Source organism: Streptomyces sp. P5F9 (assembly GCF_057961495.1).
This window is the reverse complement of the sequence record NZ_JBXVPZ010000011.1, coordinates 1-57,671: the sequence shown is the minus strand read 5'-3', so window position 1 is coordinate 57,671 and position 57,671 is coordinate 1. Positions and strand designations below refer to the sequence as shown.

Sequence of the window (57,671 nt, the reverse complement as noted above, 5' to 3'; positions counted from 1 at the left end):
GGTTGGTCTTGCCGCAGGCGCTCGGGAAAGCGGCGGCCACGTACTTCGACTCGCCCTGCGGCGGGGTGAGTTTGAGGATCAGCATGTGCTCCGCGAGCCAGCCCTCGTCCCGCGCCATCACGGAGGCGATGCGCAGGGCGTAGCACTTCTTGCCGAGCAGCGCGTTCCCGCCGTAGCCGGAGCCGTAGGACCAGATCTCGCGGCTCTCGGGGAAGTGCGAGATGTACTTGGTGGAGTTGCACGGCCACGGTACGTCCGCCTCGCCCTCGGCCAGCGGCGCTCCGAGCGTGTGCACAGCACGCACGAAGAAGCCGTCGGTGCCGAGTTCGTCGAGGACGGGCTGTCCCATGCGGGTCATGGTGCGCATGGAGACGGCGACGTAGGCGGAGTCGGTGATCTCGACGCCGATCGCGGAGAGGTCCGAACCGAGGGGGCCCATGCAGAACGGGACGACGTACATCGTCCGGCCCTTCATGGAGCCGCGGAAGATGCCCTTTTCTCCCGCGAAGATCTCCCGCATTTCAGCAGGAGCCTTCCAGTGGTTGGTGGGACCCGCGTCCTGCTCCTGCTCGGAGCAGATGAACGTCCTGTCCTCGACCCGGGCGACATCGGTCGGGTCGGAGGCGGCGTAGTACGAGTTGGGGCGCTTGATCGGGTCGAGCTTCTTGAAGGTGCCCTTTTGGACGAGCTCCTCGCTGAGCCGCTCGTACTCCGCTTCGGATCCGTCACACCAGACCACGCTGTCCGGCTGGGTCAGTTCGGCGATCTCGTTGACCCACGAGATCAGTTCCTTGTGTTCGGTTGGGATGACGGGGGGAGCCGCGATGTCGCGCGCCACGATTGCTCCTATGATGAGGGATTTTGTCCTTGGTGCCCCGTGGGGGCCTCGACCCGGATGCTTCACGATGGTCGATCTTGGCGCTCATCCGGTGCCGACCGCACTCATTTGATCATCCGACGCGTCCGCCCATATGTCCAGAGGGCCTCACATACGAGCGACGTGAGGATCGCCACTCATCAGCCACTCATCGGCATGTTTTCCGTGCGTCACCACCGATTCACCCCGGGTACCCGGCTGTCGGCTACGCATGAGAGAGTGGCCACTTCCGGCCCCCATCTCGTCGCACTGATACGTAACTTACGGTTCCGTAGGTACGATTGAGCGCATGACTGCGTCCGTCCCCGACGCGCCCACGGACACGCCGACAGACGGCCACGGTCCCTCCGCGCTCTCCCTCCCCGACCATGTGAAGCCGAAGCTGCGCGGCTGGCTGCACCTCGGCATGTTCCCGGCCGTTCTCGTCTCCGGCCTGGTGCTCACCGCTCTCGCCGACACACCCCGGGCCCGTATCGCCTGCGGGATCTTCGCCCTGACGGCCTGCCTGCTCTTCGGCGTCAGCGCCCTGTACCACCGGGGCGACTGGAGCCCGCGCATGGACGGTGTCCTGCGCAGACTCGACCACGCCAACATCTTCCTGATCATCGCGGGCACGTACACGCCCCTGACGATGCTGCTGCTGCCGGGCGCCAAGGGCCAATGGCTGCTGTGGAGCATCTGGGGCGCGGCGGCGGCCGGCATCGCCTTCCGCGTCTTCTGGGTCGGCGCACCGCGCTGGCTCTACACCCCCTGCTACATCGCGATGGGCTGGGCGGCCGTCTTCTTCCTGCCCGACTTCATGCGCACGGGCGGCATCGCCGTCCTGGTCCTGGTGGTCGTCGGCGGACTGCTCTACAGCGCGGGCGGCGTGATCTACGGCATCAAGCGCCCGAATCCGTCACCGCGCTGGTTCGGTTTCCACGAGGTCTTCCACTCGCTCACGGTGGCGGCGTTCCTGGTGCACTACGTGGGGATCTCCCTGGTGGCCTACCAGCACGGGTAGCACCCGAGACACCTCCTGTTCATGGTCACGGCTCTCCAGCCGTGGCCATTTTTCATGCGCTGAAAGTCGATCCCCATTGACAGCAGACACCTTTTGACAGCTACTCTCATCTCATGGCTACTGTCACTCAATCCCATGAGGTACGACGCGATCCGCGCCGCTGGTGGGCCCTCGGGGCCCTGGTCGCGAGCATGCTCACGCTCGGCTTCGACACGACGATCCTCAACGTCGCCCTGCCCACCATGGCCGGCGACCTCGGCGCCACCACCGGCCAGCAGCAGTGGATGGCGGACTCCTACGTCATCGTCTTCGCGGCCCTGATGCTCCCCGCCGGACTCCTCGGCGACCGCTTCGGACGGCGCCGGATGCTGGTCGTGGGGCTCGGCATCTTCCTCGCCGGCTCCGTGGCCGGCGTGATGGCCAACGATGTGAACTGGGTCATCGCCGCCCGCACGGTGATGGGGGTGGGCGCGGCCCTGATCACCCCGCTCGCCCTGTCCGTCCTGCCCTCGCTCTTCGGCCCCGACGAGCGCACCAAGGCCGTCGGCATCATCTCCGCCGCCTCCTCGCTCGGCCTGCCGCTCGGCCCGATCATCGGCGGCTGGCTGCTCAACCACTTCTGGTGGGGCTCGGTCTTCCTGGTCAACATCCCGATGGCCGCGATCGGCATAGCGGCCTGCGTCTTCCTGCTGCCCGAGACCAGCGACCCCGCCTCCCCCAAGGTCGACGCCCTCTCCACCGCGTTCACCGCGGCGGGTCTCGGCGCCCTCATCTACGCGATCATCGAGGCACCCAGCCGCGGCTGGGGCGACCCGCTGATCGTGGGCATGCTGATCGGCTCCGCCGTCCTGATCGCCGCCCTGGTACTTCGCGAACGGCGTATGGAACGGCCCATGCTCGACATGGAACTGCTCGCCCACCGCGGCTTCCTCTTCAACACCATGGCCGCGACCCTCGTGATGTTCGTCCTGTCCGGGCTGCTGTTCGTGCTGCCGCAGTACCTCCAGGCGGTCCTCGGCAACGACGCGCTCGGCACCGGCGTCCGCCTGCTGCCCATGATGGGCGGCCTGATCGTCGCGGCCCGCGCCGCGCAGCCGCTCGTCGCCAAGTTCGGCTCCCGAGCCGTGGTCACCGCGGGCCTGGTGGTCCTCGCCTTCGCCGCCGTCCTCGGCAGCCGTACGACGGTCGACTCCGGCTACGGCTTCACCGCGCTGTGGCTGTCCGTCACCGGCTTCGGTTTCGGCTTCTCGATCGTCCCCGCGATGGACGGCGCCCTCGGCGCGCTCCCCCGCGACCGGGCCGGCAGCGGCGCCGGGCTCCTCATGACCATGCGCCAGGTCGGCGCCGCGATCGGCATCGCCCTGCTGGGCAGCCTGCTGGCCAGTACCTTCCGGGACCGCCTGGACGTGACCGGCCTGCCCGCGAAGGCGGCGGACACGGCCGGCGAGTCCGTCGTAGCAGCACACATCGTCGGCCAGAAGACCGGTTCGGCCGACCTCATCGCCTCCGCGAACAGCGCGTACGTCCACGGCATGGGCCTGGTCCTGCTGGTGTGCGGCGCCGCGGCCCTCGTCACCGCGCTGCTGGCGGCGGCGTTCCTGCCGAACACCCCGGCCGCGCCCGCGGCGCGGGAGGAGGAAGACCCCGCCACAGCCGTGGCCGTCGCCGTGGCGGATGCCGGACAATGAACACCATGACGGCCGCACCCTCCCCCTTCAGCCCCGCCGACCGCCCTCAACTGGGCCTCCGCGAGCGCAAGAAGATCAAGACCCGCGAAGCGATCCGCACCGCGACCTACGCGCTCGTCAAGGAGCAGGGCTACGACGCGACCACGATCGAGCAGATCGCCGAGCGCGCCGAGGTGTCGCCGTCGACCGTCTTCCGCTACTTCCCGACCAAGGAAGACATCGTCATCACGGACGAGTTCGACCCGATCATCATGGACGAACTCCGGGCCCGCCCGGCCGACGAACCCTGGATGGTCACCCTCCGCTACGTGATGCAGAAGGCCATCAAGTACGGCATGAAGGAGGACCAGGAGACCTCCCGCCTCCGCACCCACCTCATGGTCCAGGTCCCGGCGGTGCGCTCCCGCATGATGGAGAGCATGTCGGTCACCGGCAACATGCTCTGCGAGGCCATCGCCGAGCGCACCGGCCGGGACCCGGAGAGCCTGGAGGTGCGGGTCTACGCCATGTCGCTCATCGGCGGCCTGATGGAGACGTCCCTGTACTGGGCGGAACACGGCCACCGGGACGATTTCAAAGACCTGGTGGACCGCACGCTGAACGTGCTGGAGCACGGGCTTTCGGAGTGAGCCTAGATGTACATCTCAAGCAGGAGGCTGTGGTCATCGACATCGACGAGTACCGGCGGCTGCGCGAACTCGAAGAGCGGGCCGAGGATTCCTGGCTGAACCGCCTGGCGGACGAGGCCGAGGCCGAGGGGCGCGACGGCTCTGTCTCCCTTGAGGAGATGGCCGCCCTGCTCCGCTCCCACCACGCCTGATCCGATGGGATACGTCACCCGATTCACGCCGCCCGCCCAGCGGGACCTGCTCAAGATTGAACTCGGCGAGGGCGCACACCCCAACAGGGTGGTGCCCTCGCCGAGTTCGTAGGCGACCGCTAGGGCCTGTCCGGCGGATCATGCCGCAGACGCGGGGCCTGGCACGCACATCTGCGGCGTTGTCGTCGGTTGCCAACGCTCCGCGTTGCCGCCCTCCTCCGCCTTGCAGCTGCACGCACCAGACCCCGCTCACCGGCGCTGATCAGATGCCGTCGATCTCCTGCGACCTGATCCGCCGGACAGGCCCTAGCCCTTCTTCTTTACGGTCTTCACGTCACCCTTCCCGCACGCCACCCCGTCCCTGTTCGGGTCGAGGCGCAGCGGGTCGTCCTTGCCGTTGACCTTCAGGCGGCCGTAGTCGTTCTGCTGGAGCCATGAACAGCGGGCCGCGGTCGTCGACTTGACCTCCGACGGGAAGACCGTCGGGACGCAGACGTTGATCGTGCCGTAGTGGCGGTCGCAGCCGGAGATGGTCGTGCTGACCTTCTGCGAGGTGCGCTTCTTGCCGGGCTCGGTGACCTTGCCCGTCAGGGAGTCCGCGAAGGAGTGGACGTGGGCGGAGGCGGTGTCCGTGGTGAGCGCCGAAGGGCCTTGCAGATGGACCCACTTGGCCACCGACGGGACCCCGTTGGCGTCGACCGCGAAGAGCATGTACCAGCCGGGCGGGGCCAGGTTGGGGTTGCTCGTCACGTTCAGGTCGACCGTGTTGCCGTCCACCGAGAGCGGCAGGTCCACGAAACGCTGGTTGGGGTCCGAGGAGTGCGTGACCGCCGCCGGGCGGATCAACTCGGCCTTGGCGATGGGCCGGTCGACGGTGATCGTCTGGGTGTCGCCGTACTCCCACTCGTTGTCGATGACCGAAGTGATCGTCGGCCGCGTGCCCTTGAGGAGGTACGGCGGGGTGTAGATCGACACGTTGTGGTTCCAGGTGCCGTTGCCCGGGTTGTCACCGGTCGACATCACCCGGCCGTCCGGCAGCAGGAACGAGGAGGAGTGGTATCCGCGGGCCTCGGGGTCGGCGGCCACCGGGTCGAACGTGGTGGTCGCCGGGTCGAAGATCGACGCCTCGTAGACGGGGTTCGCGCGGTTGTGCAGCCCGCCGCCCGTCTCCAGCACCGTGCCGTCCGGCAGCACTACGGCGGACACGTACATCTTGCCCTGGCTGCCGGTCTCGGCCACCGGACCGTTCCCCAAGTCGACAGTCCCCTGCGGGATTTGGGGACCCACCGTGTACGCCGGGTTCGCGGCCTTGAGGTCGATGATGTCGGTCAGCCGGTTCGCGTCCGGGTTGGAGTCGATGTTGCCGCCGCCGATGGTGAGGACCTTCTGGTCCTGCGCCGGAGGCAGCAACACGCTTGCGGACTGGTCGCGTTGGTCCTTGTTCTGGAGTCCCGAGACCGACGTGATCGTGTTCGCGCTGTAGTCGTAGATCGCGCTGCCCGTCCCCGGGATGTTGTTCCCGAAGACATGGCTCCCCGTGTAGAAGAGCCGGCCGTCCTGCATCAGGACCATCGACGGGTACAGCCCCCAGTACGACCACGTCTGGTTGACCTGCGACAACGGCAGCCACTTCTGCTGGGCGTCCGACCAGTACTCGGCGGTCACCGAACCCGTCGAGTCCTCGCGCAGCCCGCCGAAGGAGATGACGTCACCGTTGCCGAGCTCGGTCGCCGACGGGTACCAGTGGCCGTCGTTGAGGTCGTTCGTCTTGCTGTACGTCTCGGTCACCGGGTCGAAGATGTACGAGTCCTTGTACCCCTCGTACCCGTGGCCGCCCGCGACCGGGAACGCCTTGTTGCCGCTCAGCACCAGCACCCGGCCGTCCTGCAACTGGATGTGCCCCGAGCAGAACATGTCCTTCGGCGTCGGGATCACCTTGTACGTCCCCGCCACCGGGTCGTACACCGCGCTCGTGAACGTCCCCGCGTCGAACTGCTCCTCGCTGTTGCCGGAGCCCGCGATCAGCAGCACCTTGCCGTTGTTGAGGACGACGGAGTGCATGGAGCGCACCGGGTTCTGCGTCGGGAGCACGTCCCAACGGCCGTTCGCGCACTGCTCGGCGGTCGCCGTACAGGTCGCGGGCGGAAGCGTGTCCGGGACCTGGTCCATCGAGTAGTCGTCGGTGGTCGCTGACCCGGTGCCGTACACCGAGACACCCCACGTGATCCGGTCGGTACCGGCGGGCACTTCGGGCGTGCGGACCGTGGCCTGGGTCCAACTGCCCTGCATCTCCAGGGTCTTGAGGTCGGTCCAGTACTGCCACCCGGCCGTCGCGTCGTGCCGGAACAGCGTGATGTTCGCGTCCGGCGTGGTCGTCTTGTACCAGAGCCCGAGGTCGTACTGCTTGCCCGCCGTCACCACCGGCGCGCAGGTCGTCGACTCGGTGATCAGCGCCTTGCGGTCACCGTCCACCCGCCGCGTCACGGTGACCTTCATCGCCTTCGAACCGGAGTGCGCGTCCGAAGTCGTAGAGAAGTCGAAGTCGTTGTCGCCCCAGCCGGACTTCTCCCAGCAGTACGGCATCCCGTCACCGCCCGCCGTCTCGAAGCCCGGATTGAGGACGAGGTTCGCGGCCTCGGCGGACTGCGGCGAGGTGAGCAGCAGCCCGGCGGTCAGGGCGCCCACCCCGACGAAGGCGGTTCTTCTGCGGTACTTGTTCACGCGGCTCTCCTTGGCGCTGTACGACTCACCTTGCGACTCCCTTTGCGGCGCGGGAGATAGACCAGTGCCTCGGTTCCGACGAAGCGCAGGACGAACGTCATGACGAGCGCGAGCGCGGTCGCCGACACGGCGCCCATGCCGAACTTGTGGATGAACAGGGCGATCAGCGGGATGCGCAGCACCAGGTCGGCGTTGGCGAGCAGCGCGAACCGGCCTGCCCGGTCCCACCAGTTGCGGTGCACGCGCCGGTCGCGGAACAGGAGGTGCTCGATGAGATAGAAGTTCCAGGCCACGCCCAGCTGGTTGGCGAGGATCTCGGCCGGGACGTAGTGCATGCCCGTCTTGGTGAGCGCCCACAGGCCGACCAGGTTCGGGATGAAGCCGGTGGCGCCGATCAGGCCGAACACGATCATGCGCGCGACCGGCGAGGCCGTGCGCAGGCCGAGGAGGTGGCGGAGGAAGCGAAAGCCTTCCTGCGCCGTCGACTTGGACTCGCCCGCGAACCGGTCCTGGAAGACGAACGGCACCTCGGTGACCTCGCGCGGACGGCTGCGTACGGCGAGTTCGAGCAGGATCTTGTAGCCGAGCGGCTTGAGCGCCTCCGCCGTCACCGCGCTGCGCCGGATCGCGAAGAAGCCGCTCATCGGGTCGCTGATACCGCGGAGTTTGCGCGGGAAGAGCGTCTTGGTCAGCCAGGTCGCCCCGCGCGACACGGCGATGCGGTATCCGCCGGCCAGGCCCTCGCGGCTGCCGCCCTTGATGTACCGGGAGGCGACGACGAGCCCGGCGTTCGTGCGCTCGCCGGTGCCGACCAACTCCGGTACCAGGGACGGCGGATGCTGCAGATCGCCGTCCATGACGACGATCCAGTCGGACGTCGCCGCCTTGATCCCCTCGACGACCGCCCCGCCGAGCCCGCCGACCGGCTCCTCCCGGTGCAGCACGGTCACCGGGAACGGGCAGTCCTGCGCCGCCTCGGAGATCACCTCCGGGGTGTCGTCGGTGGAGTCGTCCACGAAGACGACCTCGCAGGGCAGGCGGGTGGGCACTGATTCGGTGATCCGGTGCAGCAACTCCCGTACGTTCGCGGACTCGTTGAAGGTCGGCACGACGATGGTGACGGCACCGGGCTCGGCCAGCCCCTCTTTTTTCGCGGTTCGCCTCCGGGGCGCTCCAGCCGGTGTCGAGACCGTGACCGTGCTCAGCCCTTCGGGCCTCCGCGCGCTCACGCTCTCGACACCGGCGCGCCCCTTCGGCTCTCTCGCGGCCGCGCCGCGTACGACCGGATCGCCCAACTCCCCGGGGACCATGGACTCTTGGCTCATCACTGGGCTCCCACGGTCTCGGACTGGATCTGCCGGATCTCGATGCGGTCGTCGCCGGTGCCGAAGGTGGCGACCGGGGTGGAGTGCTCGATCGCCGCCTTGACGTTGGGCAGGTCGACCGCGTCGCGCCGTACCGTCGGGGAGGCCACGACGTAGTCGATGTCCTTCCATCCGTGCGGCATTGTCTTGGTGACAGCGGGGTCGAGGTCGGCCTTGTAGAACCAGATGACCCCGAGCCCGGGCCGGTACCCGGCGTGCACCAGGTCCAGCCAGAGCGCGTCGTCGACGAGGACACGGGTGTCCTTCGGGTCGGCGACCTCGGTGGACAGCCACTTGGAGGCGGCCCGGTAGGGGGCGTTGGCATCGGTGGTCATGGCGGTGCGGTTGCCGTCGTACCACTTCGGTACGACGTAGGCGCCGGCCGCGATCGCGAGGACCACGGCGAGCGCGTACCGGCCCCCGGTGACGTACCGCTTCTCCTCCTCGCTCCGCCATCTGCGGAGTACCGCGTGGGCGACGGAGGCGGTGCCCCCGGCGAGGACGAGCGCGAGGAAGGGCAGCGCGCCGATGATGTACATCGCGGGCAGATAGCCGTTGGGGCGCATCGAGACCAGGGCGAGGATCGCCACGGTCATCGCCGGTCCGGCGAGGGAGCGGGCGGTGACCGACCAGCGCCAGGTGACCAGCAGGAGCAGCGCCCCGGCGAGACCGCCCAGCGGCAGGACACGGTCGTAGTACAGCCAGGAGTGGAGGACGCCGTAGGAGCCCGTGCCCTGGTCGAGGATGAAGCCCGAACCCGGCCTGGTCATCTGGTACTTGAGGCCGTCCCACAGGGAGACATGGCCGCTGCCCGGCAGCAACTCGCCCTTGAGCAGGGCGAAGAGGGGGTACGCGAAGCCGATCAGGACGCAGGCGGTGATGGCGCCGGTGAGCGCGAACTTCCTCGTGTCGCGGTGTCCGTGGCGCCACATGGTGAGCAGCAGCGCCGGGAGGATGACGAGCATCGTCTCCTTGGTGAGGACCGAGGCCGCGCCGGCGAGACCCGCTCCGAAGTGGTGCCAGAGATGGCGACTTGGGGATGCGGCGAGGCAGAACGCGAGCAGCATCCACATCACGGCGATGTTGTCGAGGAAGATCTCCCGCTGGAGGATCACGGACAGCGGGGACAGCCCGAAGAGCACCATGGCGAGTCCGGCCGCCCAGCGCGGGAGGGAGAGCCGGCGGGCGAGGACGTAGACGAGGACCGCGCTGATCGCGCTGATGACCAGCATCGCGAGGCGCATGGTGCCGACGGTCATCGAGCCGGGGCTGAAGTGCGCGGGTATCCAGGTGAGCAGGGCGATCTGGATCCAGCCGAGCGGCGGGTGGTCGTACCAGTAGGTGTAGTGGGCCAGGCCGGTGCCCTGTTGGACGGCCCAGGCCTGGGCGAGGTAGGTGCCCTCGTCGTCGCTGAGGGTCGGGTAGTCGGCGATGTTCCAGCCCTGCACGACGAGGATCGCGACGAGGAGCAGGCCGCAGAGGAGGAGGTCGGAGCGGGAGGAACGGAGTCTGCCCGGGGGCTCTGTTCGACCCGCCGAACCGGTTTCAGGCGCAGGCTGCCGCTGCGCGGGGACCGTGGTGGTCACCGCGGGAAGGGTGGAAGTCACGCAGGAACGTCCTCTCGGATCACTGCGGTTTCGGTGAGGTGCGCGCCGACGTGGGAGGTCAACTCCCAGTCGTTTCGCCCGCGTTGCTCACGCCACACTGCGCGAATCGCGGCTCCGGCCAGGAGGACCTGGTAGAAGGGGCCGCCCACGACGAGCTTCAGATAGTGGACGGCGCGGACGCGGAGTCCGTACTGCTTGCCGAAGTCGTGCAGGCCGACGACCTCGAACACGAAGGTGACAGCTGCGGTGACCAGCGGCAGGAAGGTGAGGAAGGCGATGCCCACCGGCACGTCGAGGAAGAGCGCGACCGCCGCGTTGAGCGGGATGATGACCCCGGAGAAGGCCTGCAGGAACGGCGTCATCAGCGTGTAGCGGGCGAGCAACCGCTGCCCGAATCCCGGGAGTTGCTTCCAGTCCTTCTTCCGGTAGACCTGAAGGAAGCCCTGGTTCCAGCGAGTTCGCTGCTTCAGCAAGGACATCAGCGAGCCCGGGGTCTCCTCCCGGGTCACCATGTCGGAGTCGTAGGCGACGACGACCTTCTTGCCGACGCTGGACAGCCGGACGCCCAGGTCGCAGTCCTCGGCAAGGCAGTTGGGGTCCCAGCCGTCGGCCTCGCGCAGGACGTCGGTCCGCACGAAGACGGTGTTGCCGCCCAGCGGGATGAACCCCTTCTGCGCGTGCAGATGCAGCCGGGACCGGAACCAGAAGAAGTACTCCAGGCAGTTGCGCAGGCTGTACCAGCTGGACTGGAAGTTGATGAGCTGGACGCCGCCTTGGACGACGTCCGCTCCCGTCGTCCGGAACGCGTGGTCGACGTGGGCGAGCAGCGCCGGATGGACCTGGTCCTCGGCGTCGAAGACCCCGACGACATCGCCGCGGCAGTGCGGCAGCGCCGTGTTCATGGCCTTCGGTTTGTTCTTCTTCTCGTGCGTGTCGACGACGACCCGCACGCGCGGGTCGCGCTCGGCGGCACTGTTGGCCACCGTCGTGGTCTCGGGGTCGTCGTGCCCCACGATCACGATGATCTCGAAGTCGGTGTGCGTGGATTCCAGCAGCCGCTGGATGGTGTGGTCCAGCACGGCCTGCTCGTGCCGGGCCGGCAGCAGCAAGGAGAACGAGACGTGCTCGTCCCCGTCCGGGCTGCTGAATCGGGTGGAGGCGAGCACTTCGGGCGTACGCCACGCGTGCATCTGCCACCACAGGGTGAAGGCCGCCATCCAGAACAGGGCCAGCGAAACGACAGCGATGAAGACAGACGTCAGCAACAGATCCCCCCAGGATCCCAATACCCCCGGCGCGACGGTGAGTTACATCCGTCGCGTCACGGGGCCGAGACTATGGGCGGTCTGTGAAGTGGACAGGTGATTTCAGTGAAGAGCGTGTTTCATCACATTGAGTCTCGCCCGTGAGCATTTCTCGCACAGGTCACGTTTGGGACGGTTACGACCGTGACATTTCACCTGTTCAGCGCGGTGCGCAGCCGCTCCGGGTCGGTCGTCGGCGCGTCACAGGTGAAGTTACGGCAGACATACGCGGCCGGCCCCCCGTCGACCAGCGGCCGGTCGGCGAGCAACGGCAGCTCGTCACTCCCCGCCACCCCGAAGGCGACCACGGCCCCGGGCGCGGTCCCCAGAAGTGCCGTACGGCGCAAGGCCTTCGTCCCTTCGTCGGTGAGCGAGGGCCCTACGACGGCCACCTCGCGCGGCCCGTCGAGGTAGGCCTCGGCGACGGCCAGCCCCCACCCGATGAACCGCGGCACGCGCGGACCGAGCGCCTTCACGACCCCCAACGCCCGTTCCGCGGCGGCGCGATGGGGCTCGGCGCCGGTCTGCGCGGCATAGCTCAGCAGAGCACCGGCGGCGGCGGTCCAGCCGGACGGGGTGGCGTTGTCGGTCGGATCCTGCGGCCGCCGGATCAACTGCTCGGCATCGGAGGCGGTGTCGTACAGGGCCCCCGACTCGTCGACGAACCCGGCGAGCACGTGGTCGAGCAGGAACCCGGCGAACTCCAGCCACACCCCCTCCCCCGTGACCGACGCCAGCGCGAGGAAGCCCTCCGCGACATCGGCGTAGTCCTCCAGCACCCCGGCGTTCGCCCCGACTTGGCCGTCCTTGCTGGTCCGGGCGAGCTTGGCGTGCTCGTCCAGGTGCAGGCGTACGAGGAGATCGGCGGCGGAGACGGCGGCCTCGACCAGGTCGGGGCGGTCGAAGTAGGCGCCGGTCTCGGCGAGGGCGGCGATCGCGAGGCCGTTCCAGGCGGCGACCACCTTGTCGTCGCGGCCGGGGGCGGGACGCTGTGAACGGGCTTCCAGGAGACGGCTCTTGACCGACTCGATCTTCGCGGCGTCGAAGACCCCTTCGTCCCGCGGGAGTTGAAGGACGGACTGCCCTTCCTCGAAGGTGCCGTCGTCGGTCACGCCGAAGTACCGGGCGGCGAGTCCGCCGTCCTCCTCACCGAGAACTTCGGTGAGCTGCGCGGGCGTCCAGACGTAGTAGGCACCCTCGACGTGCTTGCCGGTCCCGTCGTCGCTGTCGGCGTCGAGGGCGGAGGCGAACCCGCCCTCGTTCGTCCGCAGTTCACGCACGATGAAGTCGGCGGTCTCGACGGCCACGCGCCGGGCCAGCTCCGAACCGGTACTCCGCCACAGGTGCGCATACACACGACACAGCAGGGCGTTGTCGTAGAGCATCTTCTCGAAGTGCGGAACGGTCCACTCGCGGTCGACGGAGTAGCGCGCGAACCCGCCCGCGAGCTGGTCGTAGATCCCGCCGCGTGCCATGCGCTCGCAGGTGTCCCGCGCCATCTCCAGGGCGCCCTCGGAGCCGGTGCGGGCGTGGTGGCGCAGCAGGAACTCAAGTGCCATGGACGGCGGGAACTTGGGCGCGCCGCCGAATCCGCCGCGCTGCGGGTCGTACTCCCGGGTGAGCCCGAGGAGTGCGCCGGACAGCTCCTCCTCGCCGGGGGCCTCGGTGCTGCCGTAGTCGATCTCGCGCTGGGACAGGTCCCGCGTGATCTTCCCGGCGACCTCGGCGACCTCGTCCCGCCGGTCGGTCCACGCACTGCGCACCCCCTCCAGCACCTGCCGGAAGGAGGGCATCCCGTGGCGGGGCGCGGGCGGGAAGTACGTCCCGAAGTAGAAGGGCTCGGCGTCCGGCGTGAGAAACACGGTCATGGGCCAGCCGCCCTGCCCGGTGGCCGCCTGGACGGCCTCCATGTAGACGGCGTCGACATCGGGCCGTTCCTCACGGTCGACCTTGATGCTGACGAAGTGCTCGTTGAGGTAGTCGGCGGTCGACTGGTCCTCGAAGGACTCGTGGGCCATGACGTGGCACCAGTGACAGCTGCTGTACCCGACGCTGAGCAGCACCGGCCGGTTGGTCCTCCGAGCCTCACCGAAGGCCTCGGCCGACCAGGGCCACCAGTCGACGGGGTTGTCGGCGTGCTGGAGCAGATACGGGGATGTCTCATGGGCCAGTCGGTTCACGACCATCACCCTCTCACGTCGCTCCGAGCGGTCTGGGGGTCGACCGGGTTGTCTGCGCGCCGCATCGGATATGAAGGGGAGGCCCCCACTCACTCATACCGAGCGCCCTCTGCGGCGCAGAACCGTAGGCCGAGCCGGGCAGCACCAGAACTTTCGCGCGTCCTCGACGGAGACACGCCGTGACCAGGATGGTCGTGCCTGCCTGTTGCACGCTCAGATCAGCGCGGAGTAGCACGACTCCTGGTCCTAGAAGCAATAAAGCGGCATTCAGATCGTGGACGAGACGATCGCGGTGAGCCCACATGCGTCAAGCGCCACAGTCGTATCGGCCGGTTGGGAGACCACCGACCGAACCGTGATGGTGCACCACCGGTACACCAAGACCACCGCGTGCGACACGATCCGGTGGTTCACCTGGGCCTCACAGCAAGTGGCATCCAGGAACACGCAAAGGAAGACGGTGTGGTCCAACTGCCGCTCGCTGAACACGATCGGTGCGGCGTCGAGTTCACCGCAGATCCGCGACATCTCCGACTGCGAGGTCCCGCCGTCCGTGCTCACTGCCTTCACCAGGTCGTCCATCGAGAGCGGCGCCCCCCGTGCACGTATGCTTCCATCACCACGACGAACAGAGCCCTGCCGATGCGCCGACGTTCTTCCAGCAGCGAAGGGACGAACGACCCGGCCCGCACCTCGGGAATCTTCAGATCGATATCGGCGGCCCTGACTGGTCACCAACCACACGCGATGGCCGTCCCGTCAGGTGATGCGCTGATACAGCATCCCGCTCGCCCCAACTCCGTCGGCCGAACGTAGCGACTGAAGCACATGCATCAGATCAGACCGGACAAGCCCATCGTGCGCTTCGCCGGTTGAACTGCCTGTTCACCAGTGGGACTTGCACGGTGCGTTGCCCATGTTCAGGGAACGAGCAGCAACGGCGGATGCACGCCTCGGGCAATCGCCCGCGTGTTCACGAACCCTGATCGCTCACACCACTTGGCGGGACACGACCAGGTCAGAGCGACGACGGAACGTCTGTAGAGCTCGTAACACGATCTCGTCGGTGGTATTGGTGAGGGTCGGGGTGCCGGTCGGATGCGGCTGGGATGATTGCGGGCATGACACTGGACTGGTCCCGTCTGAAGCACGCCTATGGATCCGCATCCGACCTACCGCGGCTCTTTGACGAGGTCGGTGATCCCGAGCTGGCTGACGAGGCGTGGGAGGAACTGTGGGCCTCCCTCTACCACCAGGGGTCGGTGTACACAGCCAGCTTCGCTGCCCTGCCCGTTCTGACAGACATCGCTACCGGTCGCAAACCGGGCGGTCGACGGCCGGCCCTTGGGTTGGCCGGCCGCATCGTCGTCGAGGAGCAACAGCTTCACGAGCCCGGTTACGTCCAGACGCGCTACCCGGCCGCGATCAACGAACTGCACCAGCTGACCCAGAACGTCGTGATGACACGGCCCTTCGAGGGCGATGCAGACGACTTTCTGTACTGGCTGGAGCACCTCCTGGCATTTGAGGGGGTGCCCGTATGGAGGCGCAGCCTGCGTGGCGAAGAGCACCCCGCTGTGTGCCCCTCCTGCGCTCTGAGCTTGGAGATTGGCCTCTCCTACAAGGGTCCAGGCACTCGCCGTCGGGACCCGACCGCGCGCTTTCGGGTTGTCGGCCGTGAGGGACCCATAGTCACCGAGGTCCGCCCGGCGGACCCCGTGGACCTGCCGCCGCTGGCGTCTCGGCTGCACGGAGTGGCCATCAGCGCTGGACAGCCAGCAGTCGCAGAGCATCTGACTCACCTGTTTGGCTCCACGGCGTGTCCCGACTGTGCTTCGGACCTCTCGGTGTCGGACCAGGTCGCACTCTTCCAGTCATAGCGGTCCAGGAGCGCGTAGAAGGATCATGCGTGGGCTTTCTTGAGTCGTCTCCAGCAGATGAGGCTGGAAACCAAGGAGACGAAGGCGTCGTGGAGTTCGGTTCGGCGTTCCCAGCGGACGGCGAGGCGCTTGAACTGGTGGAGCAGACCGAAAGTCTGCTCGACGACGTAGCGGAGTTTGCCCAGCCCCTTGATGTTCGGGGCGCCCTTGCGGGAGATGACCGACAGGATCCGCCGCTTGCGCAGCTCGCGCCGGTTGGGGTTGGAGTCGTAGCCCTTGTCACCGAGAAGTGAGTCAGGGCGGCGCCGCGGACGGCCCATCCGTCCGGCCACGGGCGGAATTCCGTCGACGAGGGCGATGGTCTGGTTGACGTCGTTGACGTTGGCCGCAGTGGTGATGACTTTGAGCGGGGTGCCGCGTCCGTCGCAGATCAGATGGTGTTTACTGCCCGTCTTCCGCCGGTCGACCGGCGACGGCCCCGTGTCGGGGCACCCTTTTTCGCGCGGATGTGTGAGCCGTCCACGCACGCGCGGGACCAGTCGAGTTCGCCGGCCGCGTTGAGTTCGGCGAGCAGGATGTGGTGCAGCTGCTCGAAGACACCGGCCTGCTGCCAGCGATCCAGGCGTCGCCAGCACGTCTGTCCGGAGCCGAACCCCAGCTCCGGGGGCAGGAGTTGCCAGGCTATGTCGTTGTGGAGCACATACAGGATGCCTTGCAGGCACAGCCGGTCCGCTACCGGCTGCGGGCCCGGCGCCTTCTCCGGCCATGGCGGCAGTAGCGGCCCGATCAGCGCCCACAACTCGTCGTCCACGATCCACGGCCGAGCACTCACACCCTCCCGAACGGCCGAATCGTCACATCGGTCACGCCGGACCAGGGCACTTCAACAAGATCGTGTTACGGGCTCGTAATGTGCGAAATCCGCGGGATGAAAAGGAAGTTGAGCCGGACATCCGAGACCCGTCCGATACCGCGTCTCCGAAACGCACAACGCGGATTGCCCCCCACGCATTCGCTTACCTGTCGCGGCGCAGCGAACGCAACCTCTCGCCAACTATTGCGCATCGACCGAACGGAACCCATCCGGAACGGGTAAAGTAATTTCGCGGCAGTCGAGTTGCCATACATGCTGTGGAGCACCGACGAATCGCGACTGCCAATCATGGCCCACAAGCCGTTTGGCATAAAAAATGAGGCTGCGGCGCTCGCGGGCCGCGGCGCACCTGTGCGGCGGCCCGAGGACACATCTGTCATTGGCCGAGCACAGTCACGATGAGAACCCAGCAAGGGCGAGACATCCGGGAAGATGCTGCACCGAGCGCAAGGGCCTTCGCGGATCCAGGACTCTATCAGGCAGGGATTTACGGAGGAGTGGACCGTGACAGCGAAAGCAGTCGATGCTGTAATTCGATGCCGCCTGAGCGAGAGAGGCGCCCGAGGGACACCACCCCGGCCCGAGGTCAGTCCCCGATACCGCTGACCTGCCAATACAGTGAGTCATACCGGGTTGCCCGAAAAGCTATCGACAGCTGCACATCCCACGGCTGCATTGGCCGTGTCGGTCAGCCTGAGAGCCACTGGCCCTGGTTTAGTCTGCAGCCAATCCAAGTGATCTTTGCAGGAAGGAGGCGAATGAACCGGTCACAGCAAGTGAAGGAAGTCGCGTTGCGCTACCAACTCCCCACGGTACGCACCCGTTTCGTGCATCAATTGATGGTCATGCTCGCTGCCGGGCGCCACCTAGGCGTCTTCACGAGCCAACAGCTAGAAGTGCCCGGCGTTTCCAATCACAGGAAGGGCCTCGTAACCGGATTTCTGCATTCCTGCGGCCTACTGGTTCGTGGCGGCGGACGCGGCATCTACCGTGCAACCCCGGCAGCACGCAGGATTGCGGAGGCCTGGGGGCGCAGCGAGACGCTCGGCCGCCGCGAGCTGGCGATCGTGCTTGAACGGAGCTGGTTCGCCGAAATTGCCCGCCAGGAGCTGGGGCAGCACGGTGGGCGGCAAGTCGCTCTGGTGAATCGCCTGCTGGCCGCCGCCCGCGCACCGGAAACCCGGCGCGGCGAGGTCGAGGTTCTGATCCTCTGGCTGCTGGAGGCTCGGCTGCTCCTGCCTGTACGCGAGGGGTATGTCCGCTGGAACGCCGACGCCGTCGCCCCAGTCTCGGCTGAAGCAGAGCAGTCGGCGGTGACGGAAGAGCTCGAAGAGGACATGGCTGGTGCCAACGAAGGCGGCCAGGGCGTCGACAATGCTCTCGTCGACGAGTTCCCAGGGGCACCACCGCAGTTGGGACAGGACTCCGCCAGCGCCAACGACAGTGCGCTCGTGGACGGCGATGGCCAGGAAGCCGCAACCGATCCGGCTGTCGACTCCACGTTCGAGGGCCCTTCACCAAAACTTCTCCCCGATACTCCATACACCACGGTCAGCCGGGCCGGGATCTCCGAGGACGAGATGCTCAACAGTGGACACGCCCCTGATGCCCAGCCGACGCCGGATCACGGATCTCCCTTGCGCAGTGACGCGATTCCGCCGCAGACGGCTCGGAGTGCTGGCATCCAGTCGGCTCAGCCGACATCACGGTTGACGACGCTTGTAGGCGAACTCGTCGGTCGGCCCATCGAGCTGCACGAGTTGGTTCAACTCAGCGAAGAGGAACTGCTCTCCGTGTACCGATTGCTGCGCCGCTTCGTGGACGTCGCTGCGGGCGCCAGGGACAGCGACATCAAGTCTTAGTTCGCACCCTTGCGGCGACCCTGAGAAAGAACTCCGAAAACAGGGCCCTGACGGTGAAGAGGTCGAATTCTGTACCCGCCAGGGCCCTCCCCATCCACCCACCCACGTAGGGAAACATTCCCAGAAGGGGGCTTCAGCGTGCCCTCATGCAACATGAAAGGCGATTCCCACGCTAATGGGAACCCGCTTCGGAACCAAGGCGACTCACGCCTTCGGGCGTGCCTTTCGCTCCTCCTGTCGGCCGACTCGTCGGTTGTCGGCGGCGCGTACGGCTCGGAAAGGCCGATGCACCGAATGGCGACCGTGGCGCGGTCTGCCCGCGCCGCCCTGATCGGATTCCCGAGAGGGAGCTGTCGACGTCCCTCCCGGTGTGGGCACGCTCGTGTGGCACTCGCCGTCCGGCCAAGGCTCCGGGCTCTGGACTCACCTCACTGTTCGCGCTCTCGGAAACCGCCATGTCCGTCGGCTCCTACGCCGATTCGCGCGGATGAGTCGAGCGTTCCGCGAGCCTTCGCAAGACGGTCCTCATATGGGGAGACGCGGCTCCGAGGCGCGAGCACCACAGGGAAGACCAAGACCCGGCGTTCGTGCCCGCATCACACCCGAGTCGAGAGGTCGTGGGGGAAATCGGCTCCCGCGTCAACCCGAAATGCGCCCGCTCCGGAGATCCGGCCCGCACGCTTTCCTCACGGCTGTCCAGGGCCTCGACGCTCCGCGGCTGTCTGGCCCGCCCCGAACCGCTCCGGCACCTGGGTACTGTCCTGGGTTTCGGTCGTCGGGCTTCTCTCCGCCTTGACCGGTCTGCTCGCATACGTGCTTGTCGGCCGTTCCGGCGTTCCGGCGACAGCCGCAGAGCTCGCAGGCGTCACTGTGTGGGCAGCAGCTGCCAGGGTCGTCCTCGCAGTACCGTCGGCGATCAAAGAACTGAGAGACCTGCGTCCCTCGCGGCGCAAGCAGACGTAGCCTCTGCGGCCGAGCCAAACGACGAGGGCCCCGTCCGCGGTGCGGGCGGGGTCCTCGTCCGCCCTGGTTGGCGGGTTCGGACGATGTAAAATCCAACCTCGCGAAGGATCGCCCCAACTCGTTGTTCAAAGACTTCAGTGTCTTGCGCAACACTTCGGACCGGTGGGGCACGGAACGCAGAGCACCGGCCCCGAGCGGACCCAACAGTCCTTCCTGGTACTCATCGAGACCCCACCTTGACCTGCAGGGCAATGGAATCCGCTGTTAGCTCGTGGACATCACTGCCATTGACCAGTGAGTGATGCATCAGCACTCTCGCAGTCAAGGACGGTACGTCTGTGGCGAATACGCCTGCCGTTGGCCGCCCGCCGGGCAGGAAAGGCGGATGCGTGGATCACGGTGAGTCTGCGATCGCCGTGGGCCAGTTGGTTCGGCATACCCCTCATCGTGCCTGACCGGAGCCAATGACCGCGAGACCGCCTCCCGCTCCCGTACCGCCAACGGATGATCGTCGCCCCCTCGCGCTAACGCCTCCCCCGAAGGACACTCATAGGCCAGGGACTTGCCGCCGGAGGGAGACGACACATGCGGGACGGCCATCGGACCGATGCCGAGCGGCTGTTGGCTCGGGCCGTGGAGGAGGAGGTGCGGCGCTCCGGCGGGCGCACGGACGGGCAGGTGCTGCTGGCGCGGTCCCGGGCCGCTCTGGACGCCATGGCGGAGACGGCGGCCGAGGAGTACGCGGCCTATACGGGGGCTCTCGACGAGGCGTCGGCGGGGCAGCTCACCTTCGGGCAGCGGTATGCGCGGGAGGGCGGCCGAACTCCCCTGCTGGTGGCGGGAGTTGGCGCGGTCGCCGCCGTGGTGGCCGACCTCGCCCTCGGCACCGGGACCGGGACGGCGTTCGGCGCCGGCGTGACCGTGGGTGTCGTGGGCGCGGCGGCCACCGTCGTGAAGGTGACCGCCTCGCATCTGCCCGCCGCGCATCACCGCGCCGGTGCCGTGAGCCAGCCCGGTGGCCCGGAGCAGCTGCGGTTGCAGTGGCTGACGGCGCTGGAGGTGCGGGGTATCCGGCCGTTCCTGGACCAGCAGCGGGTGCTCGCCGCCTCGACCGGGCCGACGCGGAAGCCGGGGCCTCAGTTGCGCGGTGCGGACAAGAGCGCGGCGGCGCGGAGAAGGAGTGTGCTGGAGCAGTCTTTCGGTCAACTCCCGGATGCCGTGGGGGCGTTCGCCGGGCGGCGGGCTGAGCTGGCCCGTATTCGGCAACTGGTGCAGGCGGGCCGGGCGAGTACGGAGACCCGGCCGACCGTGGTCGTGCTGCACGGTGCGCCGGGTTCGGGGCGTACCACCCTCGCCGTGCGGGCCGCGCACGATCTGCGGGACCAGTTCCGCGGTGCCTGCGTGGTGGATCTGCGCGGCGACAGCCCGGGCGAGCCGCCCCTGCCCACCCGTGATGCCCTGCTGCACCTGCTGAACCGGCTCGGCGCACCCCGCGAGCAGCTGCTGTTCCGCGAGCGCTCCTCACCCGACCAACAGGTCAAGCGGCTGGGCGAGTTGTACCACCAGCACCTGACCGGACTGCCGGTGACGATCGTCCTGGACGATGCCTCCGATGTCGCGCAGGTGGCCACGCTGGTGCCCGAACGTTCGGACAGCCTGGTCGTGGTCACCGCCCGCAAGCCGCTGGACCTGCCCGCCGAACTGGCCGCCTGGGTGCACCAGTTGCCGGTGGAGTCGCTGGACGCGGCGGGCGCGGAGGAGCTGCTGGGCGCGGCCGCGCAGGACGGTTCGGAGCCGTACGACGCCGAATCCGACGAGCGGATCAGGGAGTTGTGCGGCGGGCTGCCGCTGGCGCTGCGGATCGCCGGCTCGTCCCTCGGCCCCCGCTCACCGGGCCAACTGGCCACGGATCTCGGCGCGTACGGCCCGGTGGAACCGGTCGAGCGGGCGCTGTGGCTGCGCTACACCGACCAGTCGGACCAGGCCCGCAGGCTGCTGCGCCGGCTCGCGCTGGCCGGCCGGGCCTCGCTGGGCGCTGCGGCGGCGGCCGCCCTGCTGGCCACCGACCAGACGGAAGCGACCCGCCAGCTGGAGGCCCTGTCCCGGGCGGGCCTCATCGACCACGTCCGCGGCACCCGCTACCGCCTGCACGACCTGGTCCGCGCCTTCGCCCAGGCCCGCCTCCTCGACGAGGAGGAACCCTCGGAACGTACGGCCGCGCAGGAGCGGTTGATCGTGAACTACGGCGAACTCGCCGACTCCGTACTGCGGTTGGTCGACGGCAACATGTCGACGCGCTCGGACCGGTTCGGCCCGCACGGCTTCACCTCGCTCGACGAGGCGTTGCGCTGGCTGGACGACGAGTCGAGCTTCATCACCTCGACGCTGCGGCACGCGGAGGGCGTCGACCAGGGCGCCGTACTGAATCTGCTGGGCGCGCTGTGCGACTACTGCCTGCTGCGCGGCGACCTCTACCGACTCGGTGAGATCAGCGAGTTGGCGCAGGCCGTCGACCAGGGACTGCTGGTCCGCTCGGTGCAGTGGCGCACCGGCATCGCGGCCCGGCAGCTCGGCGAACTCGACAAGGCGCGCACCACCCTCACCTCCGTCGTCGACCTCTACATGGAGGCCCATCACGACGCGGGCGCCGCACGCGCCCTGTGCTCGCTCGGCATCACCCTCCACCACCAGGGCAACCTCACCGAGGCGGCGGCGAAACTCCGCGAGGCCCTCGACCTGCAAGCGCCACCCCAACTCGCCACGGACCGCGCCTGGACGATGCACGCCCTGGCCGCCGTAGAGCGGGATCGCGGCCGACTACCCGAAGCCATGCGGCTGTTGACCGAATCCCTCGTCCTGCACCGCGCCGGCGAATCCGTCCACGGCGAGGCCTGGGCCCACTTCCAGCTCGGCCAACTCGGCCTGCGCATGGGCGACATCCCCCGCGCCGAGTCCGAACTCACCACAGCCCTCGGCCTCTACGGCCGCACCCGCGACGCCCGCGGCGAGGCCTGGGCCCTCACCCAGCTGGCCCGCGCCCGCCTGATCGCCGGCGACCCGTCCCCCGCGATCGACGGCCTGCGCCAGGCCGCCGCCCGGCACCGCGACAACGAGGACGCCCGCGGTGAGGCCTGGACGGTCTACTACCTCGGCCAGGCCCTGGAGGAGACCGGCAACCTCGACCTCGCGGTGCGCGAGCTGGAACGCTCCCGCACGATGTTCTCCCGCATGCGCGACGTCTACGGCCTCGCCTGCGCCCGGCACCACTCAGCCCGCGTCACCCGCGACCAGCGCGCGGCCCAGACGGGTTCGCTGCGCAACTCCGGGTTCGCCCGCCAGCTCCTGGTCGACGCCCGCGCCGACTTCCAGCGCATCGGCGTCGCCCACGGCGAGGCGTGGACCTGCCTGGAGCTCGCGGTCGTCGACGCGGGCAACGCCCGTACGCAACAGGCACTGACGCTGTGCGACGAGGCCGTAGGCCTGTTCACCTCGTACGGCGACCACCGCGGCGAGGACTGGGCGCACTTCCTGCGCTCCACGCTGCTGCCGTACGCGGCCCCCGGCGGGGTCGAGGTCGGCACGGCGGTCGCCCAGGAGGAACTCGCCCAGCTGTCGCGCGCCGGGCACCCGTACCGCGACGAGAAACTCCACGACTACGTGGAGGCGTACCAGCTGCTGCTGGAGCGGGGCGTGAACCTGGAGGCGGGCTGGCAGGCGTGGCGGCTGGGCATGGTGCCGAGCCGGCATGCGCGGGAGGTGATGGGGGTGGCGGTGTCCGGCACCCCCTGAGCACCCCTCGTGCGGGCCGCCGGACCGGCCGCCTCAGCCCTGCTTGGCCTTGGGTTCGGCCGGGGCGGCCCCGGACTCGGCCTTCGACTCCGCGGTCGGCCCGGCCTTCGGGTCCGCGCCCTCCTTGAAGTCGACCTTGTTCATCTGCCTGCTCATGGACTTCATCAGGCCCCAGACGGCCAGGGCCATCACCGCGAACACGATGAAGCCGAGGACGCCGGGGGTGACCTTGTTCTCGTCGACCTCGGCGAGGGGGACCAGGTGCGTCATTGCCAGGGCTGCGCTTGAGCTCATGTCAGGCATTGTCGCGGATGCCCGCAAAGAGGTCGTCCTCGGGGAGGGAGGTGGCGACGAGTGACTTCGCGAGTTCGTACTCCTCGGTCGGCCAGACCTCCTTCTGGACCTCCATCGGCACCCGGAACCAGCCGCCGTCGGGGTCGATCTGCGTGGCGTGCGCGAGCAGCGCCTTGTCGCGGATCTCGAAGAACTCGGCGCAGGGAATGTGTGTGGTGAGCGTGCGCTCGACGTGCCCCGACTCGTTCCAGCGCTTGAGCCACTCCTCGTACGGCGACTCCATGCCGCGCGCCAGCAGCGCGCTGTGCAGGGCCTCGGTGCGCTGACGGTTGAAGCCCTGGTTGTAGTACAGCTTCTGCGGCTGGTACGCCGGGCCGTACTCCGACTCCGGGTACTTCTCGGTGTCCGTCGCGCCCTCGAACGCCACCATCGAGATCTTGTGGGTCATGATGTGGTCGGGGTGCGGATAACCGCCGTTCTCGTCATAGGTGGTGATCACCTGCGGACGGAACGAACGGATCTGCTTCACCAGCTCGCCGGCCGCCTTGTCGACGTCCTCCAGCGCGAAGCAGCCCTCGGGCAGCGGCGGCAGCGGGTCGCCCTCGGGCAGCCCCGAGTCGACGAAGCCGAGCCACTCCTGCTTGACGCCGAGGATCTCGCGGGCCTCGTCCATCTCCTTCTTGCGCACCTCGTGGATATGCTCCTCGATGTACGTGTCACCCTGGAGCTTCGGGTTGAGGATGGAGCCGCGCTCCCCGCCCGTGCAGGTCACGACCAGCACGTCCACCCCCTCGGACACGTACTTCGCCATGGTGGCCGCGCCCTTGCTCGACTCGTCGTCGGGGTGCGCGTGGACGGCCATCAGTCGCAGCTGGTCAGTCAAGACTCAATCCTCAGTAAGTCGGCGCCCCGGTGTCTTCGGGTGCGATCGGCGCTTCTATAGTGACCGAATCCGGGGGCGAATAATTCCGGGGGCCTGCTTCACCGGTCCCTTGCCGAAAGGACGATCATGAGTACGGCGAGTGCGCGACTGCCCGAGGGCCGTTACGGCCGCTCGTCGGACGAGCGCGCCGACCACAAGCTCAAGGTCGCCGGCGCCGTCCTCGCGGCGGGCCTGCTCGCCCTCGTCGGGTACTTCGCCTACCACTACGTCGTCGAGGCCAAGATCAGCGCCGAGGTGATCACGTTCCAGGCCTCGGGCAACGAGGTCAAGGTGCATCTGGAGGTCCACAAGGACTCCGGGACCACCGGCTACTGCACCCTGCGCTCCCAGGCCGCCGACCAGTCCGAGGTGGGCCGGGCCGACTTCCACTTCGGCGGCTCCGCGACCCGCATCGACAAGGTCGTGACCCTGCGCACCACGGCCAGGGGCACCACGGCCGAGCTGCTGGGCTGCCACTCCGACTGACGTCAGCCTCGTTACGTAGGCGCTGACCAGCGTTGACGTATGTCTGACGGCTTATGTCCTCCCCCTGACGCCATTGAATTGTTAGGCTCGTGGTTTCGCCCTTCCATGAAGGAACATTCTTCTGGGTAGGGCGATGCTTTGTATTCCCAGTACCTACGAGGAGCACCTGTGACCCAGACCAGCGAAGACGTCACCTGGCTCACGCAGGAGGCGTACACCAAGCTCAAGGACGAGCTGGAGTACCTGTCTGGTCCCGCGCGCGCCGAGATCACCGTGAAGATCGCGGCCGCTCGCGAGGAGGGCGACCTGCGCGAGAACGGCGGGTACCACGCGGCCAAGGAGGAGCAGGGCAAGCAGGAGCTCCGCATCCGCCAGCTGACCCAGCTTCTGGAGAAGGCCAAGGTCGGCGAGGCTCCGGCGTCGTCGGACGGCGCGGTCGCGCCCGGCATGGTCGTCACGATCGCCTTCGACGGCGACGAGAGCGACACCACGACCTTCCTGCTGGCCTCGCGCGAGTACGCGAGCGCCGACATCGAGACCTACTCGCCGCAGTCCCCGCTGGGCTCCGGCGTGCTCGGCCACAAGGTCGGCGAGGAAGCGCAGTACGAGCTGCCCAACGGCAAGAAGGCCTCGGTGACGATCCTCAAGGCCGAGCCGTACAACGGCTGACCCTCAGGACACCCGCCCTTCGGCGAGCCCCCGGCGGCCTTGCGGCGCCCGGGGCTCGCCGTGCTCGGGAGCTGTCCCGAGAAGCGGTCCGCGTGCCGTCTCAGGCCGTGGCCGAGCGGTACTTCCGCACCGCCAGCGTCCGGAATATGACGATGATCAGCAGCGAGTAGATCAGTGAGGCCCACACCGGGTGCACCATGGGCCAGGCGTCCGAGGGCGACTGTCCCGGGTTGGCGAAGAGCACCCGGCAGGCCTGCACGGTGGCGCTGAACGGGTTCCACTCGGCGATGTGGCGCAGCCACGGGGTCATGTGGCTGGTGTCCACGAAGGCGTTCGAGATGAACGTCACCGGGAAGAGCCAGATCAGCCCGCCGGAGGTGGCCGCCTCGGGCGTACGGACGCTGAGCCCGATCAGGGCGCCGATCCAGGTGAACGCGTACCCGAGCAGAAGCAGCAGGCCGAAGGCACCGAGCACCTTGCCGGCATTGGTGCCCCCGTCCGACCCGACCCGCCAGCCGACCAGCAGGGCGACTATCGCGAGGACCAGCAGGGTCAGCGCGGTCTGCACGAGGTCCGCGAGCGTCCGCCCGGTCAGCACCGCGCCGCGGGCCATGGGCAGCGAGCGGAACCGGTCGATGAGGCCCTTGTGCATGTCGTCGGCGATGCCCGCGCCGGAACTGGCGGTGGCGAACGTGACGGTCTGCGCGAAGATGCCGGCCATCAGGAAGTTCTTGTAGTCGGTGGCGCTGGTGCTGCCGCCGATCTGCATGGAACCGCCGAAGACGTAGGTGAACAGCACCACGAACATGATCGGCTGGATCAGGCCGAAGATGACCATCTCCGGAATCCGGCTCATGCGGATCAGATTGCGCTTGGCGACGACCAGTGAGTCGTGCACGGACTGGCCCAGCGCGCTGCTCGGCGCCGCGACCGGCGCGGCATCGGTGACGGCACTCACTTCGCGGCCTCCTTCTTGTGCTTGCGGTCCGTGGGGTTCTCGTTCGCTTCCGTGCCGTTCTCCTCGGCCTTCTCCTCGGCCAGGTGGCCCGTCAGGGACAGGAACACGTCGTCGAGGGTGGGGCGGCGGAGGCCGATGTCGTCTATCTCGATGCCGCGGGAGTCGAGCTCGCGGATCACCTCGGCGAGGAGCTTCGCGCCGCCGGTGACGGGCACGGTGAGCTTGCGGGTGTGCTCCTCAACGGTGGTGTCGCCCTTGCCGAAGCCGAGCAGCACCTCTGAGGCGATCGCGATGTGGTCGCGCTCGTGCACGACGACCTCGACGCGCTCGCCGCCGGTGCGGGCCTTGAGCTGGTCGGAGGTGCCGCGGGCGATGACACGGCCGTGGTCGACCACCGCGATGTCGTGCGCGAGGTGGTCGGCCTCCTCCAGGTACTGGGTGGTCAGCAGGAGCGTCGTACCGCCGGAGACGAGCTGTTTGATGACCTCCCACAGCATCTGGCGGTTGCGCGGGTCGAGGCCGGTGGTCGGCTCGTCCATGAACATCACGGGCGGGGAGACGACGAGCGCCGCCGCCAGGTCGAGCCGGCGGCGCATGCCTCCGGAGTAGGTCTTGGCCGTACGGTCGGCGGCGTCCGCGAGGTTGAACTGATCGAGCAGCTGGTCGGCCCTGGCCTTCGCCGCCTTGGCCTTCATCTGGTAGAGCTGGCCGACCATCTGCAGGTTCTCCCTGCCGGTCAGGTACTCGTCGACCGCGGCGAACTGGCCCGAGAGGCCGATGGAACGCCGCACCTCGTTGGGCTGCTTCAGCACGTCGAGGCCGGCGACGACCAGCTTGCCACTGTCGGGGCGCAGCAGGGTGGTCAGACAGCGGACGGCGGTCGTCTTGCCCGCGCCGTTGGGCCCGAGCAGGCCCAGCACGGTGCCCTCGGGGACATCGAGGTCGACGCCGTCCAGAGCTTTCACATCGCCGAAGGTTTTCACCAGGCCTTCGGCATAGATGGCGCCTGGCATATGAGTCTCCACGTCGTCGGGGATTCTTGGAAAAGACTAGGTATGTGTCTTTTGTTCTGCCCATGGGAGCGGCATGCAGCTGCCTGCGGGCCGGCACGAGACACACCATAACGCGATGTATCGCGTCTCTCAACGGATTTTCTCGAACGAGTGACGGAACGGGTGACGAGGGGCTCTGACCTCGGTCGACGGCCGATCTCAGTCGATGACGGTGTACCCCGCGTCGCGCAGGGCGTGGCCGACCTCGGCGCAGTGCACCGGACCCTTCGTCTCCAGATGCAGCTCGACCTCCGCCTCCGTGAGCCCGAGCCGAGGGTCGGTCCGGACGTGGCTCACATCCAGGACGTTAGCGTCGACCACTGACAACACCCCGAGAAGCGTCGCGAGGGCGCCCGGCCGGTCCGTCAGCCGCAGCCGTACGGCCAGGTAGCGGCCCTGCGCGGACATGCCGTGGCGCAGGATGCGCTGGAGCAGCAGCGGGTCGACGTTCCCGCCGGACAGCAGCGCGACGACCGGCCCCTCGAAGCCCCGCGGATCGCTCAGCAGCGCCGCGACCGGACTGGCACCGGCCGGCTCGACGACCAGCTTGGCCCGCTCCAGGCACAGCAGCAGCGCGGCGGACAGCTCGTCCTCGCTGACCGTGCGGACCTCGTCCACCAGCTCGGCGACGATCCCGAACGGCACCTCGCCGGGGCACCCGACCTTGATGCCGTCGGCCATCGTCGCCGGGTTCCTGATCGCCACCGGGCGACCGGCCGCCAGCGAAGGCGGGAACGCGGCCGCGCCCGCCGCCTGGACGCCCACGATCCGCACGTCGGGCCGGAGCGCCTTCACGGCGACCGCGACACCGGCCGCGAGCCCGCCGCCGCCGATCCCGACGACGATCGTGCGGACCTCGGGGCACTGGTCCAGGATCTCCAGGCCGACCGTGCCCTGGCCCGCGATGATGTCCGGGTGGTCGAAGGGGTGGATGAACACCGCGCCCGTCTCATGGGCGTACTCCTGCGCGGCGGCCAGTGTCTCGTCGACCACGTGGCCGTGCAGGCGCACCTCGGCGCCGTACTCCTTGGTGGCGCTGATCTTCGGCAGGGGCGCGCCCTTGGGCATGAACACCGTGGAGCGCACGCCCAGGAGCGCGGAGGCGAGGGCGACGCCCTGGGCGTGGTTGCCGGCGCTCGCGGCGACGACACCGGCGGCGCGCTCCTCGGGGAGCAGTCCGGCGATACGGACGTAGGCGCCGCGGAGTTTGAAGGAGCCGGTCCGCTGGAGGTTCTCGCACTTGAAGTGCACCGGCGAGCCGACGAGCTGGGTCAGGTGCCTGCTGCCCTCCATCGCGGTCACCCGCGCCACGCCCGTGAGCATCTTCTGGGCGCCGCGTACATCGTCGAGGGTGACGGGTCGCAAGGAGTCAGCCGTGCTGTAGCTCATGACTCAAGCATCGCAGTTCACAGGCGCTCGCCACGGCTGTGACCAACCTCCGAGACTGGTTTGCGCAGCGTCGGTACGGCCTGCCTTCCGGCCGCGTACCCTGTCCCCCAACCCAGCACCCCTTCATGAAGCGAGCCCCCGGCCATGCCCACAACACCTGAAATGTCGATGGACATGACGACCGTCGGTGAACCCGGTCTCCTCGACACGCTGCAGCACGAGGTGGCGGTGTTCGCGCGCCGTGCCGAACAGACCCGGCTCGGCGGAGTCGGACAGGTGCGCAACTCCATGGACCGCGCCGCGTATCTGCTGCTCAACCGCCTGGACAAGGAAGGCCCGATGGGCGTCAAGGCGCTCGCCGCGAGCATGGGGATCGACTCCTCCACAGTCACCCGGCAGGTGGCGCCGCTCGTCGACACCGGGCTCGTCAAGCGCACCTCGCACCCCGAGGACGGCCGCGCGGTGGTGTTGCAGCTGTCGCCGCGCGGGCAGTCGCGACTGGAGGAAGTGCGGTCGTCCCGGCGTCAGTTGATGGAGGAGCTGACACACGACTGGGCGCCGGAGGAGCGCGAGGAGTTCTGCGCGCTCCTCACACGCTTCAACAGCGCCCTCTCCGCGCGGATGGCGGTCCCGGGCACCGAGACGGCGTCGGCTTCCTGAAGGGCGCGGGTTTCTGAAGAGCGCGGGGCCGGAGCACACGCGCGTGATGCCCGACTCCCGCCTTTCGTACCGAACTCTTGACCTCGCGTCCGCCCTGGCCTCATATGAGACCGGGTCCTTCAAGGGGTGAGGCTGCGCGGTGCGAGAACGGCAGGCGTCCCAAGGCGCCCGCCGGGCCCGGGAGTTCGAGGCGTTCGTCGCGGGCGCGGCAGGGCGGCTGCTGCATGCCGCCACGCTGCTGACCGCGGAGGCCCCGGACGACAACCCGCGCGCGCGACGCCTGTTGACGCTGTCCCTGGCACACACGTACGCGTGCTGGGACCGGCTGCGCGGTGAGGACCCGTACGACCGCGCCCGCCAGTACCTGGCCACCCGCTTCGCCCGCGCGGCCTGGCACCAGTACGGCGGTCTCGGCCGGTCCCGCCCCCACCCCGACAGCCCACTGGGCGCGCTCGTGCCCCAGGAGCGGCTGATCCTCGTCCTCAGGCTGTACGAGGGGGTCGCCGAGGAACAGGCCGCCGCACTGCTCGGGCTGCCCACGGAACGGGTCCGGACGATCTGCGAGCGGGCGACGGCGACGCTGCTGCATCCACCGCGCGGTCCGGCACCGAAGGTGGGCGGGGCCAAGGTGGTGCCGTCATGACGCCCAAGAGGTCGTGGAGCGGGGGTGCGCGCGCGTGAACAGGCCCGAACGTGAGGCGGCCGTACGACGGATCATGGAGCGGACTCCGCCGCAGGTGCCGCCGGAGCTGTACGCGGACGTCGTGCGGCGCGGCGGCCGGATGCTGCGCCGCCGCAGGGCCGCCCGGCGGCTGATGTGGGTGCTGCTGTGGACGGCGGTCGTGGCGTTCACCGTATGGGCGCTGATGGTCCATCCCTGGGTGGAGCCGCCCTCGGAGACGACTCCACCGCTGACGGGTTGGTGAGACCGGCTGCCCTTCTAGCCCAGGGCCTGCTGCAGGTCCTCCAGGAGGTCCTGCACGTTCTCGATGCCCACGGAGAGGCGTACGAGGTCGCCGGGGACCTCCAGGGCCGAGCCGGCCACGGACGCGTGCGTCATGCGTCCCGGGTGCTCGATCAGCGACTCGACGCCGCCCAGGGACTCGCCGAGCGTGAACACCTTGGCGCGGTTGCAGACCTCGACGGCCGCCTCCTCGCCGCCCTCGACCTGGAAGGAGACCATGCCGCCGAAGGCCCGCATCTGCTTGGCGGCGACCTCGTGACCGGGGTGCTCCGGGAGGCCCGGGTAGAGAACGCGCGTCACGCGTGCGTGCCGGGTGAGCATGTCGGCGATCTTGGTGGCGTTCTCGCTGTGCCGGTCCATGCGCACCGACAGCGTCTTGGCGCCGCGCAGCACCAGCCAGGAGTCGAAGGGCCCGGCTACCGCGCCCATCGCGTTCTGGTGGTATGCCAGCTCCTCGCCGAGCGCCTCGTCGGCCGCGATCAGCGCACCGCCGACCACGTCCGAGTGACCGCCCATGTACTTCGTCAGGGAGTGCACGACGACGTCCGCGCCGAGGGCCAGCGGCTGCTGGAGGTACGGCGTCGCGAAGGTGTTGTCGACGACGAGCTTGGCGCCCGCGTCCCGGGCGATCTGCGCGACGACCGCGATGTCGGTGATGCCGAGCAGCGGGTTCGAGGGGGTCTCCACCCAGACGACCTTCGTCTTCGGGGTGATGGCCGCCCGTACCGCCGCCGGGTCGCTGGTGTCGGCGACCGACCACTCGACGCCCCACCGGGAGACGACCTTCGCAAAGAGACGGAACGTGCCGCCGTACGCGTCGTTCGGGATGACGACGTGGTCGCCGGGGCTGAGCAGCGTACGCAACAGGCAGTCCTCGGCCGCCAGTCCGGACGCGAACGCGAGGCCGCGGCGGCCGCCCTCCAGGGCGGCGAGGTTCTCTTCCAGGGCGGTCCTGGTGGGGTTGGCGCTACGGCTGTACTCGTAGCCGCCGCGCAGACCGCCGACGCCGTCCTGCTTGTAGGTCGAGACCTGGTAGATCGGCGGGACGACCGCGCCGGTCAGGGGATCGGCGGTGTTGCCCGCGTGGATCGCGAGGGTTTCGAAGTGCTGACTGATGTGCCTGTCGCTCATGAGCCCCGAGCGTAGTGCGCCTGCGGGGTGGACGACGATCCGGAGGTTTTCCACAGGGCCGCGGGGGCGGGGCGGCTGCGGTGTTCCCCTGGGGCTAGGAGCGGGACGGCGGCGGTTTTCCACAGGGCGGCGGACCGGGTTGGCCAATTGTCGGACGCGTCTGGTTCGCTTGTGGCATGGAGATTCTCTGGGTCCTGATGGCGCTGGTCATGCTGGGCTTCGTGCTGGTCCCGTTCCTGCGGCGCAGGCGCGGGGCGATCGAGCAGGTCTCGCCGGGCCACCCGGACGCCGCGGACCCGGCGGCCTACGGCTTCGTGCGCGAGGAGGAGCTGGACATCCGCATGCCCGGCCCCGACCAGGACCTGCTGGACGTCCTCGACCTGGTGCAGCGCACGCAGGACTACCGCGCGGCGATGCAGCTGCTGGCCGGCACCGACATCACGGGTGAGCTGCGTTGGCAGCGTGTGCAGGCCTTCGCGGGCGCCGCGTCGCTGGAGCTGCAGCAGCGGCCCGGCGGGGTCAGCGAGACGCCGGGCGGGCAGTGGCTGCGGGTGTGGCGGCTCGAACACCCCAAGGACGCGGGCGGCGCGGCCGTGCACGCGGAGTTCCTGGTGCAGCAGGCGTGGCGTACGTCGACGCGGGGGACCGACGAGTTCCGCATCATCATGGAGGAGGCGCGGGACGCCTGCGGACAGGCTGCGCTCCTCTCCCCCGGCGACCCGGTCCCATACATCGTCGAGCTGTCGGTGGCCCGCGGACTGACGTATCCGCAGCCGGAGTTCGAGCAGCTGTGGCTGAAGATCCTGGACCGCGCGCCGGCACACATGGGAGCGCATCTGGCGGCGCTGCACTACTGGTGCGAGAAATGGCACGGGTCGCGCGAGCTGGCGAACTCGTTCGCGGAGGCGGCCGCCGCGCGCGCCCCGCAGGGCTCCCTGCTCGCCGCGATGCCGCTCTTCGCGGTCTTCGAGCACCTCCCCGAGGTGAACCTGGTCAACAGCTTCTACCAGAGCGAGGTCGTGGAGAAGGCGATCCACGGCGCGCTCTTCGCCGTCAACGCGGCCCGCCCCGACGACCCGATGCTGGCGCACGTCCGCCATCTCCTGGTCTTCTTCCTCGTCCGCGCGGAACGCTGGTCCGAGGCGATGAACCAGCTCATACACATCGACGGCCACGTCGGGGCCCTTCCCTGGACCCTGTCCCCGGACCCGGCGGCGGAGTTCGCGGTCTATCGGGCGCTGGCGGTTGCCGGGTACGAGGCGAACGGCGGGAGTCCGGCGAGCCTGCCGCACTGAGTGCCGGTGCCGAGCGCTGGGCGCCGGGGCGGTCGTACACGAAGCGGGTCGTACACGAAGCTGGTCGCCCTCGACAGGGCGGCGGAATTCTCGGCGGGGCTCGCCCGTTCAGCAGCTGCGGACCCTCGTTGCGGCCCGATTGGAGATCGTATGTTCCTGCACAGCCGTACGCCCCAACTCCCCACCCCCGCACAGGCTTTGCAGGGCAGGCCGAAGCCGGTGTTCACGGTCCCCGATCGCCACACCGTTCTCGGTGGCCCGTTGCTCGGCCCGTACCCGGAGCACTTGCGGATCGCCGACTTCGGAATGGGCTGCTTCTGGGGTGCGGAGCGCACATTCTGGCGGCTGCCGGTGGGCGTGTGGACGACGCTCGTCGGTTACCAGGGCGGGTACACGGAGAACCCCACGTACGAGGAGGTCTGTTCGGGCCTGACCGGTCACACGGAGGTGGTCCGTGTCGTCTACGACCCGAAGCTGATCTCGTACGACAGGCTGCTGAAGACGTTCTGGGAGTCGCACAACCCGACCCAGGGCTTCCGCCAGGGCAACGACGTGGGCACGCAGTACCGTTCGGCGATCTACACCCACACCCCCGAGCAGGCAGCCGCGGCGGAAGCATCCCGCACGGCCTACCAGCAGGTCCTCACGCGGTCGCGCTACGGCACGATCAGCACGGAGATACTCCCGGCGGAGGGCCGGGTGTTCTACCCGGCCGAGGGGTACCACCAGCAGTACCTCGACAAGAATCCGGCGGGCTACTGCGGGATCGGCGGGACCGGAGTGTCCTGCCCGATCGGGATCGGGCAGGCTCCGGACTCCGCGGAGAAGTAGCCGGCGGCGAGAACGGGCGGGGCTCAGCGGTGGGAACGGCCCCCGGGCCTCACAGTGACAAGCCGTAGGCTCCGGCGCCGTACGTCACGGCGGCGGTTGTGCCGTCGGCGAGGACTCCGGTGATCCGGAAGTACGTCGTGTCGCCGTGGACCCGCGGCACGTAGGCCTTGTAGAGGGGGCCCTTGGAGCTCGCGACCGTGCTGACTCGTTCGTAGGTGTGGGTGGACGGGTTCCACTTGTCCAGCTGGTACTCGGTGATGGTGCCGCAGAGGGTCTCTTCGTCGCAGGTCCACTGGACGTATCCGAGGCTGCCGACGGTCTCGGGGTTGGTGATGGTGAGCGGGCCGGTGTGCGCGCCGCGGGCGTCGTCGGGCCTGTTGTCGGGTTCGGTGACGGTGACGGTGACGGTGGTGGCGTCGGTCCAGGCGATGTGGTTGTCCCAGCGGTCGAGCGCCGCGACCATGAAGGTCACCGTCTCGCCGTCCGGGGGTCCCGCGCACAGCAGCTCGTTCGGTACGTCCCTGTCCGGGAACGTCGACCCGGCGTCGCTGCACCCGGTGGCGTCGTAGTGGATGCTGCCGTCGGGCCGCTGGACGACGCGGGCGGCGACGTAGCTCAGGCCGCTCTCGGTGGGGGTGTCCCAGCTCAGCACGATGCCGTCCGCGCGCGGGGTCGCGGTCAGGCCGGTGAGCGCGGGCGGGGGAACGCTGTCGGGGGTCACCGTGACCGGCTCCGACATCGGGGACACGTTGCCGGCGGCGTCGGTGACCACGGCGGCGTAGGTGTAGGTGGTGCCGTCGAACGCCGGCAGTTCGTCCGTGTAGCTCTCGATCGACGGTGAGGCCGCCGTCACCGTGGCGAGGAGTCGGGGGTCGTCGCCGAGGGTGTCGCCGGTGGAGCGGTAGAGCTTGAGGGTGCCGCCGGTGCGCAGCTCGTTCTGGGTGCCTTCGCCGGGCAGGTACCAGCTGATGTCGAGGGAGCTGGCCGTCCCCGGCTTGTGGGACACGGCGAGGACGGGTGCCGTCGGAACGATGATGTTGCTTTCGACAGCAGGGCATCGGGTGCCTGCGTCCATTTGTGCCGCTTCGCCTCAACTGTGGTGCGCGGAACGCCCGTTCACGAGATCCACGCCCTCGTCGGCTGCGGCGACCAGAACTCCTCGGCCCGACTGTTGCCGCAGGAACACCCATATCCTGTTGGAGACGGACTTCTTGCCCACCTACGGGGATGACGGTTTGCTCCACTCACCAGCCGGCTGCGACCGATGGGTCATACGACAGCACAGGCTCACCGCCACCGAAGCATCTTGCCCGACCGTCATGACACCGTCCGATGGCTGACGGCTCCGCGCCCACCGCGCAGCAGGCGTTCACCGCACTGATGCGCGCACGGATCGCTCCCGGGCTGCGCGCGCTCGGCTTCAAGGGTTCGGGGCAGACGTACGAACTCCCCCACCTCGAAACCTGGGCACTCATCGGCTTCCAGAAGGCCGCGCACAACACGGCGGGGCAGGTCGAGTTCACCCTCAACGTCACCGTGGCCGACAAACTCGGCTGGGCCCAGGCCCGCAGACGCGAGCCGCACCTCCCCGCCCGCCCCAGCCCGAACACCGTCTACGGCCCCGCCGCCTGGCACAGCCGCATAGGCCGGCTCCTCCCCGCGAACCGCGACACCTGGTGGACCATCTCAGCCACGACCGACCCGGAGCCGGTGGCCCGCGGGGTCATCAGCGCGGTGACGGAGTATGCACTGCCGGCGATTCGGGAGCGGCGGTGGTCGTGAAGTACCGGGCTGGACAGCCGAGTTGCTGAGCTGACACGCGAATCGGTGCTGCGGCCGGTCGCTCTCCGCCGTAGCGAACTGCAGTCGCAGAGGTACGGCGGTCACAGACGAACGGCCGTCGCAGCTGAACGGCCGTCGAAAAGCGGTGGCTTCGTGAACCGCCGCGCCCCACCCTGTACGCCATGGAAGAACCGCGGCGCGGAATCCGTGCGGTCCACTCGGAGTCCACGATCACCATCTACCAGGCGTATCCCCGGAGATCGGCCTGCCCGCCGCACGCGAGGGCCGCTTCCCGGCTGCGTGGAAGCGAGACCGGATGACGTGGATCATCAAGCCGCGCTCACAGACCCCATCCGTGACATGTCACCTGACGGATGAGAGGTACGGCTACCCCTGTGAGCTGGTGCGCCTGTCTACCGAGGGGACTTGAGGGACGGCGGAGTTGGGGTCGAAGCCCGCGAAAGCCAAGCCGATCACAAAACCCGCCACCTCCTCCAACTGGCGGACGCGATCCAACGTCCCCAGAGTCGCTGGGATCCCGCCGACGTCGCGGGCCAGTTCACCGACGACGTGCAATGCCGTCGCATCGTCGCCGCACATCGCCACCGTCACAGGGGAGTGGCCGGCATTGGGCGGGCTCGCCCACTGGTCGGCGGGAAAGAGATGGAACGCCTTCACGACGCGGGCTCCTGGAGCAAGACTGGCGATCCGCCCAGCCATCGACTCGCCGTGTTCGGTGAGCAAAGTGCCGACACCATGTGCCACAGCGTTGGTGGGATCGATCAACGGCGTCCCCTCAAGCACGCCGTCGGATGCACCCACGAATGCCAGCATGTCCTCGACGCCGTCCCATGACACGGCGAGGAGCACCGCATCGCGCCTGATGACTGCCCCACGTGGCGCGACGGCACGCACGCCGTGCCCCAGGCGCTCAGCGAGCTTCTCCGCCTTCACCTGCGACCGCCCGGCTATCGCCACCTCATGTCCTGCACGTGCCCAGCCCTCGCCCAAGGCCGCCGCAAGTGTCCCGGTGCCCAGGATCCCGATGCGCATCGTCGCTGCCTCTCCATCAGTGGTTGGCTGCTGGATAGGCACGATAAGTAAGGCGTTACGCACCGATCGGTACGTGACCAACCCAGGACGATGGGCAGCGAGATGACTGATCACGACGCCCCCTGCCACGATTTCGTCGCCGATTGCCGTCTGCGCGCGGCCACCGATCTCTTCACCCACACCTGGGATCCCGTTGTGCTGGCGGCACTTCGCGGCGAACCGCGCCGACGCCGCGAGCTGCGCACCGCGATCGGCGGCATCAGCGACAAGGTTCTCACCGACTCCCTGCACCGCCTCCTCGCCGCCGGACTGGTCGAACGCCACGCACACGCCGAGGCGCCGCCGCGCGTCGATTACGCCCTGACCAGCTTGGGACAGAGCTTGGTCGAGGGCCCGATGGCGGCGCTCGGCCGCTGGGCGATCGAGCACGGTGACAAGCTTCTTGAAGCCCAGGAGGGCAGTACCTCCAAAGGTCTGTGAACGATGCTTGACGTGGGTCATCAAGCCTCGTTCACAGACCACATCCCTCCTGCCGGTGGCCCGATCGGGAGGGCGACCAGTATGGACGCCTGAAGTGCAGCGGGTGGCTCGCGAGCGAAGTCCGGCAGCGTTCGCCTGCGTTGTGAGTAGCGGGCTCCAGGCAGTCAGTCAAAGGCCACGACCAGGCGAACACCTTCGTCGCCGAAGCGGCCTGCCAGGGCCTTCATCACCGCGAAGACGTGCGGCCAGTGAGTCTCAGGCCCCAGGGCTGCGCCGACCGTCAACGGCTCGTACGTACAGGTCAGTTCATCAGTAACCCACTCCACGCGTTCCGTCGCGTCGCGCAGGTCGAATGGTGGTTCACCCACCACGGACAGGGCCTCAAGCAGTCGCGAGTCGGAAACCGGATGCTGATGCAGGATCGATGGCATCGCCTTCGTGCGCCACGTCAGCCGGCCGATGAATTCATGCGGGGTTGCCGTGAGATCGATCGAAGCCAGCTCCGCCCAGTTGACCCAACTCGCGCTGTGCAGGTCGCCCGGTGCGACCCAAGGACCCAACTGCGAGCGGATCCCGCTCGACAGATCGGCGGGAAGACCCCGGTCCGGTGCGAGCGGTTGGAAGCCCGCGTAGTTGCGTACTCCGAAGAGACAACCGAAGGCCGCGTAGTCGGTTTCGTCGTACAGCGGCCAGAGATCCATGGCGGCCACCCAGGGCTCGCCGTCGTAGTAGTCGGTACCGGCGCCGGGATGGCGAAACTCGATGCCGCCATGGATGTCCGTACTCACGGCGCCGCACCCTAACAGCGCTCGCCCGGACGGACGCGAACAGCGCCGGTCAGTAGCGGAGGCGGGCCATGTCCCCATCGATGCGCAGGATGCAGTCTCTGAAGCAACCCAGGGGCACTCCCTCGTCCGAGGGGTGCAGGGTCAGTGCCAGATCCATCAGGGGGCGGATTGCCTCCGCATGCCGACTCCCGTCCGGGTCAGGGCCCCGTACTGCCGCCCACGCCTCGAACAGCGCGCTGACACCCTCCCAGCCCGGTCCGGGCACGAAATGGCACAAAAACGTTGGCTGGTCGATCCCGTACTCGCGGAGCTCACCGACCCGAACGTCTCCGCGCATGAGCCACCACACCTTGGTCACGCTGCGGCCCTCCCGGTGTTCGGCTCCAAAAACACGCTAACGCCGTTCACGTACACCCGAACTGTGAGTACCAGCCCTTCCATGTAGGGCAGGACGGTTGCGCCGGTTCAAAAAGGACCATGAGCGCGGCTTAACGTGGGTCATCAAGCGGCGTGCACAGACCTCCTCCCTGCTCACAGCAACTCGCCTGCGGGCGGCTCGGGAAACGCCACGGCCAAGCGGACGCCGCCATCCGAAACGGCCAGCCAGAGCCCTGATCACCGCGAAGACGTGCGGCCAGTGAGTCTCAGGCCCCAGGACTGCGCCGACCGTCAGCGGTCCGTAAGTGCACATCACTTCACCAGTGATCCACTCCACGCAGCCCATCGGACAGTCCAGGCCGCTCGGACCCACTGATCGAGCGTGCATGATGCGGGTCTGGCGTCGTATGCGTATCACTGAGTCAAGGCTGCGGCTGTCGCCAGCGCTCCATGCCTGGCCGACTGTGCCTGGCACGAGGTCGCCCACTCACCCAGGGCGTTCCCCAGCTCGTTCGAGAGCTTGGCCAGGTAATCGTCGGGATTGTCGGCCGCGGTTCTCGCAGCTGCTCGCAGGCTCTCGATGGTCACCATCTCCATCTTCGGACCATGCACGAATTGCTTGACGCCGAAGTCGTCCAACCGTCCAATGATCTTTCCGATGAACTTGCCGATACACCCTTTGACCTCTGGGCTGGGATCCCCATCCCAGATCGCGTAAAGACGCACCGCCACCGATCGCAGAGCTCCTTCCTCGGCTGGACCAGACATGGTCATTCTCACCAAGGCTTCGACGATCAGTAGTTTCGTTTTTGGGCTGAACGTCGGATCCCAGCAGCCGTCCACCACACGGGGCCAGTGCAGGGAGTGGCAAGTGTCGAGTCTGGTCGCATTTCGGCAGAGCAGTTCTGCGGCGACAAGTCGTGCGCTGGGGGACGCAGATCTGAGAGCCGCATCGATCACGAGGATGGCTGTTTCGTGCGAGACCCTGGGCAATCTTGCGTCTCCACTCGGAAAGTCAGATTGGCTCCCATCCGGGTCACAGGACCACAGATCGACAAGGAGAACCACCGCGAGTTCCGCCTGATCAAGCCTTGTGAGGGCCAAGAGCCCCGACGCCAGTGCTGCTGGGTGCGCGGGCCCAGAATCACGTGGGGAGATGAGTTGCCCGGCACGCATCGCTGCGTCGAGCCGTAACTGTCGTTGCTGCTCGTCGTGTTCGTTCCCCAGTCGCCGCTCCGTCTGGAGGTTGATGCTGTATCCAATCAGCGCCACCGATGCAGTGACCAGTACACCGATGTACGTGAGGACGGCTGCGAGCCGTGACGAATCACCCGTGCCCAGAAGTTGGCCGCGCAGCAACACCGCAGGCAGAAAGAGCGCAGCGAGGAGGGTGACCCACGATAGGACAGTGATCGTCTTTGGTCTCTTACTCATGACGCGCCTCCACTTCTGAGGCCACGAGCTGCTCATGGTTCCTCATGATGGTGCGGACGAAACGTGATGCGCAGCCGAAGGTAGGAAATGCCCCGTCCCATCGACTACTGAGATCAACCCTTTGTCGGAGCCAACCTCAAAGGGTTTGTGAGCAAGGCTTGACATGGATCAAGCCGTCGTTCCTGTGGATGATGTACCGCTGCGGCTGGGGTGCGAAAGCGGGCCAGGAGACTGTCCTGGCTGTCGAGATCACCCGCGATGGCTTCGAGTGGGCGCTGCGACGCGCGTGCCTGTCGAGTCATGTCGGCGGGGTGCATCCCGACCGAGCCGCCTGGCAGCGTCAGTTGAAGCGTGCGCCCGCTCGCGTGCAGTGGGACCCCGAGCGGGATCTGCGCCTGCGGCCGCTGCCCTACCGTGCCCTGCAGCTCGGTCTGTCCGATGAGGCCGTGCGCCGCTACGCGGACGAGTGGACGGTCGGTATCCGCGACGTGACACCGCTCGCCCACGAGAGACGACCAGGCCTCTGACGGACAAACCGTCACAGCGCCGGTGCCGCTACGCTCCCCTGTCGTGCAGCAGACGCGTCTCGACACCGGTCGGATCCGGGCCGCTCGCCGGGTGATCGACCCGGTGTTTCTCGGCACTCCGCTGTATCGCTGTGAGGCGTTGGAGCCCGGTCTCGGGTGTGCGGTGAGCGTCAAGCTCGAAACGGCGAACCCGGTCCGCAGTTTCAAGGGGCGCGGCACCGAGGTGGTCGCGAGTCTGCTCGCCGAGCGTGGTCCGCGGGCCGTGGTGTGCGCCAGTGCGGGCAACCTCGGCCAGGCCCTCGCCTGGTCCGGTCGTGGCCGGGGGCTCGACGTGACCGTCGTAGCGTCCCGTTTCGCGACGGCGGCCAAGCTGGATCGCATCCGCGCGTTGGGCGCCGGGATGGAACTGGTGGACGGCGACCACGAGTTGGCGCGCGAGCGGGCTGCGGAGATCGCGCGGTACGACGGCATCCGGCTGGTCGAGGACAGCCTGGACATCGAGACCTGCGAGGGCGCGGCAACCATTGGCCTGGAACTTCTGGGACTGACAGAACAAACAGAACGACAGGCGGAACTGGCCGAACTGGCCGAACTGGCCGACACCTCACCGCCGTTCAATACCGCACCGCCATTCAAAACCGCGACGCCGTTCGACACCGCGACGCCGTTCGACGCCGTCCTGGTCGCTCTCGGCGGTGGGGCGCTCGCCACCGGCGTGGGGCATGTGCTGAAGGCCTTGGCGCCCGGTGTCGAGGTGATCTGTGTCCAGCCGTTGGGCGCGCCGGCGATGACGCGCTCGTGGCGCGCGCGGCGCGTCGTCACCACCGGGTCGACCGACACCATCGCCGACGGCGTCGCCGGCCGGCGCCCCATCCCGGCCGTCCTGGACGATCTCCTCCTGGTCGCCGACGACGCCGTCCTCGTCCAGGAGGCGTCGATCATCACCGGTATGCGCATGCTCCTCGACCACGCCGGCCTCGTCGTCGAACCGTCGGCCGCGCTCGGCATCGCGGCGATCCTGGAAGACCGTGACCGTTTCGCCGGCCGGCATGTGGTCACCATCGTGTGCGGCGGCAATGTCGACGGTGACGCCTATCGCCGTTGGGTCGGCGCGGCTCCCGTCCCGCACCAGGCCTGACCACCATGAGCACCGCCTGCCAGACGTACGCCGAGGACTCCGCGGGTGTCGTGAGAGGGTGCGGCGTGGTTCATCACTTGCGCTTCTTCTTCGAGGCCGGCGTGGACGTTCCGCTGTGGCCGGACGACATGGACGGACGACATGGCCGGACGACATGGACAGCCCCTACGGCTACCCCCTGCGAGCCGGCAAGGCCGAGCGAGTGGTACCAGGCGCTCCGCCGTGAGTTGGGCACCGGCTGGGTGTCCGGGACGAGAGCCTGACGAGAGCCTGTTGCAGTCGCCGTTCTTCCCGCTCGCCGTGTCAAGCATTTCGGCCTCGTTCAGAAAGACCGGCGGCCGCGCTCTCCCCGCCCTACGATCCCGCACATGCTGATTCGTCGCACACTACGGATGATCATCGTGCTCGCTGTGGCTCTCGCCGGAGCGATCGGGGGTGGGGTGGGGACGGCACAGGCCGAGGGGACCCGGGGCTCGGGCGGCTCGTACGATCGGCAGCTGCTGTTCTACAACCACTCCTTCGGAGTCCTCGACCGGGAGACCGCCGACGCCATCGAGCACTCCGACTACCTGCGGGAGTTCGCCAACTTCCAGGTCCGCACCACGACCGGTAGCGGCGGAGAGACCTGGACCGGCCGCTATCTGATGGGCCGCGAGACCTACCTGGAACTGTTCGGAGTCGGTGACGTCCCCGGTCAGGACGGCACCCTCGGCTCCGCCGGACTCGGCCTCTCGGTCGAACGCGAGGGCGACCTGGCGACAGTCAAGGAACGGCTGAAGGACGAGGGGGTCACCGAACCCGTCGACTTCCTCCAGACCCGGGACTTCGGTGACGGTGTGCCCGTGCCGTGGTTCGACGCGGTCCTCACGACCCTTGAGTACGACGCCTTCGACGCCTGGGGGATGGAGTACCGGCCGGAGTACTTCGCCGACCCGCGCGGCAACACCGAGCCGCCGAGTTTCCCCGGTGACGTCGGCCGGGAGCGCTACCTCTCCGACGACTACCGCACCCACCTCATGCGGGACGTGACCGCCGTCCGGATCGCAATCACCCCGGGTGACCTCGCCGACACCGTGCCGCTGCTGCGGGCCGGCGGGTTCACCGTCCGGACGGTCGCGGGCGGCGGGGTCGTCGCGGAGGGCGGCGGCACCACGATCCGGTTCGACGTCGTACCCCGCGAGCAAGCGGGATACGAGCAGGTCGACATGTCACTCAACCGGCCCGTGAAGGACCGGCACGTGGAGCAGATCGGCAACTCCACCCTCACCGTCGGCCCCGGCAGCCGTGCGGTGTGGACGTTCGCCAAGAACGGCACGAACGGCACCACCCGCTAGACAGCACGTGCGCCCCCTTCCGCCGAAGGAAGGGGGCGCACGCCTCTGGATGATGTACCGCTCGCCCCGCTGTCAGCTCTCCGTGCGAGCCGGCAGTCGCCACCCCGGCCGCGGGAAGTGGCAGGTGTAGCCGTCCGGGTACCGCTGGAGGTAGTCCTGGTGCTCGGGCTCGGCCTCCCAGAAGGGGCCGACCGGCTCCACCTCGGTGACGACCTTGCCCGGCCACAGGCCCGACGCGTCCACGTCCGCGATCGTGTCCTCGGCTACGCGCTTCTGCTCGTCGTCGACGTAGTAGATCGCCGAGCGGTAGCTGAGGCCGATGTCGTTGCCCTGGCGGTTCTTGGTGCTCGGGTCGTGGATCTGGAAGAAGAACTCCAGGAGCGCGCGGTAGTCGGTCCGCTCCGGGTCGAAGAGGATCTCGATGGCCTCCGCGTGCGTGCCGTGGTTGCGGTACGTCGCGTTCGGCACATCACCCCCGGTGTAGCCGACCCGGGTCGCCGTCACGCCCGGCAGCCGGCGGACCAGCTCCTCCATCCCCCAGAAGCATCCGCCCGCCAGCACGGCCCTCTGCGTCTGCGCAGCCATCGCGACCCTCCAATTTCCGTCAGCTCGATCACTCGGGCGGTTCGGTCACCCGGCTCGTACCCCACCGGCGTCCTTCACCCAGTGTGCTCAACGCACGAGGGGTCCGCGCGATTCCACGACGACCTGTTCCTCCTGGCCCGCCGGATCCCCCTGTGCGCCCTGCCCCGGGGCCCGGAAGCCGCCGATCCTCTCCTCCAACAGTTCGGCCAGCCGCAGCGGGGTCCGGTCCTCGAACATCGGGCCGACGATCTGCACCCCCACTGGCAGACCTTCGGGCGACCGCCCCGCCGGTACGGCCGTGGCGGGCAGCCCGGGCATGGTGGCCAGGCCGGCCCAGACGAGCTGGTCGAAGTACGGGTGCGCCACGCCGTCGATGTCGAGCCGGCGTGCCAGCGGATCGGGGTTGTGGTCGTGCGGGAACGCGGGCGTGGGCGTCACGGGGCACACCACGGCGTCGAACGCGCCGAAGAGCCTCCGCCAGCCGTGCCGGTGCAGCTCCCGGCGGTTGTTCACCTCCATCCAGTCCCGGTGACTGAGCACCATGCCGCGCAGCCGTGCCGCGTCGAGGCTGCGGTCGTCCGGGCTCAGTCCCGCGGCGCGGGTGCGAAGGTGCTCGTACTCCTCGACGGGGAACCGTGCGACGGAGCCCGAGAACAGCAACTGCGTGTAGAGCAGCGCCGCTTCGGTGAGATCGGGCAGCAGTGGCGTGTGCCGTTCGACGCGGGCACCGGCGTCGGCGAGCGCGTCGGCCACCCGGTGCACGCCCGCCCGCACCGCGGAGCCCGTCGGGACGAGCGGATGCTCGTCGAGGACCAGGACCCGGAAGTCGCCGAGCCGCTCGTGGCGCGCGGGCGGCGGCGTCACGTCGTACGCCACGCCGAGGGTCAGCGGGTCGGGTCCGGCCATGACGTCGAGCAGGAGGGCGAGGTCGCGGGCGGTGCGCGCCATCGGGCCGACGACGGCGAGGTCGGACTCGACCGGGAGCGCCGGCGTGGTCGGCGGGACCATGCCGCGGATAGCCGCCAGCCCGAGGGTCGGCTTGTGCGCGTAGACACCGCAGAAATGCGCGGGGGTGCGCAGCGAACCGGCGAGGTCGGACCCGATGGACAGCGCACCGAACCCGGACGCCAGGGCCGCCGCCGATCCGCCGGAGGATCCGCCCGACGTACGGGCGTGGTCCCAGGGGTTGTTGGTGGTGCCGTGGATCTCGTTGAAGCTCTGTATGTCCTGCAGCCCGAACGGCACGTTGGTCTTTCCGAGGACCACCGCGCCCGCGGCCCTGAGCCGGGACACCTGCACCGCGTCCTCGGCGGGTACGTACGTCCGGTGCGCGGGCATGCCCCAGGTCGTGGGCAGGCCGGCGATGTCGTACGACTCCTTGACCGTCACCGGGATGCCGAGCAGAGGCCGGTCCTCGCCGCGGGCGCGGGTCTCGTCGGCGGCGCGTGCGGCGGCCCGGGCGCGGTCGAAGTCCGGCACGCAGATCGCGTTGATCTCCTTGTCGTGCCGCTCGATACGGGTGATCGCCTCGTCGGTCAGTTCAGCCGAGGACACGTCACCGGCGCGCAGGGCGGCGGAGAGTTCTTCGGCTGTCGGGAAATTCCACGGATTCGGCTCCATGGATCCGACCGTAACGACCATGCGGAGGAGCCACGAAATGCCTTTCCGCGCAACGGGGTCGGCGCCTCGCGTGCCGTCGTCAGCCGCTCTGCGACAGGCCTTCGACGCTGTCCTTCATGAGGGCCGAGTACTGCGCGGACATCTTGTCGACGTAGGTCTGGAGGTTGAACTGGCGCTCGACGTGTCTGCGCCCTTCCTGGCCGAGCCGGTGGGAGAGGTCCGGGTCCAGGAGCAAGTTCCGTACGCGGTCGCTGAGTTGACCGAGGTCCCCGGGTGTCACCACGTATCCGGTCCGGCCGTGGACGACGGTTTCCGGCAGGCCCCCGGTGGCGGTGACGACGACGGGTCGACCGGCGGACATCGCTTCCAGGGGAGCGAGCCCCAGCGGCTCCGGGTAGTCCGAGGGATAGACGACGACGTGGGACCGGGCGTAGAGGCCCGGCATCTTCTCCTTGGGCGCGGGCACCAGGTCCACGTGGGACCGCAGTCGCAGATCGTCGATCAGCCGGTTGAGCCGTACGAGGAAGCCCTGCTGTTCCTCGTGCCAGTCCACGACTTCGTGCGGGCTGGTCAGGACGAGGCGGACGGACAGCCCGTTCTGTCTGAGGGCGCCGATCATGCGGACCGCCAGCTCCGCACCCTTGTCCGGGATGAGGCGGGCCGGCAGCAGGACGGTACGGGGACCGTCGTCCCGGGCCGGCGGCAGATCGCGGAACCGGCCGGTGGCGATGCCCAGATAGACGCGGCGGGCGCGGATGCCGAGGTGCGTCCGGCAGGCGAACGCGAGGTATTCCGAGACCACGAAATGGCCGTCCCAGGAACCGCAGAACTGGGCGGTCCACGGGTCCTCGGGCCAGATGCTGTGGTACGTGTGCAGCAGCGGCGTACCCGTGCGTTCCCTGAGCCGGCTGAGCGCCAGGGCCGGTACCGGGGAGAAGTGGTGCAGGTTGTGGCCGTGCACGAGCTCGATCCCGCGGGTGTCCACCACCCGCGCGAGCCACGCGTGCAGCTCGGCGGCCTGGCGCTCCTCGGCGGGCGTCACCCAGCTCCGCCCGCCGCGGGTCCCGCCCGGAGTGCCGGCGCGGTACTCGGTCAGCCGTAACAGGCGATGGCTGAGGATCTCGACCTGGTCGACCGCCTGCGGCCGCGGCTCGCCGGTCAGCACGGTCACCCGGTGTCCCTGCCGCGCCAACGAGGCGGCGTAGTCGGCCAGATGGGATTCGACGCCGCCGACCGTGGGCGGAAAGGCCCAGTGCACGAGGGCTATGGAACGCCGGATGTCCGCCCGCCCGCCACGTACCACGTGTCTCCCTCTCCTCGGGGACCGCTCTGCCTCAGGTCGTGCAGGAACCTCCGGCGTCGATGCGCCACTCCTCGGTGTCGATGCCCCGTACCTCCGCGCCGCCGTGGAGGTCGACGGTCACGTCGACGGATCGCTCGCCGAGCCTCAACCCCCGCACAGCGTAGGGTGATTCGAGCCCCATGCGTGAGGGCGCGATCGGCCGTAGCGTCAGTCGGCGGTCGGGGACGTCGGCGTCCACCCGGAGCATCGCGGAGCAGAGCAGTGCCGCCGAGGCGGCCGCCCAGGCCTGCGGTCGGCAGGAGGGTGGATACGGGGCCGGCCGGCCGAACCGGGAGTTCGGGTAGACCGCGTAGAGCTCGGGCAACCGGTAGTCGAAATGCCGGGCCGCGTCGAGCATCCCGCCGAGCAGGGTGGCGGCCTCGTCGACGAATCCCGTGGCGGCGAGCCCGTGCACGGCGATGGCGGAGTCGTGCGCCCAGACCGATCCGCCGTGATAGCTGAACGGATTGAATCCGGCCAGGTGCGCGGAACGGGTGCGGATCCCCCAGGGTGTCCGCAGTCCGTCCGACATGAGCGCCTCGGCCACCGCCCGGTGTTCCTCCTCCCCTTGGAGGAGGCCGGAGTTCAGCAGGTGCCCCATGTTGGAGGCCCTGCCGGTGACGGGACGTCCGGTGCCGTCGACGGCGATGGCCGGATAGCGTCGGCCGTCCGGCTCCTCGACCCAGAAGGACCGCTGGAAGGCGGCGCGCAGGCGGGCCGCCCGCTCCCCCCACAGCTCGGCCTGCTCCTTCTCGCCCTCGATCGCGGTGAGGAGTTCACCGAAACCGACGGCGGCCCGGTACGCGTACCCCTGCACCTCGCACAGGGCGATGGGCGGATCGACGCGGCGTCCCTCGGCGTCACGGATCGCGTCGGGGGAGTCCTTCCAGCCCTGGTGCAGAAGACCGTCGGCCCTGCCCCTGCCGTAGCTGATCAGGTCGTCGGGGCCCAGGGTGTCCGCGACCCACTCCATCGCCGCCCGGGCGTGCGGCATGAGGCGCCTCACCTCGTCCTCGGGGAGACCCCACTTCCAGGCCTCGTGCAGGAGGACGACGAAGAGCGGAGTGGCGTCCACGGACGCGTAGTAGCGCGCCGGGAGCACCATGCCGTCGCCGTGCCGGGTCTCGGTCGGCCGCAGCTCGTGCAGGATCCGTCCGGGGGCCTCGTCCGTGAACGCGTCGTGGCGCCTTCCCTGACGGCCGGCCAGCGCCCGGAGTGTGCCGCGGGCGAGCCCGGTTCCGAACGGCAGCATCATGCGGGCCGCCCAGATGCTGTCACGGCCGAACAGGCCGAGGAACCACGGGCATCCGGCGGCCACGAACTGGTTCTCGGGCTCGTCGGCGGAAGCGGTCGGCTCGGCCAGCCGCAACGCCTCCAGGTCGGCCAGCCCCCTCGTGAGCAGAGCGGCCATGTGCTCGTGCCCGGTCACCTCGACCCGCCCCCACGGAGCGGGCTGCCGCGGCGGTACCGGGTAGCCCGCCACCGTCGTGGTCTTGCCCTGCACGAGCAGTCGTACGGACCACTCCTCACCCGGCTTCAGCCGCAGCTCCCAGCGGAACTCCGCCCGTCCCGGCCGGTGGTCGTCCAGCGTGATCTTCGGTGCGGGCCCGCCGTCGTGCGGCGGAACGGGCTCGGCCCGCAGCACGACCTCGCTGTTGTCGTGCGGGCTGTGCCAGCGCACCGCAGGGACGATGCCTTCGCCGTGTTCGCAGGGGACGTCGGCGGCCGGGTACCCCGCCTTGATCGTGGCCACGTCGGCGAGGTCGGTGGCGGCCAGCACCGAGACGGTGAACCGCGCCGCCTCGGGTCCGACGTTCTGCAGCAGGACGACGTCACCCGACTCCGCGACATCGGGACGCGTGACCGTGCGGTCCCGCGCGACCAGCAGCCAGGGGGCGGAGGTCGGGTCCTCGGACGACCTGCACATCGCCTGGAAGAACGCCTCCCGGGAGCCCTCGGGGCGATGCGCGACGTGTTCCGGTTCCTGGTCGTCGACGAGCAGCCGCAGGGTGTGCAGGAGCCTTCGGTCCTGGTCGTAGAAGCCGTCGACGCCGCTGCCCCGCAGCTGGCCGTCCCGGGGCGACAGCGCGAACGACGGCGCGGCCAGGCAGACCACCGAGTCGTCCAGGAACGGCTGGCGGCCCGGCGGGAGGGAGGCGGAGTCGATCACTGGTGGCACCTTTCCACAACGCTGCGAGGCCAGCTGCGCCGGTGCCGGCTCGGCCCGTCGAGCATGCGTCGCATCCTCCCGAAACGGCGAGGGAGAACGTCCGGAAAAACACCTGAGACAGCCACTTGATGGTGAATCACGATAACGGCTCGCCGACGCGACAGCCATCATGCGGGGCCACGCCGGACGTTCGCAGGAGGTTTGCGCAACGGAGGCGTCAAGAGCCGCTTCTCGCCTCATACTTGTTGTTCCAAACGGGGAACGGTGTTGGGCGGGGGGACCCCATGCGCCGTAACAGTCGGGGCGCACGACGTCTGAATCAGGTGCTCGCGGTCGCGGGCGCCGCCATCGCCGCGGGCGCGCTCGCCGGGGTCAGGTTCGTCGAAGGCGGATGGCAGTTCCTGGTGATCTGCCTGCTGGCCCTGGGGACCGGCCTCGGCGCCTACACCGGGCGCGCCTTCCAGAAACAGGCCGAAGGGCTGCCGCCGCAGGTGCTGATCAGTCATCCCCACGGTGACGAACCGTGGGCGCACTGGCTGGCCTGGCGATTACGGCGCAGCGGGTATCTGACCTCCACCCGGCCGTGGGCGACCGCGGAGCACCCGGTGCCGCCGCCTCCCGAGGTGGCCCCCGATCATGAACTGATCATTGTCTCCCGGATGTTGGACGACCTGAATCACCATCCGGGGCTGAGTCGCATCACCCGGAGCCGCGGCAGATCCGCCCTCGTTCTGGTGACGGCGCACCACGACCCGCCGTTGACGCGCTGGGCCGGCTGCGAGGTGCTGACGCTGGCCGGGCGCGACGCCGACGACGCGGCCGCCACCGTCGACACCCGCCTGCACCAGGCGGGCGCGGTGCCGCTCCCGGCGTACACGGCCCCCCACATCGTCGGCGAGGTCGAACCGCGCTATCCGGCGAGGGGCCCGCTGATCAGCAACTTCGACCGGCGCGAGGCCTCCCACTTCACGGCCCGCCGCAAGGAACTGGCCCTGTTGCGTGAGGTCCTCGGCACGGTCAATGTCTCGCGCGACGCACGGACATGCGCGATCCACGGGCTCAGCGGGATCGGCAAGACCCGCCTGGCGCTGGAGTACGCCCGCAGGTACGAGGACCTCTTCGACGTCATCTGGCGGGTGGAGGCCGCGCACGCGCCGACCGCCCGCGCGAGCCTTCTCGATCTCGCGCACCGGCTCCACACGGCCCGTGACCAGCCCGCGGGCAGCACGGCGCAGCACGACGACCGGGACCCCGAACAGACCCTCCAGGAGCTGCTGTCCAACGAGCTGCCCAGGACCAGAGCGCTGCTGATCTACGACGGGGCCGAGGACGACTCCGCCATCCGCCAGTTGCTGCCGGACGCCGGGGACGGCGGCCAGGTCCTGATCACCTCGGTCAACCCCGTGTGGCAGCGGAGCGCGCCGCGCCATCGCATCGCACTGGAGGCGTTCACCACCGAGGAGGCCGTGGCCTTCCTCAGCGACGCGAGCGGCATCGGCGACGAGGACGGACTGGCGAGGATCGTCGACCAGCTGGGCCGGCTGCCTCTCGCGCTGGAGTCCGCGGCCGCGTCGCTGCGCGACGATCCCGACATCGAGGGGTATCTGCGGGCACTGGAGATCCGCTCGCAGCTGGTTCCGTCCATCCATCCGGAGACGAGCCGCAGCGGTGCCCCCGCCTGGATCCTCTCCTTCAAGCAGGCGGAGGAGAAGGACGAGGTCGTGGGGCTGCTCCTGCGTCTGTGCGCCTTCCTGGCACCGCAGGGCATCCCCGGTTACTTCTTCGAGGCCGCCAGGGGTCGCACCGATCTGCTGCCGGAGCGGCTGCACGCCGAGGTGGCGGACCCGGCGCGGGGCCGCCGCATCAGGGAGACCGCGAGGAACTCCTCGCTGCTGACCGGCGAGGCGAAGCTCGTGATGCACGCGCAGGTGCAGGCGGTGATCCGCAAGGAGATGTCCGTCGCGGAGCAGACGCAGAACGCGAAGGCCGCTGCGTACCTGGTCAACGGGTGGTTCCCGCAGGACCCGGACCGGGAGGGGACCTGGCCGCAGTGTGTCGAGCTGCTCCCGCACGCCCGGGCCGTGCTGGACCACTGCCGGGAGCTCGGTGTCGTCGACGCGAACACCTCGGATCTGTTGCAGGGCATGGGCGAGTACTTCCGGGTGCAGAGCGACCGCGCGGAGGCGGAGCGGCTGCTGACGGACGCCCTTGCGCAGCGCGTACGACTGGGGGGCCGCAACACCTCGCCGGTCGCCAACACCCTGGTGTCGCTCAGCCGGCTCAAGTTGCTGAGTGCCGAACTGCTCGAAGCCCGGACGTTCGCCGAGGAGGCACTCGCGATCCGCCTCCGCATCGACGGCGAGCGCGAGCCGCGCACGCAGGAGAGCCGGATGCAGCTCGGGCGCGTACTGCGGGAACTCGGCGACTTCGAAGGGGCGTCCGAGGCCGCGGCCGAGACGCTGCTGCGCCTGCGACGGCTGGACGAGCCCAACCCGCTGAAGATCGCCGACGGTCTGATCGAACTGGGTCTGGTCCGCTGGCGGCAGGGGCAGCTCCCCGCGTCGGTGGACCTGTACCGCGAAGCGCTGCGGCTTCTGGAGCAGACCCCGGGAGGAAGCGAGCCCGCGCGCCGCAACCCGACGGCGTTCGTCCACCAGTCGCTGGGGCTGGCCCTGCTGGACTCCCACGACCTACAGGGAGCCGAACGGCACCTGCGGACCGCCCTGGACATCCTGGAACGCGCCGGGTACGCGGCCGGGCATCCGGTCGTCCTCTCCTCGTCCGTTCATCTGGGCGAGACGCTCCGGCAGCGGGCGGCGAGGTTCCGGGGCAACCGCGACCGGCGCTCCCCCAGCGCGCGTGAGCGGTCGTTCCCGGGGGAACGCGAGGCGGAGCGGCTGCTCGCGGAGGCGAAGCACATCTTCGACGAGGTGCTGTCCGCACCCCATATGAACGGCGACCGGGACCACCCCGACCGGGCCTGCGCCCTGGTCCGCTACTCGCATCTGCTGCACGAACTGGGCAACAGCGAGGCGGCGATGACGGAGGTCACGAACGCGATCGCGATCTACACCGGCAAGTACGGGGCCGAGCATCCCTATGTGGCCGAGGCCCGGTACCGCAGGGCACTGATCCTCAAGGGGTCCGGCGGGCAGCCCGAGCGCTGGAAGGACGACCTGAGGACGGCCCGCGAGATCTACGGAGGGATTCACCCCGCGGACCACCCCCTCATCGAGCAGATCGAGGAGGAACTGCGGGACTCCCCCTGAGCGGGCGGGGTCGCGAGCGGTCCTGCGCTTCTTCACGCGGCCGGCCGGTCACTCCGTGTCCGCGTCCGTGTCCGTGTCCGTGTCCGTGTCCGCGTCCGCGAAATAGATCACCAGCGTCTGTTCCGGCTGTTCGGCCAGGTGGAAGGCCGTGTAGGTGTAGGTGACCGGGGTGGTGCGGCCCGGTGGGCGCAGGCGTTTGCGGCCGCTGTGGCGGGCCTGTACCTCGTACCGCGGCCACCAGGAGCGGGCTTCCGGGCTGTGTTCGTGGAGTTCGTCGATGAGGCGGGTGTAGCGCGGGTCGGCGGGATGGCGGCCGGCCAGGGCGCGGAGGCGGGCCAGCAGGCCTCTCGCCTCGGGTTCCCAGTCGGCCAGGACGTCGCGGGCCAGGGGTTCGAGGAACACCCAGCGCAGGAAGTTCGGGGGACGGTCCGTCGGCGCGGTGAGCTTCGGGAACAGGTCGGCGGCGGGCTGGTTGTGGGTGAGTACGTCGTAGGTGCCGTCGATGATGTACGCCGGGTGCGGCTGCAGGAGGAGAGGCACCGACGCCACCTCGGTGGTGAGGGGCTCGAAGGGCTCGGGGTCGGTCGGCGGGGTGTGGTGACCGGCCAGCCGGAGCAGGTGGTCGTGTTCGTGCCGGTTCAGGCGGAGTACCGAGGCCAGGGACTCCAGTACCTGTTCGGAGGCGCGGATCTCCCGCCCCTGTTCGAGGTACGTGTACCAAGTCGCGCTGATTCCGGCGAGCAGGGCGAGTTCCTCACGCCGGAGGCCTGGCGTGCGGCGGCGGCCGGTCCACGGGAGGCCCACCTCGTCCGGCGTGACGCGTTCCCTGCGGCTGCGCAGGAACGCGCCCAGTTCCTGCCGTCGGTCCGGCTGTTTCGTCGCCTGTCGCGCATGGTTCGGCATCTGTGTGGGAGTCCTGATTCCAGAATAAACACGGTCTGGATACCAGGCTAAGCACATTCCAAACTGAGGCCAAGGGGGACGAGCGGACAACAGCAACCAGGAGGTCCACCATGCCCGGATTCGACGGAGTCAATGGCATCGACGGAATCGACGGCAAGGTCGTGGCGATCACCGGTGCCGGCACCGGCATCGGTGAGGCGACCGCACTGCTGCTGGCCGAGCGGGGTGCGCGCGTGGTGCTGGGCGGGCGCCGGATGGAGCGGCTGGCGGAGGTGGCGGCCCGGATCGAGAAGGCGGGCGGTGTCGCCGTAGCGATCCGTACCGACGTGACCCGGCGCGACGACCTGCACGCCCTGGTCGCGCTGGCCCGTGAGCGGTTCGGGCGGCTCGACGTGCTGTTCGGCAACGCGGGGGCCGGCCCGATCTCGCCCCTCGACGATCTGCGGGTCGACGAGTGGGACGAGATGGTCGACGTGAACGTGAAGGGGCTGCTGCACGGGATCGCCGCCGCGCTGCCGGTCTTCCGCGCGCAGGGCTCCGGCCACTTCGTCACCACAGCGTCGACGGCCGGGCTCCGCGTCGCACCGAACATGGCCGTGTACGCCGGCACCAAGTTCGCGGTCCGTGCCATCTGCGAAGGCCTGCGCCAGGAAGCGGGCGCGTCCCTGCGGGTCACCACAGTCTCCCCCGGTGTGATCTCCACCGGCTTCGCCGAGGCCTCGACGAACAGTCAGGTCGGGCAACAGATCACGGACATGCGGGACCGGCTGGCGATCCCGCCCGACGCGATCGCCCGGGCCGTCGCCTTCGCCATCGGGCAACCGGCCGCGGTCGACGTGAGCGAGATCGTCGTACGACCCACCGCCCAGGCCTGATCCGCATCGGCCGCGGCATCGACCGCTCTCGCGAAAGGGTGTGACACGCGAAAGGGTGTGACAGGCGCCGGAAGGACGGGATTTGATGCGTCCGTGACCGAGCCGAGCGAGCCCACCGCACCCAGCACCTTCCTCATCGGCGGCGGATGGGCCGCCCCCGTCGTCTACGAACCCTTCCTCCGCGCCGCGGGCACATCCGCCGGGTCCGCGCCCCGCGTCGCCTGCGTGGTCGTCGACGAGGGCGACGGGGACGGGGAGCGTCAATTCGCCCGCTACGAGGGCGCGTTGAGGAGCGCCGGCGACTGCACACCCGTACCGGTGCTCGTGCCGATCGGCGGGCGTTTCGACATCGGGGCGGTCTCGGACGTCGACGGGCTGCTCGTGTGCGGTGGGCTGACCCCCGCCTATCAGGACGCCTTCGCGGACTGCCTCGACCGGTTGCCGCGGCTGCTCGCCGAACGGCGTGTCCCGTACGCCGGGTTCTCCGCCGGGGCCGCCCTCGCCGCGCGGTCGGCTGTCGTCGGGGGGGTGGCTGCTCGACGGCGTCGCGGTGTGCCCGGAGGACACCGCCGAGGACCTGGACGAGATCGCCGTACGGGACGGGCTCGGGCTGGTGTCGTTCGCCGTGGACGCGCACGCGGCGCAGTGGGGGACGCTGCCCCGGCTCGTCGCCGCCGTCGCCCGGCACCGGCTCCCCCACGGCGTCGCCCTCGACGAGAACACGCTGGTCGAGGTGGCGGCGGACGGCCGTGCCCATGTCTCCGGGCTGGGCCGTGCCCACTCCGTACGGCCGTCGGTGGACGGCGTGTTCGTACGGTCCTACCGGGCCGGCGAGTCGTTCCTCACCCGGTGAGCCCGCTGCCGTACGGCCGGGTCAGGATCTCCAGGCTGTGGCCGTTCGGATCGTCGAAGTACACGCCCCGGCCGCCGTCGTTCGTGTTGATCTCGCCCTCGCGGCGGTGTGCCGGGTCTGCCCAGTACGTGAGGCCCGCCGCCTGGATGCGGCCGAAGATCGCGTCGAAGTCGTCCTCCGAGACCAGGAACGCGTAGTGCTGCGGAGCGATCTCGGCGAAGCCTGAACCGGGGTGGTCCATGTAGTCGAGGGTCACCCCGTTCGGAATGGCGACCGGGATGAACGGGCCGTACTGCGGGCTCACTTGGAGACCCAGGAGGTCGGCGAGGAATCGGGCCGACGTGTGTTTGTCGTGCGCGGCGACGATGGTGTGGTTCAGCTGCACGGTCATCGTGTGGTCCTCCTCATGCCCAAGCTACTCCGACGGCAAGCTAAGGTAAGCCTTACCTGGCTGGATGCGATCGGAGAGACAGTGACAGTGCGTGCGTTCAAGAGGAAGGCTGTCACGGCGATGGTCGCCGTGTCCGCCGTCGGGGGGTTGCTGGCCGGGTGTTCGTCGTCCTCCGCCGACAGCGATGCCGAGAAGACCGGCGAGGGCTCGCAGAACAAGGTGATCGGCGCCTCGGAGGGCCCCTCCGCCGCGCCCAGCACGCTCGCGACCGGCATGGGCTCGGACAACGACACCGACGGCACCTTCCCCCGTACCGTCACGCACTTCGAGGGTAAGACGACCATCGAGTCGAAGCCCACGAAGATCGCCGTACTCAGCACCGGACAGCTCGACGACCTGCTCTCCCTCGGTACCGTCCCGACGGCCACCACCCGCGCCGACAACGCCGGGCTCGTCCCCGACTACCTCGCGGACGCCTTCCCGGCCGACAAGCCGAAGCTCGCCGCGATGACGGACGCGGGCACGCGCCAGGCGCCCAACCTGGAGACGCTCGCCGCCGCCGAGCCCGACCTGATCCTCGCCAACGACTCGCTCGGCGACCTCTACCCGAAGCTGTCGAAGATCGCGCCGACCGTCGTCACCGCGGGCAACGGCATCAACTGGAAGCGCGACCTCCTCCTCGTCGGCGACGCGATCGGCAAGGGCCAACAGGCGCAGAAGCTGCTCGACGGGATCGTCGAGGACGCGGGCGAGAAGGGCGAGGCGCTGTCGAAGACCTCCGTGTCGATGCTGCGGTTCACGCCCGGCAGGACCCGGATGTTCGGTGTCTCGTCCTTCACCGGTTCCATCGCCGTGGACATGGGGCTCGACCGGCCCAAGTCCCAGCAGTTCAAGGCGATTTCGGAGGACATCGGCGCCGAGAGCATCGACAAGGCCGACGGCGACTGGATCTTCTACTCCGTGCAGGGCGACGCCTCCAAGACCGACGCGGCGAGCGTGCTCGCCGGCCCGCTCTGGAAGTCGATGAGCGCGGTCAGGGCCGGGCACGCCGTGAAGGTCGACGACGACCCCTGGTACCTCAACGCCGGCCCGACCGCCGCGCGCCTCGTCGTCCTCCAACTCGCCGAGGACATCAGCAAGTAGAGAGACAGAGCGACGAGCAACGGAACAGCGCAGTGAGCGTCAGACGTCTCGCCTGGCCGGCGGCCACCCTCGCGGTGGCCGCCGCCGTGCTGCTCAGCCTCGCCGTCGGCACGCGCCAGATCCCCCCGTCCGAGGTGCTCAACGCGCTTTTCCACGGCGGGAGTTCACCGGACGCGCTGGTCGTACGGTCGCTGCGGCTGCCCCGTACCGAGATCGGACTGACGGCGGGCGCGGCGCTCGGCGTCGCGGGCGCCGCACTACAGGCCGTCACCCGCAACCCGCTCGCCGATCCCGGCATCCTCGGCCTGAGCCAGGGCGCGGCGGCCGGCGTCGTCCTCGCCATCGCGACGGGCCTCGCGAGCGGTTTCACCGGCTACGTCTGGTACGCCTTCGCCGGCGCCGTCCTCGCCGCCTGCCTCGTCTACGGCATCGCCGCACGCGGCCGGGGCGGGGCCTCGCCGGTCAAACTCGCCCTCGCGGGAACGGCGTTGTCGGCGATGACGGCGGGCGGTACGACCGTCGTCCTGACCTCCAGCTCGGCCACCCTGGACCAGTTCCGGTTCTGGCAGGTCGGCTCGCTGAGCGGACGGGACGCCGACACGGTCGTGGAGATGCTGCCGTTCCTGGTGGCCGGGGCGCTGCTGGTGCTCGCCTGTGCGCGCGGGCTCGACGCGCTGGCCCTCGGCGACGAGACCGCGCGGGCGCTGGGGCATCGAGTGGGGGCCGTGCGGGTGTGCGCGGCGCTCGGCGCGACCCTGCTGGTGGCGTCCGCGGTGGCCGCCGCCGGTCCCATCGCGTTCGTGGGGCTCGCCGTCCCGCACCTGGCCCGGCGCCTCACCTCCGGCGGCCACCGCGCCCTGCTCCCGCTGTCCGCGCTGCTCGGCGCCGCACTGCTGGTCGCGGCGGATGTGGCGGGCAGGGTCGTGCGCTCTCCCGCCGAGGTGCCGGCCGGGGTGATGACGGCGTTGGTGGGGGTGCCGGTGCTGGTGGTGCTGGTACGGCGGAAGGCGACGGCCGTATGAGCGCCGCTGGTGTCAGCGTCCTGCGCCCTCACTCCTCCGTCTCCCTTCTCCTGCACCGGCGTTCAGCCGTCGTGGCCGCAACTCTCGTACTCGTCCTGGCCGTTGCGATGACCGCCGCCGCCTGCTGCGGGCAGACCTACATCTCGCCCGGCGAGGTGTGGCACACGCTGCGTACCGGATCGGGGCAGTACGACCTCGTCGTCAACGAGTTGAGGGTTCCCCGGATCGTGCTCGGCGCGCTGGTCGGTGTCGCCCTGGGCCTCGCCGGAGCCCTCGTGCAGACCGTCACCCGGAATCCGCTCGCCAGTCCTGACGTGATCGGGGTCGGGCACGGCGCCGCCGCCGCGACGGTGCTCGCGCTGTCCGCGGGGGTCGTCAACTCGCCCAGTGCCATGCCCGCCGTCTCCGTCCTCGGCGGGCTCGCGGCCGCCGCGCTCGTCTACGTACTGGCGTGGCGGCACGGGATGCAGCCAAGTCGGTTCGTACTGACGGGAGTTGGGATCGGGGTCGCGTTGTCGGCCGTGGTTCAGCTGTATCTCTCGGACAGCGAGCTGGAGGCGGCCGAGACAGTCAAGCTGTGGCTGACCGGTTCCCTCAACGGGCGGGGCTGGGAGCAGGCGGCGCCCCTGGCCGTCGTACTCCTGGTGTGTCTGCCGGCGCTGGTGTGGGCGGGCCGGGCCCTGCGGCCGCTCGGGCTGGACGCCGACACCGCGGCCTCGCTCGGGGTGCGGGTGGACCGGACACGGCTCGGGGTGACCGTGCTCGGGGTGGTGCTGGCCGCGACGGCGACCGGGGCGGCCGGGCCGATCGGGTTCGTCGCGCTGACCGCGCCGCAGTTGGCCCGGCGGCTCACCCGTACGCCTCAGCTGCCGCTGGTGTGCTCGGCGTTGACCGGTGCGGTGATCCTGGTGGCCGCCGATCTCGCTGCCCGCACGGTGCTGCCCCCGCTGGAGGTTCCGGTGGGGGCGCTCACCTCGTTGGTCGGGGGGCCGTATCTGTTG

46 protein-coding genes and 4 pseudogenes (1 of these 50 running past the window's edge) are annotated in these 57,671 nt (G+C 69.1%); 26 read left to right on the top strand and 24 right to left on the bottom strand.

Going from position 1 to position 57,671, the window contains the following annotated elements:
• On the bottom strand, window positions 1-838 hold the start of the coding sequence (locus tag AC31A1_RS03945) for a phosphoenolpyruvate carboxykinase (GTP) (RefSeq protein WP_489651837.1). It extends 986 nt beyond the left edge of the window; 838 of the gene's 1,824 nt are visible here — the first part of the coding sequence; the start codon lies at window positions 836-838; the stop codon falls past the left edge of the window.
• Between the two features lie 328 nt (window positions 839-1,166).
• Here AC31A1_RS03945 and trhA point away from each other — a divergent pair, with 328 nt between their 5' ends.
• The 4 genes and pseudogenes from trhA to AC31A1_RS03925 all read left to right on the top strand — a co-directional run.
• The gene (gene trhA / locus AC31A1_RS03940) at window positions 1,167-1,880 is read left to right on the top strand and encodes a PAQR family membrane homeostasis protein TrhA (protein WP_327401650.1); all 714 of its coding nucleotides are present in this window, start codon (window positions 1,167-1,169) and stop codon (window positions 1,878-1,880) included.
• 113 nt (window positions 1,881-1,993) lie between these two features.
• Window positions 1,994-3,568 (top strand): DHA2 family efflux MFS transporter permease subunit, encoded by a 1,575-nt coding sequence (locus AC31A1_RS03935; protein ID WP_489651836.1) that lies wholly within the window; start codon window positions 1,994-1,996, stop codon window positions 3,566-3,568.
• Entirely contained in the window at window positions 3,565-4,197 is a 633-nt protein-coding gene (locus AC31A1_RS03930; RefSeq protein ID WP_489651835.1) for a TetR/AcrR family transcriptional regulator, read from the top strand. The genes AC31A1_RS03935 and AC31A1_RS03930 overlap by 4 nt, the downstream gene beginning before the upstream one ends.
• A gap of 17 nt (window positions 4,198-4,214) precedes the next feature.
• Window positions 4,215-4,388 (top strand): annotated as a pseudogene (locus AC31A1_RS03925) (prevent-host-death family protein); the annotation flags it as partial.
• A gap of 306 nt (window positions 4,389-4,694) precedes the next feature.
• Here the strand turns inward: AC31A1_RS03925 and AC31A1_RS03920 are convergent.
• The 6 genes and pseudogenes from AC31A1_RS03920 to AC31A1_RS03895 all read right to left on the bottom strand — a co-directional run.
• Window positions 4,695-7,109 carry a galactose oxidase family protein gene (locus tag AC31A1_RS03920; protein WP_489651834.1) on the bottom strand — a complete coding sequence of 805 codons (2,415 nt, stop codon included), beginning with the start codon at window positions 7,107-7,109 and terminating at the stop codon, window positions 4,695-4,697.
• Window positions 7,106-8,434: a glycosyltransferase gene (locus AC31A1_RS03915; RefSeq protein ID WP_489651833.1), complete on the bottom strand. Its 1,329-nt coding sequence runs from the start codon at window positions 8,432-8,434 to the stop codon at window positions 7,106-7,108. The genes AC31A1_RS03920 and AC31A1_RS03915 overlap by 4 nt, the downstream gene beginning before the upstream one ends.
• A complete protein-coding gene (locus tag AC31A1_RS03910; protein WP_489651832.1) occupies window positions 8,434-10,080 on the bottom strand; it encodes an ArnT family glycosyltransferase in 1,647 nt (548 codons plus the stop codon). The genes AC31A1_RS03915 and AC31A1_RS03910 overlap by 1 nt, the downstream gene beginning before the upstream one ends.
• The gene (locus AC31A1_RS03905) at window positions 10,077-11,345 is read right to left on the bottom strand and encodes a glycosyltransferase (protein ID WP_489651831.1); all 1,269 of its coding nucleotides are present in this window, start codon (window positions 11,343-11,345) and stop codon (window positions 10,077-10,079) included. Before AC31A1_RS03905 ends, AC31A1_RS03910 begins: the two co-directional genes overlap by 4 nt.
• Window positions 11,346-11,536: 191 nt before the next feature.
• Window positions 11,537-13,570 carry a thioredoxin domain-containing protein gene (locus tag AC31A1_RS03900; protein WP_489651830.1) on the bottom strand — a complete coding sequence of 678 codons (2,034 nt, stop codon included), beginning with the start codon at window positions 13,568-13,570 and terminating at the stop codon, window positions 11,537-11,539.
• A 372-nt stretch (window positions 13,571-13,942) separates the two neighbouring features.
• A pseudogene (locus AC31A1_RS03895) lies at window positions 13,943-14,398 on the bottom strand (transposase); the annotation flags it as partial.
• 287 nt (window positions 14,399-14,685) lie between these two features.
• Between AC31A1_RS03895 and AC31A1_RS03890 the strand changes: the two are divergent.
• Window positions 14,686-15,444 (top strand): hypothetical protein, encoded by a 759-nt coding sequence (locus tag AC31A1_RS03890; RefSeq protein ID WP_489651829.1) that lies wholly within the window; start codon window positions 14,686-14,688, stop codon window positions 15,442-15,444.
• A gap of 23 nt (window positions 15,445-15,467) precedes the next feature.
• On the opposite strand, the gene AC31A1_RS03885 is transcribed toward AC31A1_RS03890, so the two are convergent.
• Window positions 15,468-16,276 (bottom strand): IS5 family transposase gene (locus AC31A1_RS03885; RefSeq protein WP_489651828.1). Its coding sequence is split into 2 segments (ribosomal slippage): window positions 15,468-15,932 and window positions 15,935-16,276, totalling 807 coding nucleotides; the frame shifts between segments, so codons are not numbered across the junction.
• An 800-nt stretch (window positions 16,277-17,076) separates the two neighbouring features.
• Between AC31A1_RS03885 and AC31A1_RS03880 the strand changes: the two genes are divergently transcribed.
• Both AC31A1_RS03880 and AC31A1_RS03875 read left to right on the top strand, forming a co-directional pair.
• Window positions 17,077-18,180, top strand: coding sequence for a hypothetical protein (locus AC31A1_RS03880; RefSeq protein WP_489651827.1), 1,104 nt, complete (start codon window positions 17,077-17,079; stop codon window positions 18,178-18,180).
• A 1,548-nt stretch (window positions 18,181-19,728) separates the two neighbouring features.
• Window positions 19,729-22,932, top strand: a complete 3,204-nt coding sequence (locus tag AC31A1_RS03875) for a tetratricopeptide repeat protein (protein ID WP_489651826.1) — start codon at window positions 19,729-19,731, stop codon at window positions 22,930-22,932.
• A 33-nt stretch (window positions 22,933-22,965) separates the two neighbouring features.
• Here the strand turns inward: AC31A1_RS03875 and AC31A1_RS03870 are convergent, their stop codons facing one another.
• Together AC31A1_RS03870 and mca are read right to left on the bottom strand one after the other, a co-directional pair.
• A complete protein-coding gene (locus AC31A1_RS03870; protein ID WP_489651825.1) occupies window positions 22,966-23,235 on the bottom strand; it encodes a hypothetical protein in 270 nt (89 codons plus the stop codon).
• Entirely contained in the window at window positions 23,228-24,088 is an 861-nt protein-coding gene (gene mca, locus AC31A1_RS03865) for a mycothiol conjugate amidase Mca (protein WP_489651844.1), read from the bottom strand. Before mca ends, AC31A1_RS03870 begins: the two co-directional genes overlap by 8 nt.
• A 147-nt stretch (window positions 24,089-24,235) precedes the next feature.
• On the opposite strand from mca, the gene AC31A1_RS03860 reads away from it, so the two are divergent.
• Window positions 24,236-24,634, top strand: coding sequence for a DUF4307 domain-containing protein (locus AC31A1_RS03860; protein ID WP_393761661.1), 399 nt, complete (start codon window positions 24,236-24,238; stop codon window positions 24,632-24,634).
• A gap of 168 nt (window positions 24,635-24,802) precedes the next feature.
• The gene (gene greA, locus AC31A1_RS03855; protein ID WP_033285239.1) at window positions 24,803-25,303 is read left to right on the top strand and encodes a transcription elongation factor GreA; all 501 of its coding nucleotides are present in this window, start codon (window positions 24,803-24,805) and stop codon (window positions 25,301-25,303) included.
• A 100-nt stretch (window positions 25,304-25,403) separates the two neighbouring features.
• Here the strand turns inward: greA and AC31A1_RS03850 are convergent, their stop codons facing one another.
• The 3 genes from AC31A1_RS03850 to ilvA all read right to left on the bottom strand — a co-directional run bounded on the left by AC31A1_RS03850 (window position 25,404) and on the right by ilvA (window position 28,702).
• Window positions 25,404-26,261: an ABC transporter permease gene (locus AC31A1_RS03850; RefSeq protein ID WP_489651824.1), complete on the bottom strand. Its 858-nt coding sequence runs from the start codon at window positions 26,259-26,261 to the stop codon at window positions 25,404-25,406.
• A complete protein-coding gene (locus AC31A1_RS03845) occupies window positions 26,258-27,274 on the bottom strand; it encodes an ATP-binding cassette domain-containing protein (protein ID WP_489651823.1) in 1,017 nt (338 codons plus the stop codon). The genes AC31A1_RS03850 and AC31A1_RS03845 overlap by 4 nt, the downstream gene beginning before the upstream one ends.
• A 198-nt stretch (window positions 27,275-27,472) precedes the next feature.
• Complete coding sequence (ilvA, locus tag AC31A1_RS03840) at window positions 27,473-28,702, bottom strand: threonine ammonia-lyase (RefSeq protein WP_393761683.1); 1,230 nt, start codon at window positions 28,700-28,702, stop codon at window positions 27,473-27,475.
• Window positions 28,703-28,864: 162 nt separating this feature from the next.
• On the opposite strand from ilvA, the gene AC31A1_RS03835 reads away from it, so the two are divergent.
• From AC31A1_RS03835 to AC31A1_RS03825, 3 genes are all read left to right on the top strand, one after another.
• Entirely contained in the window at window positions 28,865-29,362 is a 498-nt protein-coding gene (locus AC31A1_RS03835) for a MarR family winged helix-turn-helix transcriptional regulator (RefSeq protein WP_489651822.1), read from the top strand.
• Between the two features lie 139 nt (window positions 29,363-29,501).
• The gene (locus AC31A1_RS03830) at window positions 29,502-30,005 is read left to right on the top strand and encodes a sigma factor-like helix-turn-helix DNA-binding protein (RefSeq protein ID WP_393761685.1); all 504 of its coding nucleotides are present in this window, start codon (window positions 29,502-29,504) and stop codon (window positions 30,003-30,005) included.
• A 34-nt stretch (window positions 30,006-30,039) separates the two neighbouring features.
• Window positions 30,040-30,288 (top strand): hypothetical protein, encoded by a 249-nt coding sequence (locus AC31A1_RS03825; protein ID WP_489651821.1) that lies wholly within the window; start codon window positions 30,040-30,042, stop codon window positions 30,286-30,288.
• 14 nt (window positions 30,289-30,302) lie between these two features.
• Here the strand turns inward: AC31A1_RS03825 and AC31A1_RS03820 are convergent, their stop codons facing one another.
• Window positions 30,303-31,457 (bottom strand): cystathionine gamma-synthase, encoded by a 1,155-nt coding sequence (locus tag AC31A1_RS03820; protein ID WP_489651820.1) that lies wholly within the window; start codon window positions 31,455-31,457, stop codon window positions 30,303-30,305.
• A 176-nt stretch (window positions 31,458-31,633) separates the two neighbouring features.
• On the opposite strand from AC31A1_RS03820, the gene AC31A1_RS03815 reads away from it, so the two are divergent.
• Both AC31A1_RS03815 and msrA (AC31A1_RS03810) read left to right on the top strand, forming a co-directional pair.
• Complete coding sequence (locus AC31A1_RS03815) at window positions 31,634-32,752, top strand: hypothetical protein (RefSeq protein ID WP_489651819.1); 1,119 nt, start codon at window positions 31,634-31,636, stop codon at window positions 32,750-32,752.
• Between the two features lie 150 nt (window positions 32,753-32,902).
• On the top strand, window positions 32,903-33,583 hold the full coding sequence (gene msrA, locus AC31A1_RS03810; RefSeq protein WP_489651818.1) for a peptide-methionine (S)-S-oxide reductase MsrA: 681 nt from the start codon (window positions 32,903-32,905) through the stop codon (window positions 33,581-33,583).
• Between the two features lie 49 nt (window positions 33,584-33,632).
• Here msrA (AC31A1_RS03810) and AC31A1_RS03805 read toward each other — a convergent pair whose 3' ends face one another.
• Complete coding sequence (locus AC31A1_RS03805) at window positions 33,633-34,658, bottom strand: hypothetical protein (RefSeq protein WP_489651817.1); 1,026 nt, start codon at window positions 34,656-34,658, stop codon at window positions 33,633-33,635.
• A gap of 257 nt (window positions 34,659-34,915) precedes the next feature.
• On the opposite strand from AC31A1_RS03805, the gene AC31A1_RS03800 reads away from it, so the two are divergent.
• Both AC31A1_RS03800 and AC31A1_RS03795 read left to right on the top strand, forming a co-directional pair.
• The gene (locus tag AC31A1_RS03800) at window positions 34,916-35,365 is read left to right on the top strand and encodes a DUF4304 domain-containing protein (protein ID WP_489651816.1); all 450 of its coding nucleotides are present in this window, start codon (window positions 34,916-34,918) and stop codon (window positions 35,363-35,365) included.
• Between the two features lie 182 nt (window positions 35,366-35,547).
• A pseudogene (locus AC31A1_RS03795) lies at window positions 35,548-35,693 on the top strand (DUF4291 family protein); the annotation flags it as partial.
• Window positions 35,694-35,752: 59 nt separating this feature from the next.
• Here the strand turns inward: AC31A1_RS03795 and AC31A1_RS03790 are convergent.
• The gene (locus tag AC31A1_RS03790; RefSeq protein ID WP_489651815.1) at window positions 35,753-36,460 is read right to left on the bottom strand and encodes an NADPH-dependent F420 reductase; all 708 of its coding nucleotides are present in this window, start codon (window positions 36,458-36,460) and stop codon (window positions 35,753-35,755) included.
• Between the two features lie 48 nt (window positions 36,461-36,508).
• Here AC31A1_RS03790 and AC31A1_RS03785 point away from each other — a divergent pair, with 48 nt between their 5' ends.
• The gene (locus AC31A1_RS03785) at window positions 36,509-36,898 is read left to right on the top strand and encodes a winged helix-turn-helix transcriptional regulator (protein WP_489651814.1); all 390 of its coding nucleotides are present in this window, start codon (window positions 36,509-36,511) and stop codon (window positions 36,896-36,898) included.
• Between the two features lie 164 nt (window positions 36,899-37,062).
• On the opposite strand, the gene AC31A1_RS03780 is transcribed toward AC31A1_RS03785, so the two are convergent.
• Complete coding sequence (locus AC31A1_RS03780) at window positions 37,063-37,686, bottom strand: hypothetical protein (RefSeq protein WP_489651813.1); 624 nt, start codon at window positions 37,684-37,686, stop codon at window positions 37,063-37,065.
• Between the two features lie 792 nt (window positions 37,687-38,478).
• Window positions 38,479-39,498: a hypothetical protein gene (locus tag AC31A1_RS03775; RefSeq protein ID WP_489651812.1), complete on the bottom strand. Its 1,020-nt coding sequence runs from the start codon at window positions 39,496-39,498 to the stop codon at window positions 38,479-38,481.
• Window positions 39,499-39,605: 107 nt separating this feature from the next.
• Between AC31A1_RS03775 and AC31A1_RS03770 the strand changes: the two are divergent.
• The 3 genes and pseudogenes from AC31A1_RS03770 to AC31A1_RS03760 all read left to right on the top strand — a co-directional run.
• Window positions 39,606-40,007: pseudogene (locus tag AC31A1_RS03770) on the top strand (DUF4291 family protein); the annotation flags it as partial.
• Window positions 40,008-40,068: 61 nt separating this feature from the next.
• Window positions 40,069-41,163 carry a threonine ammonia-lyase gene (locus AC31A1_RS03765; RefSeq protein ID WP_489651811.1) on the top strand — a complete coding sequence of 365 codons (1,095 nt, stop codon included), beginning with the start codon at window positions 40,069-40,071 and terminating at the stop codon, window positions 41,161-41,163.
• Between the two features lie 392 nt (window positions 41,164-41,555).
• Entirely contained in the window at window positions 41,556-42,497 is a 942-nt protein-coding gene (locus AC31A1_RS03760; RefSeq protein WP_489651843.1) for a DUF5829 family protein, read from the top strand.
• 72 nt (window positions 42,498-42,569) lie between these two features.
• Here AC31A1_RS03760 and msrA (AC31A1_RS03755) read toward each other — a convergent pair whose 3' ends face one another.
• The 4 genes from msrA (AC31A1_RS03755) to AC31A1_RS03740 form a co-directional block, all read right to left on the bottom strand.
• Complete coding sequence (msrA, locus tag AC31A1_RS03755) at window positions 42,570-43,082, bottom strand: peptide-methionine (S)-S-oxide reductase MsrA (protein ID WP_489651810.1); 513 nt, start codon at window positions 43,080-43,082, stop codon at window positions 42,570-42,572.
• A gap of 87 nt (window positions 43,083-43,169) precedes the next feature.
• Window positions 43,170-44,702 (bottom strand): amidase, encoded by a 1,533-nt coding sequence (locus tag AC31A1_RS03750; RefSeq protein ID WP_489651809.1) that lies wholly within the window; start codon window positions 44,700-44,702, stop codon window positions 43,170-43,172.
• A gap of 79 nt (window positions 44,703-44,781) precedes the next feature.
• A complete protein-coding gene (locus AC31A1_RS03745; RefSeq protein WP_489651808.1) occupies window positions 44,782-46,005 on the bottom strand; it encodes a glycosyltransferase family 4 protein in 1,224 nt (407 codons plus the stop codon).
• 31 nt (window positions 46,006-46,036) lie between these two features.
• Entirely contained in the window at window positions 46,037-48,214 is a 2,178-nt protein-coding gene (locus AC31A1_RS03740; RefSeq protein ID WP_489651807.1) for a glycogen debranching N-terminal domain-containing protein, read from the bottom strand.
• 284 nt (window positions 48,215-48,498) lie between these two features.
• On the opposite strand from AC31A1_RS03740, the gene AC31A1_RS03735 reads away from it, so the two are divergent.
• Window positions 48,499-51,483, top strand: a complete 2,985-nt coding sequence (locus AC31A1_RS03735; protein WP_489651806.1) for a tetratricopeptide repeat protein — start codon at window positions 48,499-48,501, stop codon at window positions 51,481-51,483.
• Window positions 51,484-51,531: 48 nt separating this feature from the next.
• Here the strand turns inward: AC31A1_RS03735 and AC31A1_RS03730 are convergent, their stop codons facing one another.
• Window positions 51,532-52,386 carry a helix-turn-helix transcriptional regulator gene (locus AC31A1_RS03730; RefSeq protein ID WP_489651805.1) on the bottom strand — a complete coding sequence of 285 codons (855 nt, stop codon included), beginning with the start codon at window positions 52,384-52,386 and terminating at the stop codon, window positions 51,532-51,534.
• 137 nt (window positions 52,387-52,523) lie between these two features.
• Between AC31A1_RS03730 and AC31A1_RS03725 the strand changes: the two genes are divergently transcribed.
• Window positions 52,524-53,261 carry an SDR family oxidoreductase gene (locus AC31A1_RS03725; RefSeq protein WP_489651842.1) on the top strand — a complete coding sequence of 246 codons (738 nt, stop codon included), beginning with the start codon at window positions 52,524-52,526 and terminating at the stop codon, window positions 53,259-53,261.
• Window positions 53,262-53,724: 463 nt separating this feature from the next.
• Window positions 53,725-54,114 (top strand): type 1 glutamine amidotransferase family protein, encoded by a 390-nt coding sequence (locus AC31A1_RS03720; protein WP_489651804.1) that lies wholly within the window; start codon window positions 53,725-53,727, stop codon window positions 54,112-54,114.
• Here AC31A1_RS03720 and AC31A1_RS03715 read toward each other — a convergent pair.
• The gene (locus AC31A1_RS03715) at window positions 54,104-54,505 is read right to left on the bottom strand and encodes a VOC family protein (protein WP_489651803.1); all 402 of its coding nucleotides are present in this window, start codon (window positions 54,503-54,505) and stop codon (window positions 54,104-54,106) included. The genes AC31A1_RS03720 and AC31A1_RS03715 overlap by 11 nt on opposite strands.
• A gap of 120 nt (window positions 54,506-54,625) precedes the next feature.
• Between AC31A1_RS03715 and AC31A1_RS03710 the strand changes: the two genes are divergently transcribed.
• The 3 genes from AC31A1_RS03710 to AC31A1_RS03700 form a co-directional block, all read left to right on the top strand.
• Complete coding sequence (locus tag AC31A1_RS03710) at window positions 54,626-55,648, top strand: ABC transporter substrate-binding protein (protein WP_489651802.1); 1,023 nt, start codon at window positions 54,626-54,628, stop codon at window positions 55,646-55,648.
• 32 nt (window positions 55,649-55,680) lie between these two features.
• Window positions 55,681-56,670 (top strand): FecCD family ABC transporter permease, encoded by a 990-nt coding sequence (locus AC31A1_RS03705; protein WP_489651801.1) that lies wholly within the window; start codon window positions 55,681-55,683, stop codon window positions 56,668-56,670.
• Window positions 56,667-57,671: FecCD family ABC transporter permease (locus tag AC31A1_RS03700; RefSeq protein WP_489651800.1), on the top strand; the 1,005-nt coding region annotated here is incomplete at its 3' end. The genes AC31A1_RS03705 and AC31A1_RS03700, both read left to right, overlap by 4 nt.

Bases quoted from the DNA above. Each gene is read 5' to 3' on its own strand.
- trhA (WP_327401650.1), top strand. From the start codon at position 1,167: ATGACTGCGTCCGTCCCCGACGCGCCCACGGACACGCCGACAGACGGC.
- AC31A1_RS03935 (WP_489651836.1), top strand. From the start codon at position 1,994: ATGGCTACTGTCACTCAATCCCATGAGGTACGACGCGATCCGCGCCGC.
- AC31A1_RS03930 (WP_489651835.1), top strand. From the start codon at position 3,565: ATGAACACCATGACGGCCGCACCCTCCCCCTTCAGCCCCGCCGACCGC.
- AC31A1_RS03915 (WP_489651833.1), bottom strand. From the start codon at position 8,434: ATGAGCCAAGAGTCCATGGTCCCCGGGGAGTTGGGCGATCCGGTCGTA.
- AC31A1_RS03900 (WP_489651830.1), bottom strand. From the start codon at position 13,570: ATGGTCGTGAACCGACTGGCCCATGAGACATCCCCGTATCTGCTCCAG.
- AC31A1_RS03890 (WP_489651829.1), top strand. From the start codon at position 14,686: ATGACACTGGACTGGTCCCGTCTGAAGCACGCCTATGGATCCGCATCC.
- AC31A1_RS03880 (WP_489651827.1), top strand. From the start codon at position 17,077: ATGAACCGGTCACAGCAAGTGAAGGAAGTCGCGTTGCGCTACCAACTC.
- AC31A1_RS03875 (WP_489651826.1), top strand. From the start codon at position 19,729: ATGCGGGACGGCCATCGGACCGATGCCGAGCGGCTGTTGGCTCGGGCC.
- AC31A1_RS03870 (WP_489651825.1), bottom strand. From the start codon at position 23,235: ATGCCTGACATGAGCTCAAGCGCAGCCCTGGCAATGACGCACCTGGTC.
- mca (WP_489651844.1), bottom strand. From the start codon at position 24,088: ATGGCCGTCCACGCGCACCCCGACGACGAGTCGAGCAAGGGCGCGGCC.
- AC31A1_RS03860 (WP_393761661.1), top strand. From the start codon at position 24,236: ATGAGTACGGCGAGTGCGCGACTGCCCGAGGGCCGTTACGGCCGCTCG.
- AC31A1_RS03845 (WP_489651823.1), bottom strand. From the start codon at position 27,274: ATGCCAGGCGCCATCTATGCCGAAGGCCTGGTGAAAACCTTCGGCGAT.
- ilvA (WP_393761683.1), bottom strand. From the start codon at position 28,702: ATGAGCTACAGCACGGCTGACTCCTTGCGACCCGTCACCCTCGACGAT.
- AC31A1_RS03835 (WP_489651822.1), top strand. From the start codon at position 28,865: ATGTCGATGGACATGACGACCGTCGGTGAACCCGGTCTCCTCGACACG.
- AC31A1_RS03820 (WP_489651820.1), bottom strand. From the start codon at position 31,457: ATGAGCGACAGGCACATCAGTCAGCACTTCGAAACCCTCGCGATCCAC.
- AC31A1_RS03815 (WP_489651819.1), top strand. From the start codon at position 31,634: ATGGAGATTCTCTGGGTCCTGATGGCGCTGGTCATGCTGGGCTTCGTG.
- msrA (WP_489651818.1), top strand. From the start codon at position 32,903: ATGTTCCTGCACAGCCGTACGCCCCAACTCCCCACCCCCGCACAGGCT.
- AC31A1_RS03805 (WP_489651817.1), bottom strand. From the start codon at position 34,658: ATGGACGCAGGCACCCGATGCCCTGCTGTCGAAAGCAACATCATCGTT.
- AC31A1_RS03800 (WP_489651816.1), top strand. From the start codon at position 34,916: ATGGCTGACGGCTCCGCGCCCACCGCGCAGCAGGCGTTCACCGCACTG.
- AC31A1_RS03785 (WP_489651814.1), top strand. From the start codon at position 36,509: ATGGGCAGCGAGATGACTGATCACGACGCCCCCTGCCACGATTTCGTC.
- AC31A1_RS03775 (WP_489651812.1), bottom strand. From the start codon at position 39,498: ATGAGTAAGAGACCAAAGACGATCACTGTCCTATCGTGGGTCACCCTC.
- AC31A1_RS03760 (WP_489651843.1), top strand. From the start codon at position 41,556: ATGATCATCGTGCTCGCTGTGGCTCTCGCCGGAGCGATCGGGGGTGGG.
- msrA (WP_489651810.1), bottom strand. From the start codon at position 43,082: ATGGCTGCGCAGACGCAGAGGGCCGTGCTGGCGGGCGGATGCTTCTGG.
- AC31A1_RS03750 (WP_489651809.1), bottom strand. From the start codon at position 44,702: ATGGAGCCGAATCCGTGGAATTTCCCGACAGCCGAAGAACTCTCCGCC.
- AC31A1_RS03735 (WP_489651806.1), top strand. From the start codon at position 48,499: ATGCGCCGTAACAGTCGGGGCGCACGACGTCTGAATCAGGTGCTCGCG.
- AC31A1_RS03730 (WP_489651805.1), bottom strand. From the start codon at position 52,386: ATGCCGAACCATGCGCGACAGGCGACGAAACAGCCGGACCGACGGCAG.
- AC31A1_RS03715 (WP_489651803.1), bottom strand. From the start codon at position 54,505: ATGACCGTGCAGCTGAACCACACCATCGTCGCCGCGCACGACAAACAC.
- AC31A1_RS03710 (WP_489651802.1), top strand. From the start codon at position 54,626: ATGGTCGCCGTGTCCGCCGTCGGGGGGTTGCTGGCCGGGTGTTCGTCG.